Raw genomic sequence first — 47,115 nt, forward strand, 5'->3', positions numbered from 1 at the left:
CCGAGCCGCCTGACGGAATCGAACCGTCGACCTACGCATTACGAGTTGATCGACATGGATGGTACGGGCTGGCACTGACTGGCATCAGTGATCGCCCCTCCCCTGCTAGGAGCGCAAATGCCAGTCAGTGCCAATCAGTGCCATATGCGGTACTGCAACGCCTTGTGCAACGGGCGGCGCAACGGGCTCAGCGCCTGAAGGACGCCAAGTCGATGGTGTCGTCAACGCTGGTGGCCGCCATGTCCTCGCCGCGGGCCTCGTACCCGCGCCAGAAGGACTCTCGGGGCGCACGGGCCACCGCGACGGTGACAACCCGGGTCGAGGCGGTGCCCACCTGTCGGCTGTTGATGATGATGGTGGCCGTGGTGGCGGCGCCCGCCAGGGCAGCCAGAGCAAAGGTGCGGCCGGTCACCGCACCGTGCCAGTCGAGGGCCGCCAGCGCGATCGTGGCCATCCAGCAGAGCCCGGTGAGGACGAGCAGCCGGTTGGACGCTTTGCAGGTCTTGCGGTTGATCATGGGGGGCAGCTCCGATCGGTGCTGGTCTGTGCGAGGGGTCGGAGGTTCGGGGCCTCCAGCCGGGCGCTCACCGGGCGGCCGGCACCATCTCCACCACCAGTGTGGTGGGTGGGCCGGATCAGGCAGGCCGCGGGTCGATGTGCTGCGCGGGCCCGGCGGCGGGGAGGTCGGACCGGGGGCGGAGCTGGCCGAGCCGGGCGAGGGCCTGATCGGCGGCAGCCTGTGCGGCGTCGGCGATCATCTGCTCGGTGCCACCCCGTGGGGGCTTGACCGTGAGGCTGGTGACGTCCTCGCTGCCGGGGCCTCCGGGTGCGCCGGGGCAGCCGGGGCCGGCCGGCGCGAGGGTGGGTAGGCCCGGGGTGCCGGCCAGCGGGCCGCGGTCGCGGGCCGGGGTGCGGGTGGGCCGGGCCGCGCAGGGGTCCGGGTCGGCGTCGGTCCAGCGGGCGGGCTCGTCGACGGCCGGCTCGTCGGTGGGCGCCGGCTCGGGGTCGCCGGCCACGGGCAGCGCGACGACCACGGGCTCGGCGGGCGGTGGCGGTGCGGTGATGGCCTCCCCGCCGGGCAGCGGGGATGCGTCGGTCGCCGGGAGGGTGGTCACCGGGGGCTCGACCACCGGTGCCGGGGTGCTGGTCGGCGGGGCCGGTGAGGGTGCGGGCGGGGTTGGCGTCGGGGTGACCTCGGGAGTGACCGCGTCCACGACCGGGGTGATGGGCGGCACGACGGGCAGCACCTCGTCGACCACGGTGTCGACGGTCTCGGTGACGTCCTCCAGGACGTCGCCGACGTCGCCGACCACCTGGCCGATTGGGTCGGCGGGCGGGGTGCGGTCCGCAGGCGGGCTCGGCGGGGTGGCCGGTGGCTCGGCGCGGGCTGGCGGTGCGGGCGGCGGCGTGGCGGGCGCGGTCACTGCGGCGACCACCTTGCGGACCGGCGCCAGCACCTCGGGCAGCAGGCCCTCGGGACGGTCGGCGGTGGCGTGGTGGGCGGGCCGGTCGTCGGCGCGGGCCGCGGAGTCGTCCAGGCTGGCCCAGGTGCACCAGGCGGCGCTGGCGGCGGCGCACACCAGGGCGGCGCGGGCGATCATGCGGGCTGGTGTCACGCTGCCTCCCCCCAGTGGCATCGACCCGGCCTAGTGGATCAGACCGGACGCCCATGGTGTCGCACCCTGATCAGGATCGCCACCCCAGCGATCAATACCTACTGGCGGGTAATAGCGATTCGCTACCATTGATTACGGTATGAATCCGAAGACAATTCGCCAAATGCAAATTGCCGACAGCGGGAATGGTTGACTCGACATAACCAATCGACGCTGATCGGCGATCAAGCGGGGGCGCTGTGTAGTCGACCGGAGGCCGCAGCCGCCCGATCAGGCAGTGGTCAAGTCCGTGCGGTCACCCACATACGTGCCGCGCAGTCGGCCGCCGAGCCACACGTCGGCCACCGGCACCACGCTGCCGGCCTCAATGCCGTGCTCGGCCCGCTCCGCCTCGGTGGGCATTCGGAATCGGATCAGCGCACCCCGCGGCACCCGGATTACCTGGCGTTCCTGCTGCTCGACCACCCGCGTACCGTATCCGCGCTCGGTCGTGACGAGCCCCTCGCGGCGCAATACGTCGAGGGCCGCCCGGACCGTCTGCCGCCCGAGGCCGTACTCCTGCGCCAGTCGCTTCTCGAACGGCAACGTGCCGCCCGGGGGGATCCTGCCGGTGGCGATGTCCGCGCGCAGCAGGTCAGCGAGCTGCTGGTAGGCGGGGTCCCTTGAGGACCTGATGATCACGGTGCGGACGGTACGGACACGCCGCCGCATATGCGTGTACGGGGCGAACCGGATATCCGTATATGGTCGGTGAGCTGGGTGGGGCTGCACCCCCGTGCTGCTCCGCCCGGTGATCCTCCCCCGCGATGGAGGCACCGATGGACGAGCGCCCGCACACCGGCCCGCTCCCGCCCGCGCGCCCCGCGGCGCACGGTCGGCCGCCGCAGCCCGACGGCGACACCATCCCCCAGCCGCCCACGGAGCCCTCGCCGGCCCTGACCCGCCGCCAGTACGTGGCCGGCTGGATCTGCGTCGCCCTGGTCGTGGCCGCCGCCGTCATCGGGATGCTGCGGTGACCTCCGGGCATCCGGCCAGTGCCGCACCGGGGGAGCTGCGGCCCGGCGCGGTGATCCGGGTCGACGGGTGCGCCAGCGTCCAGTTCGCCGGAGACCGGGCACTCACCTTCCGCATCGTGTCGGTGCCCGACCTGCCGACGTACCACGGGTGGATCTGGCTGACCGGGTACGTGCTCGGGCCGTCCGGTGAGGCGGTCGCCCGGCGGGAGGTGTACGTCCAGCGGGCCGGGCTGCACGTGCAGCGGCCGGCACCGCCGGTGGCCCGCTCTCAGCCGCGGCGCGCGGTGGCCCCGGGGCGGGTGCGGGCCTGACCCGGCCCGGAGACGACAACACCCCCGACCAACGCGGTCGGGGGCGGCACTGCGTTAAGGATGCGCGTAATAAAATCACGGCCATTGTTAAGCCCCTGACCAGCGCGGTCGAGGGCGGTGCTGCGCCAGGGGCTACTGCTCGGGCCGGCCGGCTTTCCGCTCGACCACCGTTCGTCGGAGCTGATACAGACCCCGTGTAGACAGCGGCTTGTACCGCCAGCCCTCACCTTCGGCACCCCACTCCCGGGCGCGCTGGTCTTCGTCCTGGAGAGATCGCTGCACGGTGCGCTCAGAGATCTCCAGCAACTCGGCAGCCTCCTTCGGGCTGATCCACACGCTGCTGTTCACCCTGCGCTCCCCGATCCGACGGCGTCTCCCTCGGGATGATCTCACGCCAGTCGCGCCACTCATAGCCACGCCCGACACGCTAGTTCAGACGCGACAGTTGCGCCAGAAGCGCCAGAAGCGCCATGATGGGCGGCATGACGATCGACGACCTCCGCCAGGTGCTGACCCTCGCCGAGGACCACCGCACCGTGGTGATCACCGCAGCCGGCGTAGCGATGCTCACGCTGTCCGCCCTGGGCTGGTGGGTTCGCAAGCGGCTCAAGGGCAAGGCCGACGTCTTCGGCCGCTTCTGCGACGCCGCCGCCGTCGTCATCGCCATCGCGCTCTCCGCCGAGGGCATGTGGGAGGTCGCCACCGAGCGGATGCACTTCGGCCCCGACAAGGCGCTCCTGCTCTTCGCCTTCGCGGAACTGGCCATGATGCGGTCCGCGCGCCGGGCCCGGGCCAAGGTCGCCAAGAGCAAGAGGCCCGGCGTCTACGGCGTCATGGTCTGGTCCATCGCCCTCGGCTCGGGCGTCATCGCGTCTCTCAACGCGCCGAACGCCGCTGAGTTCGGTGTCCGGCTCGCCGCTCCCGCGCTGGTCGCTGGCCAGTGGTGGGCGGACCTGCTCGACGACCTGCGGGAGAAGCTTGGCGGCGAGCGCCAGGAGTCCAACTGGATCCTGACGCCGCAGCGGGTCGGTGTGTGGCTGGGCCTACTCAAGCCGGGCGCAGCGGACGACCTCAGTGACGTTTACCGGCAGCGACGCATCGTCGCCCTGGTCGACGCCGGCCTTGAGCTGCGCGCCCAGGAGGAGGCGGCGAAGAACCGCCCTGCCGAGCCGGCCAAGGCGTCCCGGTGGCGCAAGCGGGCGGACCCGCTCGTCGCCGCGCGGCAGAAGGTGCAGCGGCTCACCAAGTCGGCTGACCGGGCGGACGTAGCCGCGGCCCGCGAGCAACTGCTGCTGACCCTGAACGCCGAGCGGGAGCTGTTCCGCGCCGACGACCAGCCGACCGACACCGAGCGGCAGTTGATGGACGAGCTGCGGCTGGTGATGCGCCAAGCCACCGATCGGCTCCGGGTGGACCACGCCAGGGCGTTCGGACTAAACCACGCCCGGACCACCCCGGCGGAGCCGCAGTGGTCCAACGGGCTGGTCCAGATGCGGTCCAGCATCGCGGACCAGATCCGGACCGCTCCGGTGGGCCAGCCGGCCAGTCCGGTCCGGACCAGCGCGGTGGACCAGACCGAGCCCCGCGACCTGGTCCACGCCCGGACCAACCCGGCCCCGGTGGACCAGCCCGCGACCAGCGCGGTTGTGCCCGCCACCCGGACCACTCCGGCGCAGCGGACCACCGCCCGCGTGGACCGCGCCCGGCCGGTCAGCCCGGCCGCCGGGGGCGAGATCCCGCCCCGGATCCGGGACATGGTCCGCGACCTCAAGCGGGCCTACCGGGGCGACATCCCGGGCCGCCGGACGGTCATGGACCGGATGGGCTGGAGCAGCGCCGGTGACGCCCAGACCGCCATCAACCTGGTCCGCGCCGAGCGGACCAAGACCACTGAGGAGCAGTCATGAAGTGCAGCCACTGCGGGGGCACCCCCGCCCGCGAGGCAGTCCCCGGCACGGGCCTCTACCTGTGCGACCCGTGCATCCGACTGGCGGACCGCAGCTGACCCACCCAACGCGGTGGCCCGGCCACCGACTCGACATCACCGGCCGGGCCCCGCACCTCACAGAGAGGCACCACCCATCATGACCGCTCCCTACCGGGTTACCGGCACCGTGCCCCCGGACTCGCCGCTGCGCCGGCTCGCCGGCCGCGACATCGCCATCCCCGCCGCCGACCTCGGCCAGGTCATCCACCGGGTCGCCGAGGCCCGCCGCGCCGGCATCCGCCCGCTGACCCGCCCGGTCCGGCTGTGACCGGGCGGTGGCGGGCCCGGCTGCTGGCCGCGCTCCGCCGCGCGCCGCGCCTGCACTACCGGCACCAGGCCGGCACCTGCCCCGCCCGGCACGACTGCCCCGGCCACACCACCCGCGCCAACCGGGCCGGCTTCGCCCGCATCGAGGCCCTGCGGCTCACCGGCCGGCTCTCCTACGTCGGCCCCGACGCCCCGCCTGCCTGGCTCACCCGACTCACCAGCCGATAGAGAGGCACACCCATGACGCAGCCCACCCCACCCCCCAGCAGCGGTAGCACCCGGTCGTTCCTCACCGGCGCCGACGCGCTCACCGACAACGTTGCCCTGCTGGAGTGGTGCGAGCACTCCCGCCGCATCCTCCACGCCGGCGCCCTGGAGCTCGGCATCTGCGCGTCCGAGCTGGACGCCCGCCTCCGGGCCATCTCCCGGGGGCCGGTCGGCGGTATGACCGGCCGGGCCCGCGCCCGGCAGGTCGCCCGGCCCATCCAGCAGTCCTCCGAGGCGCTCGTCATCGCCTCCCGCTACATGGTCACCGCCGCGTCCCGCTTCCAGGCCGTATACCTGCCGGAGCTGGAGGCCGTCGGGCACCGCACCCGCCGCAGCGACTTCAAGTTCAAGGCCTAAGGAGGAAAACCTCATGGCGAAGACCACTACGCGGATGCCCCGCAACGCCGGCTACGACGGCGTCCCCAGCGTGCACACCGTCAAGGTGCCGCTCTGGCCGTACCTGGTCACCCCGATCAGCTCGGTCGGCCTGGCCGTCGGCACCGGCCTGGCGCACTGGCGGTGGGGCGACAACCCGACCGCCATCGGCGCAGCAGCCGCCGGACTCACCCTCGCCGGGACCGCGCTGACCGGCCTCACCTGGCGGGCCGCCGCCGCCCGCGGCATCGTCCGCCGGGCGGTGGCCACCACCACCTGCGTCGCCGGCAGCATCTGGGCGATCGGGGCCACCATCGCCGCCCCGTGGTCGTCGCCGTGGCTGGACATGTGGCTGCTCGGCATGCCCACCGCGTCCATCGCGATGGCTGTGGTGCGGCTCATGCGCTCCGGGCCGGCCGGCGAGACCGGCGAGGGCGCGGAGCCGGGCGGTGGCCTGGCCGAGGCGGTGAAGAGCCTGCGCGGCGCCCGCCTCGGCCGCACCCAGATCGTCGGGGCGAAGGCAGCCATGCCGGTGCGAATGGAACCGGGCAAGCCGATCAGCGAGCTGGCCGGCGACCGGGAATCCCTCGCGTCAGCCCTGGACGTGGCCCCCACGGCGGTGCGGGTCATCGCCGACCCCGACTCGGCCCAGCGCGGCCGAGTCGAGGTCGTGCCCGTCGACCAGCTCCGCACCGCCAAGCCGTGGCCGGGCTTGTCCGCCCCGGGCGAGTCGATTGCCGCGCCGATCGAGCTGGGCGTGATGGAGGACGGGGAGCCGCTGCTGATCTGGCTGCCCGGTGACCACGCCGCTGCCCGCAACGCCGCCCACTACCTGGTCGTCGGCATGTCCGGAGCAGGGAAGACGGAACTGCTGCTCACCCTCGCCGCCGAGGTGCTTTCTCGGTACGACGCGGAACTGTGGTTCGGGGACCCGCGCAAGGGGCCCCAGCTGCCGGAGTGGCTGCGGTGCGGTGCCACCCGGATCGCCACCACCGAGGACGAGGTCGAGGACATGCTCGACGCGCTCCACCAGGACGTGGCGCGGCGAGCGAAGTGGCTCGGCGACCGGAAGTTCAAGCAGTGGACGCCGGAGGCCGGGCGGCAGGGCCTGCGCTACCGGGTGGCGGTCATCGACGAGGCCGCGCAGGTGTCCGCCGGGAACAAGACCATCACCGACCTGACCGAGGAGTGCCGGTCGGTGGGCATCAGCCTGCTGTTCGGCTTGCAGCGCGCCTCGTACGACCGGTTCCCGACCAGCGCCCGCGCGAACATCGCCGGGTCGCTGTGCCTGGGTGTCGAGTCCGCCGACGACGCGGAGATGGCCCTGGCCGAACGGACGCTGCGGGCCGGTGCGGCGCCGTGGGAGTGGAAGACCGACCGGCCCGGCTGCCTCTACGCCGAGGTGCCCGGCACCGACCCGGCCCGCTGGGTGATGCCCGGACGCACCTACCTGGTCGACGAGGCCGACCGAGCGGCCATGGTTGCCCGGTACCGGCCCACCAGCACCGCGCCGACCAGTACGGTGCCCGCCCCCCGCCGAGAGGACCAGGGCGTGACGCCCCAGCAGCCCACCCCACCGGCCGACGAGGGCGACGAGCGGGAGCTGAACGCCGCCCTCGACCTGACCGACCCACCGGACGACGTCGACCCGTCCCAGCCCATCGAAATCCCCGCCGACATGCCGCGGCTCGCGTTCGGGCAGCTCCGCACCCCGCCGATGGGCGCCGACGAAGCCCGGACATGGATGCGCGACTACCTGCTCCGGCTGCACGCCAAGGGGCACACCCAGGTCAGCCCGGGCGACCTGGGCGACGTGATGGAGGCGACCGGCAAGGGCACGTCGTGGGTCGGTAAGGAGCTGCGCCGGATGTCCAGCGGACCGGACGCGGTGCTCCAGCGGACCGAACACGGCATCTACAAGATCCGCGTCCCCGAGCCGGTCTGATCACAGCACGTCACCGCCGCCCAGCCCGTACGGACGATCCTGACGGTCCGTACGGGCTGGGCCGGGTCCAGATAGGAGGCCGTACGGACGCCGTACGGACGCGGGTGTGCGGACGGTCCGTACGCCCAGCAGTAGACACGGAGCGTGAGACATGAAGGTCGTGGTCATCGCCTTCGCGGCCGGGGTGTTTGTCGGCAGCCTGGCCACCTGGGAGGCGGCGCGGCGGTGGGAGCGGGCCGCCTGGGCGTGGTCCTGGACGGCCGGCTGGCTGTCCGAGGCAGCCTGGCTGGCACGGGAGGCCGCCGGCTGGATCCTCGGCGTCGTCCTGGTCCTAGCGCTCGCCGGGGCGGCGGTCTGGGTGGCGCTCTAACCCGTGACGCACGAGAGCGCCCCCGCCGGCCGGAGCCGTGCGGGGGCGCTTTGCGTTGCGGGGACGGGGCGGGAAAGCGCGTTCCTACTCCGGGGCCGGCTCAGGCCGGGCCGGGGCCTGGCGGAGCTTCTTCTCGACGCGGCTGTTGTGCTCGCGGATCGCCTGTTCGACGTAGGCGGTCGTGGTGAGGCCGAGCTGACCGGCGAGCTGCTCGGCGGTGTCCCAGGCCGCTCCGATGCGGACGTTGCGTTTCGGGGTGACGCCGGTGGCGGGGCGTCCTCGGCGGGGTTTCGACTGCTCTTCCATGCCCAAAAACGTACCACAGAAATCTGCCCCGGAGGGTTGCGGAGACGGGTCACTTCTGCCTATTATTGTGGTACAGAAAGCGGGAGCGACAAGGGGAGACGGAAATGACGATCTACTGCGAGGCTTGCGGCGAGCCCGGCGCGAAGCTCGTCGACGCCACCCGTGACCCCGAGCTGGCCGAGAGCGTGCTGTGCAAGCCCTGCCTCAAGATCGAGCGCCGCCGGGTCCTCATCGACTCCCGCTGGGCCACCCTGGCCGACATGACCGACGCCGAGGCCGCCGGCCTCCTGGCCGAGGCGGCCTGACCGCCCCGGGGCCGGCCACCCGGTCGGCCCCACCCCGCACCGCCGAGAGGAGCACGCCGTGCAGACCACCGCCCCCGCCCCGACCAAGGCCGAGCAGGCCATCAACGCCGCCCTCGTCGCCGGGTTCGAGATCACCCGCCACCTGCCCAACCCGCGCGCCGGGACGTACCACCACGAGCTGACCCACCCCGATGGCCGCGGGCTCACCATCGCCACCAGCCTGGGCTCGGGCGGGCGCTTCATCCGCGCGCAGGGCGGCGCCTGGCGACTCTGGGCGTCGACCCGCATGTCCGTTCGGAGCCTCCCCGCCCTCCAGCGGCTCCTGGACAACGGCCCCGCCTGATGGGCACGCACTGCGGCCCCGACCTCCACCAGGGAGGCCGGGGCCGTACCACATCCGGGGCATGATCAGGGCGTTATCCACAGCCCGCCGGCTTGTCCACAGGCCCGGGTCGCGCTCGGCCCGCGTCGGGCATCCTGGCGAGGTCGGCGCGGCCACCCTCCGGGCCGCCGGCCACACCTGCGGGAGGTGGGGCGGCACGGTCGGCAGGCCACCGGCACGCAGTCCGGCCCCGGACAGCACGAAGCGGCCCCGCCCCACCAGGGGAGCGGGGCCGCTGTCTGCTTGGTCGGTACCGGCCGGGACGTCACCGGCGGCACTGCGGCGGAGAGCCTACCGGCGCGGCGCCGCCACCCGGGCCACGGTCGCCGGGGACCACACCCGGCCCCGGCCCACCAGCGACACCACCAGCGGGGCGAGCACGGCCACCAGGCCGAGAATCGCCGACTGCTGGCCGTCGGACACCGGCAGGCCGAACGCCACCAGCAGCGCCAGCACGGCGGTCACCGCCGCAGTGAGCACGCCGACGGTGAACAGCGGCTCCGACGGGGCCGAGTCGATTGAGGGGATCTGGGTCATCAGTACCTCCTGGGTACGGTCGTGGGGTGGTGCGATACAGACGGGTCCCGGCCGGTTGGGCGGAGATCCCGGAGCCGTGCCCGGCCGGCCACGTCGACGCGGCAGGGCAGCCGGAGACCACCCCGGGATGGGGCGGGTGCCCAGTGGAGGGCTGCGGGGTGATGGGTCGGCAGTGGCGGTGCCGGCGTGACGGGTGCGGGCAGGTGACGCAGGACCGGCACGAGCACCGGAGCCGCTGAGCTACCGCCGGTCGGCCGGCTCCCGGTCGTGGTCCTGGGCGCGGTGCAGCAGCACGATCCGCCACACCACCTGCCCGACCAGCGCGGCGAAGACGACCAACGTGAGTAGGTCCCGACCCGGGTAGTCCGGCCAGAACCGGGCCAGCACGATCAGGCCGAGCAGCACGCCAAGGGTGCCGGTGAACTCCATTAGGTGCCGGCCGCCGGCGTTCCGCCGCCAGTCCCCGGCAGTGAACCGCTGGTAGGCGGCCACGAAGTACAGGCAGGCCAGGCAGCCCACCGCCGCCAGCACCGTGCCGGCCTCTCTCATCTCGACCCCCGCAGTGCTCGTGTGATCATCGGGCCGAAGTGGTTGCGTCGCCGCAGCTCCCGCAGCTGCCGGGCAACTTGGTCGACCGGGTCGTCGTCGGCGCGGGCCGCCGCCAGATCCTCCTGCGCCACGGCGAGCTGCTCGGCCGCCTGGACCGTCTCCGGGGACGGCTCCCGCCGCCTACGACGCCATATCGCCATCGCGGCCCGCCTCCCTCGCCAGCGACTGGAGCAGCTGCACGGTCAGGTCGGACTGGGCGAGGAGCTTGGTGGTCTGCTCGTCCCGTACCCGCACCTGCTCGTCGCGCACCGTCAAGGTGGAGCGGAGGCTGGCGATCTGGTCGTCCTTGTCCTTGATCCGGTCCTCGTGCACGGACCTGGCGATGAGCCGGCCGGTGAGGACCAAACCGACCACGAACAGCAGGATGGAGACGGGCCCGCCGGTGCCGAGCAGTGCCGGTGGGATTTCCACCGGCTATCCCTGCTGGCCGGCGATCCGGGCGCCCAGCTCGTCGGCGACCTGGGCGGCGAGGGCCTGCGGGATCGCAGCGGCGATGGCCGCCGGGGTCAGCACGCGCAGAAGCTCCGCAGCCACGGCCTGCTCGTCGACGTCGGCGGTGCGCCCGGCGGCGGCGACCATGACCGCCAGCGGCGATCCGGCGGCCGGTGACACGCCGGGAACCTTGGTGCCGGGGGGCGACAGTAGCCAGTTGCGGAGGTTGGAGAGGTCGGCCAGGACGTCGTCGACCGTCCGGCCCGGGTTGCCCGTGTCTCGGCGGATCCTGTCGGTGAGCTGCATCTCGGGTACCTCCGGTGGGGTCGGCCGGATCAGGCCGATGCTGGTCAGGTAGCGGCGGAACAGCGGGGTCTGGTCCCGGCCCGCCTTGGTGGAGTCGCGGAAGAAGCTGAAGTGCGTGTGCCAGCGGTGCGAGCTGTCACCGGTGCTGCGCTTGCCGAGGCGGTCCCACCGGCGGACCGTCCGGCCGTCCGGGGAGTAGATGATCTCCCTGATGTCCCGCGTGTCGGCCGCGTCGGCCGCGCACTGCTGCACACACCAGGCGGAGAACGAGCGCAGGTCATGGGTCCGACCGCCCGACTGGACGCTGAACTGGCCGACGTCCAGGGCTGAGGCGTAGTCACTCAGGCCGGCCCGGTCCCGGGTCGACTCCGTCACGGAGTAGTCGTTGGTCACGACCCGGTCGGCACCGCAGTGATACCCGCCCCGGTGAGCCGGATCGCCGACGATGCCGACCTCGGCCGCCTCCAGGTCGTCCGAGCCGGGCGAGTCGTCGAGGTGCGCCAGCAGGAGCCGGCGCACGGTCATCAGGGTCTCGGGTGCGCGGGTCATGGCATGGGGGCCCCTCTCTCGTTGTACAACGGAGTACCGCGTGGCGGTCGGCCGGTACACTCCCGACCCTTGCAATGTCCACAAGGGAGTTTCATGATCAGGTTGAGGCGTTGGCTGCCGCTGCTCGTGGCGTTGGCTTGGGTGGTGCTCTGGGCGGTCGCATTCAGGCCGGCTGTCGGCCCGGCCGCCGACACCTACCGGTACGCCGAGACCAGCTTGGGGCTGCTCGGTGAGTCAACCGCCGACGCGCAGAGCAAAGCCGTCGCGGCCTACTGCAGTGAGCAGGCCCGGTGGGCTGCCCGCCAGGCGGCCGTCGACCCGATGACCATGGACGATCCTCCCCGGCTCGCCTCCCGCACCCGCGCCTGCATCGCCCAGCACCCGGCCGGGCTGACACCGGACGAAGACCCCCGCTACGAGGCGATCTTCGCCGACCGGCCGGGCTATCCGCTGCTCGCCGCCCCGCTCGTGGCGATACTCGGCGTCAACGCAGGGCTGGCGGCGACGTCCGTGCTGTGCACCGCGATCGGCGGCCTGCTCATCTACCGGCTGCTGCGGGAGGTCGGCGTGCCGCCGCACCTGGCGGTCGCCGGGCAGATCGCCTACTACGGGTCGCCGATCGGCTGGTGGGGCTCCTACCCCCTCACTGAGGGGCCGGTGATGGCGCTCACCGTGGCCGCGCTGCTCGGCGCGTGGTGGCTGCTGCGGCGACGCACCGCAGCCGGGGCCGCACTGCTGGCCGGCGCCCTGGCGGTAGGGGCCACGATGCGGCACTCCACGATGCTGCTGGTGGCGGCTGCCCTGTGCGCCGCAACCCTGCTCATCCTGGTCACGTCCCGGCAGCACCGGCACGCGGGGACGTGGCTGCTGGTCGGCGTCAGCGGCGCCGCCACGGTCGGCATCCTCGCGGCAGCCAAGCTGCTCGGCCTGTCCGGCGCTGGGGAGACACTTCAGGACAAGTTCACCGACCACTTCACCCGCCCCGACGTCAGCGACCCGTGGCGGCGACTGGCGGAGCTGAACCTCAACTTCTGGCCCCACTGGATGCAGGAGGAGATGAGGTCGCCTTGGCTCCTGCTCGGCCTGGCCGCAGGCGCGTGGGCGCTACTGCGCCACGATCGCGCCCTGGCCTGGCTCACCCTGGCCGTGGCCGGCACCGGACTGGCCACCCAGGTAGCACACCCCGCCGCCAGCCAGGGCGATCGGCTCTACATCGCGTTGTGGCTGGTGCCGGTCGTCGGCATCCCCGTGCTGTTGGCGTCGCGGGCGCGGGCCGACCGCGACGTGCAGCCCGCCCCCTCAGCCGCCGTCGACGTGCCCGTCACTGTCGGTGGATCATCGCTCGGGGCTGCGGGTTCGCCCCCACCCCGTCCATCTTGTTGAACATCGACAGCACCGAGTGGTAACCGATCGCGAAGGAGTACGGCGGGTGCCACGCGTTGTACGCCCTGCACGCGTTACGCACCCGGGCCGTGATCGTCGCGTCCGTCGGGGTGTCCCACACCTCCGCAACCTGCGACAGGCGGGCGTCCGTCCAGTACGCGGGGAGGATCCACCAACGCCGGTCCGGCCACCGTGCCGGATTCTCCGCGCCGAGCTGCCGCACGGCCTCGCCGGCGGCGATGTGGTCCGGGTTGTCGTCGACCACGTACGACGGCGCCCACAGGCCGATGTCGCCCCGGTCCTGCGGCAGCGTGTCCGCCAGCGCCACGATCGCCTGCTTGACGGCGGGGATCGTGACCTGCGTGTCGAGTAGCCCGGCCTCGTGGATGCGGTCCGCCGGCACGCCCAGGCAGCCCAGCGCGGCCACCATCTCGTCGTACCGGGCCTGCCCGAACAATTCCGGGGACAGCGGCTGGTAGCCCTCGGTGGCCGGGTCGTGCCAGGGCCCCCACCAGGTGCCGGGGTTCGCCGTGCCGTTGATCGCCGCGCGGGCGTTGGAGGCGGTGCCGCGCGTCAGCAGCAGGATGCGTACGTCGCGGCCGGCGGCGACGTGCTCGGCGATCGGCACACCAGCGCCGAGCGTCTCATCGTCGGGATGGGGGACCACGAAGATCACGGGACGACCGTCGAGGGGCACGGAGACTCCTGTCAGTAGAGGGTACGACTAAGGATCAGCCGAAAGGGAAGACGACGATGCGGCGCCGGGAGAACGAACCCGTCCCGCTGATGCCGACCTGGTATTTGGCGGTGAACGTGTTCGTGCCCGCCGTCAGGCCGGTGATCGGAAACACGTAGGACACCTGGTACAAGTCGTTCGCCGCCGACGACTCGGCGATCACCGCGTCGTCCGTATTCGCGGCGATCGTCGACGCCCCCGACACGGCCACGCCCATCTGCGAGTTCGAGCCGGCGGCGCTGACCGACATCAGGCACGACAGCGCCACGATCACCGTGGTGCCCGTGGTGATCGTGACCGTCGGCCCGACCGTCGACAGGTCGGTCCACAAGGTGCTCGTGGTCGTCTGCGCGTTGGTCACCGTCGCCGATCCGACCTGCCGCTCCGCCAGCGCATTCGGGCCGGTCGCCACGAAAATTCGGCCCGCACTGGTCGCCTTCGCGGCTGCCGTCTCGTTCAGGTTGTCGCGGACGTGCGCATTGAACTGTGCGGCGGTAAACACCGAGTTCGCCACGGCCGTCATTGGTGCGATCCACGCCATCAGGGCACCTCATGCTCTCGTGTCTCGGCCATCAGGTCGGCGGTGGTCTGACCCTCCGGCACCCCGCAAGCGACCGCCTGCCAGTGGCCGGCGGGCGCCCAGTTGCGGGTTTGCGGCACCGGCCGGGCCGCCAGCACCTCCCAGATGCTGTCCGGGTCCGGGGGCCACACCACGTCGACCACCAGCCGGCAGTTGGAGCAGTGCATCACCGCCTGGCGGGCAGCCAGCCCCTCCGCGTTGGCGCAGTGCGGGCGGGGGCAGTCGGCGCACCACCTGCCGTGATTGATGTACGCCACCGCCGTGGTGGTGCTGGCCAGCAGCATCGGGCCCCCCTCAGTTGCCGAGTAGGCCGACGTCAAACCGGCCCCGCGGATCGTCGAACACGAAGACGGTCGCTGGGTCGTCGCGGCCGGTATCACCGAAGGTGCCCTGGTCGAAGCCCCGACCGGCGGCGTTGAAGGTGAACGGGTTGCCGGCGACGGTGGGGATCTGCTCGCAGCCCAGCGCCGTCGCGTGGTCGAGACGGGAGCTGGTGTGGCTGATCTGCTCCACCCAGAAATCGGCGTCCAGGCCGGTCTCCGGGTCCACAATCCGCACCCGATCGGACAGGTCCCGGGCCAGCTGCTCCCGCAGCCGGTCCACCCCGCCGCCGCGCAAGGTGATCGTCACCGTGGGCAGCCGTCGCGCCCGGTGCGCCAGGATGATGTCCGCGATCGCCAGAGCGTCCGGCAGGCTGGCCAGCGTCGGCGCCCGGCCCGACGGCCACGACCGGCGGCCCACGTCCGCGATGCTCGTCGAGTCCTCCGCCCGCACCTGCACCGCAGCCTGCGTGACCAGCGGGTACGCACGGACCGCCATCCCGTCAATGACCGCTGGCCCACCCACCGCTGTCACCAGCACCGTCGTGGCCTGCCCCGACCGGCTCGTCAGCGCCGCCCGCACCGTGCCCGACAATGGCACGAAGTCAATGCCCGCCTCCGGGTCAAGCGCGCCGTAGAACGGCGCGGACGCCGACGCGGTCAGCAGCACCGTCTCCCCGTCAGCGATAGACCGCTGCCCCGACATCTGCCACACCTGCGTCAGCTCGCCCGACGCGACCAACATCGGAATGTCGAACGCGACCGCATTGACGATCTCCCGCCACCCGTGGTCGTACACCATCGGAGGGCTGATCAGCGGTTCTACCGCACCCGTCGTGCGGTAGGTGGCCTGCGCGGTCGTCGACGCCCCACGCAGCAGCCGGTGATGCCGGTCCCGATACACGAGCCGCCCGTCGATGTCGACCGTCGCCAGCGACCCAGGGCCCTCCGCGTCGAGGATCGCCTGGAGCGCACCGAACGCGTCCTGCCGCTCCAGGCACCACCACGGCATAGTCGTGGCACCGATGTCCAGGTCCCGCAGGTCAGCCGGCCAGCCGGCAGCGTCCAGCAGCAGCGCGATTGCCTGCCCGGTGCGCAGGCCATGATGCAGGTCGGTGGACACGTCCAGGCCGCGCAGCCGCGACAGCCCGTCCAGCAGCGACAGCTCGACGCCGCGCCGCTCCAGGTCGGACAGCACCCGGTAGTCGTCGAGGTAGCCGCGCATCAGCCCGTACGTGGTGCCGGCGAGGGTTGCCCGGATCCGCACCTCCCGGCCCGGCCGGACCAGGCCCGCCAGCGGCGACCCGGTGTTCTCCGGCGAGTAGTCGCGGGAGGTGTTGTTCAGCTCAAACGAGGCGGTGCCGCCGGCCAGCGGTGCGAACGTGCGCGCCTGGTCTCGCCCGTAGCGGATTTGCAGGGCCGGCCCTCGGTCGTTCACCCGTTCGGTGACGTCATCGGCGGCGTCGAACGTGCCGTCGCCGGCCCAGTCGATGCGGATCTCGTAGCCGGGGATCACGTCCGGCCTCGCCGTGCCAGCGAGTCGAGCGCCCCCACCAGCCACTGCTCCAGCTCGTACCGCGACCCCACCAAACCGGGAGCCACGGTGAGGCTGTACTGGTTGACCACCGTCACCGCCCCCGCGCCGGCGTGCCGGGACGCGCCCCGACCAGTGATGCCCATCCCGTACCACCCGGCCGCCCGGTCGAGGATGTCCAGCGACCGGCGCCGGTCGCCGAAGCGGGGGACGAAAGCTTCCCCTCCGGTCGCCGGCTCCGCCCACGCGTACCGGGCCGGAGCGACCGGGGCGGCGATCTGCGCCTCCCGCAGCGTCCCCCACTGGGCGTGCTCCGTGATGCCACCCCAGCGTCGGCCACCCACCCCGTCGCCGATCGGCACGTTTCGGCCCTCCGACCGGGTGACGACCTGGTTGTGCTGGGTGGTGATCACGACCCGCTTGGATCGGATCCTCGCGATCAGGTCACGTACGTCTGCCAGGTTCCGTTCCGCCTGGGCAGTCTCCGCTGACACCCGCGTCGACACCCGGTCGGGGATCGCCTCGTACTTGCCGATCAGGGCGTCGATCTCGGACTTCTCGTAGCCCAGCGCGGTGAGCTTCGCACGGATGCGGCCAATCTCCGTCTGGTACTTGCCGTTGACGACGTCCGTCGCCTCACCCTGCTCCAGGCGGGCGTCCCGCAGCGCCTTGATCTTGTCGATCTGGTCGAGCACCGCAGTACGGTTCTCGCTCCCGGCGGCGGTGTTCGCGTCGAGACTTCGCTTGCCGTCGCGCAGCTCGGCGTTGAGATCCCGCAGGCCGTCCTTGTGGGCGATGACCGCGCGGTCGTAGCCCATCGCCCCACCGAAGAGCTCGTCGAAGGCGCTCTTCATCTCGCGGGCCGCATCCGCCCCGGTCATCGCATCCTCGCCGGTGGAGCGCAGCCGGTTACCGAGCTCCCCGACCACCCCGGCCAGGTCCGTCGATGACGAGGCTGCCCCGTCCTGCGCTGTCGCGAGGGCCCAGAATCGGGCCGCATCGCCGTTCATGAGCGCACCGACCAGCTCAGCCACCTTGTACAGGCGGGCCATGCTCTCCACCAGGGAAAACGCGGTCCGGACGCCGCCCTCCATGACGAAGAACAGCACGTCCAGGGCGCGGGCACCCTCGTCGGCCATCGGAGCCAGATCGGATAGGCCGTCACCGATGGCCTGCCCGAGATCCCGCACCCCACCGGCGGTCGAGTCGATGACCGGGCCGGCCGCGTCGATGGCATCGATGACCCCGGGCAGGGCATTCTCTGCCCCATCGAGCAGGCCGTCCAGCAGTGGGTCCAGCAGCCGCGAAGCCGAGGTGAAGGCCTGGTTGAACTTCGGCTCCAGCTTCAGCACCCGGTCACCGATGGTGTCGATCGCGCCCAGGGTCTCCGGCACGAACGCCGACGCCGACCGGCCCAGCATCGCCGACAGATCATCGCCCAGCTCCGCGCCGGCGGCCTTCACCGCCGGGTCCCGCGCCGCCAGCTTGATGCCGCCGACGACGCCACCGATGCCGACACCGCCGACGATCGCCCCACCGACCGCCGTGCCGACCAGCGTCGCCAGCCCCGCCACGATCGGAGCGCCGATCGCCAGCACCGCCGGGTTCATGCCGGGTGTCGGCGCCCGGGCCAGCAGCGGGCCCAGCTTCGCCGCGAACGACACGCTGACCTTGCTGGCCAGCTCGACGCCCATGTCGCTGGCCGAGTCGACGTCGACGAGCTTGCGCAGCGACACCTGCTCACGCAGCTTGCCCTGCTCGGCGGACAGCTTCTTCGTCAGATCCGCCCGGGCCGCCTCGTCCGACGTCGCGGCGATCGCCCGCGCGAGGTCCCGCACGCTGGCTGCTGTCTCGTCGATCTGCCGGTCCAGCCGGGCGGCGTCGGCGCGCAGCCGGTCCAGGTCCCGGCCGGTGTCCTTCGCCGAGTCGCCGAGATCCTCGGTCGACTCCTTCGCCCGCTCGGTGCTGGCCGCAGCGTCCTTGGCGGAGTCGGCGACGTCATCGAGGGCGTCGGCGACCTTGTCCCCCGCGTCGGCCGCCCGGCCCATCCCACGGACGAAGGGCTGCTCGTCGACGTCCAAGCCAACCTTGACGGTGCGGCCCATGAGTCACCCCCTCGGGACGAGCTGGACGGCGTGCAGGATCGCCCCCGGGAACTGGGGGTTCTGCGCGTTGGTTTGCTGCTCGGACCGCTCCAGGGCGGCGCAGCAGTGGCACTGCACCGGCGTTCCCGGGGCCGGCAGGTAGACGGCCGTGGCCAGCGGGTTGTTGTAGTCGTGCTCCGGCCGGGTCGTCTCCTCGAGCAGGTGCCCACACCGCCGGCACAGGCTGGCCTCGTACTCGTCGAGGGCGAGCATCAGGGCGAGCTGCTGGTCGTTCCACTCCGACTCCGGCGTCGACCGCACCAGCCGGCCCTGCTCGTCGTACTCGTAGACGGTGGACGGCTCCCAGCCCTCTAGCCGTCGCGGCGCTACTCCGAGAGTGCGGGCGAGCCGGATCCGCTGCCGGAACCCAGGTTCGTCAGCAATCCGGCGACGGAGAAAGGGATATCCACCTCGGCCATGTTGAGGTTCCAGCAGGCCCGCCACAGCCGTCGCCACTGCTGCTCCGACAGCAGCTCACCGTCGGGGTCGAGCAGCGCCTCCCACGTCTGATCGGCCAGCGTCGGGGCGATCGTGGACGCCCGCACCAGGGCGGGCAGGAACGTGGCCCGGTTAACGCCCAGCGACTCGTCCTCAGCATGCACCTTGCCGCCGGTCTTGCGGGGCGGGTGCGCGTCGGCGAGCTCGTTCCACACCTTGCGGCGCAGGGCCCGCACCTGAAACTCGACGGTGCTGGCCTCGATCTCCTCGCGCAGCGCCTCCATGCGGGTGGCCAGCTCGCTGGTGCCGCTGCCGCCGATACGCGGGTCGGCGGCGTTCTTCACCGCCGCGGCGGTGAGGTCCTGACTGAGGCGCTTCCACTCGGCGACCAGGTCGCACCGGGTGCACACCGGCACCCGGTCTTCCGGCAGCCGCGCCCCGGCGAGGATCGCGTCGACGTCGCTCACGCGACCACCACCGCGTCGATGACCACGTCCCCGGTGATGAACAGCCGCTGGGTGACGGTGTGGACCGAGTTGGCCCCGTTCCAGTTCTTCATCGGCTCACCGGCGGTAAACGGCCACACGTCGACGATGTCGCCGGCGGCGTACGTCTGCCCCCGCGGCACCCCGTACCTGGTGACGATATTCCCGGTGGTGCCCTCCTCCAGGGTCAGGTACGCCTCGTTGTTCGTCGGGTCGTCCGGGTTGTGTACGTAGGTGACCGTCAGGGACTTGGTCTTGCGCCCAGGCTGCTCGAACGTCTGCGTGCTAGCGATCCGCTCGTCGGTGACGGTGGCCTGCTCACCGGACGGGTTGAACCCGTCGCCGGTGACGTAGCCGGCCAGCTCCTGCGACCCGGCGGCGAGCAGCTCGGTGGCTGCCTTCGGGGCGGTGCGGGTCGTGATGGTCGGCACAAAGTCGATGCGCAGGGTGCCGTCGCTGGGGACGCTGGTGGGCAGCGGGGACGTCATCGGGTCTGCTCCTTACTCGCGCTCTTGCTCTTGGTGGTGGCACTGGTCGACGGAGCCGGTTCCGTCTCGCCGCTCGGGTCCGGCTCGCTGGCTGCGGGGGCGGTGGTCGTGGCCGGCAGCGCACGGCCCAGCCGGTCCTCCGCGTCGCCGTCCTTCACCAGCTCGACGCCGCCCCGCCCGACGAGCTGGGCGGCCCGGCGCGCGCCGACGGTGTACTCGGCGTTGCTGTTCTTGTCGCGGACGCGCACCAGATCCGGCACGACTCCTCCTCAGGTGTGGCGCCGGTCAGCCCGGCAGGGTTTCCAGACGGAACAGGTAAACCTGGTCGACGACCAAGCGGCCGGTGGACTCGTCCGGCCGGGCCGGCGGCGAGTCGAGGTAGCGGATCGGACGCGACTGCCGGCCCTCGATCACCGGCTCCACGTCGAGCAGCGTGTCAACCACCATCTGCGCGACCGCACGAGCGGCGATGTCGTTGCCCCCCACGCAGTGGCCAGTGATGTCGAAGATGGCATTGGTGGTGGCGTCAGCAACCCGGCCAGCCAGACCGAACCCGGGCCGGATGTACACCGCCACGTATGGCGGATCCGCACCATCGGGCACGATCACGCCGGTGTCATCCGGGTCCTCCGGCGGGTACACCGTCAGGTCCGGCACGGCGCGCAGCAAGCCGAGGATGGCGTCGGCGTGGGCCTGGATGTCGACGCCGGTCATGTCCGACCATCCAGGGCGTCCGCTGCGGCCTTCTCCAGGCCCTTCTCCAGGTCTGGAGTCCAGATGTCCAGGGCCGGGCCGAGGTGTGCGTACGGCGGGTTCTTGATCGTTCCGTACTCCAGGATGTTGCCCAACGGTCCCTGCCGGCGGTCCTTGTTTGGGCCGATCTCCGCCGACACCCCGGCCCCCACGCCCCGGTCGTCGATGTCGTAGGTGATTGCCTTCGGGTAGTCCGGAGCGTGCGCGAGGCCGCTGGCGAACTCCCGGGCGGTGTCCCGGATCCCGTGCGCGCTGAATTTGGTCGCCTTCACGACGTTGCCGTGGGCGTTCTCCGGGACGTCTTCGAGGTCGGCGACAAGCCGATTCAGATCCGACGACGTCAGGTCGATTCGCATCCGCCCACCGCCTCGCCCTCCGGCTGGTACCACCCCATCGCGCGCTCGACCATCGCCGCCGCCCGCTGAGGGTTCGCCCGACGCGGGGCGAACCGATCGCACCCCGCGTCCTGCACAAGGAACACAGGCCGGGTCGGCTCGGCTCGACCGCCGACGGCGTCCGGCCGCGTCACGACGACCGCTCCTTCACCCCGATGCGGCGGGCCGTCGCATCCGGCTGACGGTGCGGCCTGTCCACGACGAACACCGCCCCGGCCAAGCCCGGGGCACCGGCCGAGCCGGTGATCACACACTCGTCGCCCACCTGCGGCACCGGCGTGCCGGCCATGGGGATGTCCACCTCGATCGCGGACATCACCACCACCGCCTCACCGGCCTGAGCGGCTGTGCCCTGCGGGGAGGGCATCTTGACCCGACAGCGGCCCGCGTAACCGTCCGCGTAGACCGGGGTGATCTTCCCGGTGCGCGGGTCCGTGGTGGAGCCGGTCTTCCGGCGGAACGCGCAGGTGTCGCGCATCCTCGCCTCCGCCGCCGCACGGCCGCGCGCCAGCACCACCTCAAGCACGAGCACCTCCTACGGTCGGACCACCACGCCGTTGCTCGGACGCACCACCACACCCGGACCAGGCCGGGCCACCGTGCCGCTGTACGGCCGGTGCACCTGCCGACCAGGCACCGACGTGGCCGGCGCACCCACCGCGACCGGCACCGTGATGCCGTCCGGGCTCGACTCGCCCGACCAGGTCGCCGCCGGCTCGCCCAGCACGACGGGCACGGCCAAACCGTCCGGCCCGATGTCCGCCGACCAGCCGGCCCCAGGGGAACCGACCCCCACCGGCACCGACAGGCCATCCGGACCGGCCTCACCCGTCCAGGCCGCTGACGGGCCGCCCACCGCCACGGGCACCGAGACACCCACCGGGGCGCTGCCGGCCGCCCACGACGCGCTCAGACTGCCCACCGCCACGCTCACGGCGAGGCCGTCCGGGGCGCTGGCCGCCGACCAGGCGGCCGACGGGTCGCCGACCGCCACCGGGACGCCGATGCCGTCCGGGGCCGTCACCGCATCCGACGACGCCGCGGCCAGCTCGACCAGCACGGCGGCCATCGACCCGGTCACGTCCGAGGTGACCTGCTCCCCGCCGTACGAGCCGGCCGAGCCGACCACCCGGTACGCGGCGCCGGCCCGCACGTTCGCGGCCGACGTCGCCCGGCTGGTCGCCAGGTCCACCACCTCGATGTAGGCGACCGCCGGCGACAGGCCGGTCGGGATCGTGCCCGACGCCACCCGGCAATGCGCGCCCACCACCAGGGCCGACCCGGCACCGACCCCGGTCAGGGTCGGCAGGGTCACCGCCGCGCCCGACGCGGTCGCCGTCGCCGCCTGGGCTACACCGGACGCGCCCCGGTACGCGGTGCACATCCACGCGCCCGTCATGCTGCCGGAGTTGGTCAGCGTCGGCGCCGCATCGCCGGCCTGGAGGACCCGCGACCAGGCGTAGAGCCGGGATGCCGCATCCTCTTGCGCCGGCCACGTCACACCCGGCAGCAGAGTCCAGCCGGCCGGGGTGCCCATGGTCAGAGCGACACCCGACACGTGGCCGACCAGGACCGCCACGTCCCCAGCAGCCCAGCCGGCCGGCAGCGAGGTGGCGAACGAGGTGCTGGTCGCCGAGCCACTACTACCCGAGGCCGCGGCGACGTACGAGACAGCCACGTCGGACCTCCCGGGGTCAGCCGACCTTGAGGATCTTCGGGCTGGTGGACGCCCAGTTCAGCGCCGCGTTCCCCGTGCCCGGCTGCACTGGCAGGCCCGTCCCTGTGTCGAACCACGCGATCACCCGTTGCACCGCCGCCGCCACATCCGCACCGCCCGTTGCCGCGCTCGCCTGGAAGAGCAGCCAGCCGTGGTTCGCCGTCGACACGGTCGACGCCACACTGGTGTCGTCGGCATCGAACACCCCGCCGACGAACGTCTTACCCGTCAGCGCTGCGCTGGTGCCGTTGAGCATCCCGCCGGCTGTGGTGATGTCGGAAACGAACTTGTGGCCCGCGCTGAAGGTGTAGCCGCGCACCAACGCGACCTTCAGCACCGCCGTGTTCATCCGCACGGTCTCGTCGAGGACGCCCTCGGTCCAGGCCGCGAAGTACCCGTTCGCCACCGTCACCACCTCCCGCAGTGCCGCACCGGCGTACCCGCCGGTCGGATCGTGAACGCCCCCGACGAGGCGATACCCGCCGCCGCGAGCACCCGCGCCCGCTCGGCCTCCGTCAACGCCGCCCCGCCCAGCACCTCGGCCGCGTACGTGACGGAGTAGTCGTCGACCTGCTCCGACCGGACCCCGGCCGGGTTGAGCAGCACCCGCCGGGCCACCTCCAGCGCCACCGGCAGGAACGGCGACAGGTCGCTCATGGCGTCGTAGCGGGCCGCCCCGACCTCCGCGCGGATCAGGGCCGTCGTCAGCGTCCGGGCCAGCTCCGCCGACGCCTGGTCCAGGTCCTGCTGCATGTACGAGGCGAGCTGGCTCAGCTCGAACAGGTCAGGCACCGCTCACCTCCCGATGGTCCGGCCGGGCCGGGCCCGTGGCCACCCGACCCGGCCGGAGTCTCACTCGGTCCGCACACCGGCCGCGTCGAGGGCTGCGACGACGTCCTCCCGGGACGCGTCCGCCGGCACCTCCACCCGGCGGCGGGCGGCGTACTCCCGCCAGCGCGGCGCGCCCGACCCGGGGCCGCTCTTCGGCGGCGGGTTGTCCTCGCCGTCGGATCCGTCGAGGCCGGGCTCGTCGGCCTGGTCCAGCTCGGCGAGGCGGGCCAGCAGCCGCGCCCGCTCGTCGGCCGGGGTCTCAGCCGGAGCCTCGGCCGCCGGCTCAACCTGCCGGGGTCGGGGCTCCGACAGGAGATGGTCACCGACCAGGTCGGCCGCCCAGTCCGGCACCGGGCCGCCTTGGGCGAGCAGCACCGCCTCGCCGGTCTGCGGGTGCCGGACCACCGTGCTGTCGGTCAGCCGCCGCATCACAGCACCTTCACCGACATGATCAGGTCCGGGTCCGTGACGACCGGCATCGCGATGCCGGCGACCATCGTCCCCGTGTGGACCGGGTTCTCCGACTCCATCGCCACCGCGACGAGGCCCGGCGCGTTCTCCTCGCCCAGCGCCTGCGCGCGAACCAGCTTCTTCGCCTCCTCGGTCGTACCCCACTGCGTCTGACCGACGGGCATGCCGCCCTCGTTGCCCGGCTCCTCCGGCAGGTACACGATCCGGTCGTCCGGGATTTGTCGGCGCATCACCCCGGTGTGGTCCGGCACCATCGTGTCGTCGATGATCAGTCGGGGCAGCTCCCGGTCGGTCAACGCCTGCCGCACGCTGCCCGCGCCGATCGACGGCGGGGCACCGAGCAGGGTGCCGAAGATGTTGCGCAAGTCGGAGTCCTTGAGCATGACGTTCAGCACCCGCGTGCTGGTGATCATCACGCCCGGCATGACCTCGGATCCGGTGGTCGTCTTGAAGACCGTCTTGTAGGTGTCCAGCTGGCCGAGAATGTCCGGGCTGCCGGCGTTCCACAGCGTGCCGGCGGTGAAGTAGTGCTGCGCCGGGATACCGAAGTCGACGCTGCCCAGCTGCAGCCGGTTCTCCGGGGCCGTGGGGGTGCCGACCGTCACCTTGCCCGACCAGATCGCCTCACCCTGGGCCAGCATGATGCGCTGCAGGGCGCCCCGGGTCAGGGTGAGCAGGTCCTGGTCGAACACCTCGGCGATGGCGTCCTCGTTGCCAGCCGCACGGGCGGCGTCGAGCAGCTGGGAGTCCTCCTCCAGCAGCCACAGGATGCCCGACAGGGGCAGCATCCGGCCGGTGACCTCGGTCATCTCCCCACGGTCCATCGGCACCGCCGGGGTGTTCCAGGGCCGGAACGGGATCGCCCGGCGCAGGCTGCGCGCGGACCGGCGGAACAGGTAGCGGTGGTCGCGGCGGGTCACCGACGGCAGCCACCGCTGCAGGATGCCGGCCGGGAAGGGAATCTGACGGGCCGCGAGGGTCAGCTCCTCCGGATCGGTCAGCTCAAGGGCCATGGTCGCCATGCTCAGGCACCCACCTTGTCGAAGTAGATGTTCGGGGCGAGCTCGGTGCGCGCCTGCGCGTCGAAGCCGCCGTTGGATGGCAGGAGGTCCTCGTACACCCGGCCGCGGTAGTAGAGGGCCGCGTCGACGTGCCGGCCCGCCCGGACCTGCTTGTCGCCGAGCAGGAAACCCTTCGCCGTCTCGGTGCCACCGGCGCCGAGGTCCGCACCGCCAGCGGTGGTGGTCGTCGGCGTGACGGTCGGGCTGGAACCGCCGGTCAGGCCGCCCGAGTTCGCGGTCATCTGCGCGACGTTGGTGTTCCCCAGCGCGCCGGTGAACGTCACCGTGATCGGCGTGCCCGGGTGGGCGCCGCCGCCGGTGGCGACGTTCCCTGCGCCGATGTTGCTGAGCGCCTCCAGGGCGGTGCGGACCTGCGCGGCGGTCGCGTTGTACGGGATCGCCGCCGTGGTCTGCCCGCTGTAGGTCAGCGTGTACGTGCCGCCGGTGGGGGTGCCGGTGACGGTGAGGGTCTGGACCTCTTCGGAACTGCCGCCGTACGGGGCGTGTCGGCCGGTCGCGGTGACCAGCGCGAGACACGCACCGGACGGGATGATGCCGTCGGCGTAGACCGCCAGGACGGCGTCGGCGTCGAGGGTGATGGGTGCACAGTCGACCGGGAATTCGCCGGCCCACGTCGGGCCGCCGGCACGCCGGGTCGTCTTCGTCACCCCAAGATCGCTGTACATGGGTGTGATCCCTCATCTCTGGGTGGTGACCCCGACGCGGTACGCCCCGGGGAATGGTCAGGTGCTGCTGGGCTTGCCGATGCCGAGCCGTTCGAGCCGCTTGGCGGCCCGGTCGGCGGAGGTGGGCTTCGCGCCGCCGCGAGCGCCCTGCGACGGGTCCGGCTTCGGCGTCTTGCGCTCCGGCGCGGCCGGGCCGGTCGGGAACGCCTCCCGGATCTCGTCCGCGTCTGCCTCGAGTTCCTCGCGGGTGGCGCCGACGAGGCGCTTCGCCTGCGCCGGCGTGAGCCCTTTCTCGGCGGCCACCTCCAGGCGCAGCGCCCGCAGCTCCGCCTGGTCGGCCCGCTGCTCGGCGGCGGCCCGCCGTTCGGCCTCCGTCTTGTCGGCGTCGGCCTTCGCCTGCTCGGCCTTCTCGTACTCGGCGACCTTCGCCTCCAGGGCGCGACGAGCCTTGCGCTCCTCGTTCCGCTCGGCCTTCATCCGGTCGATGGCCTGCTTGCCGGCGTCACCGAGCTGATCGGTGCCCGACTGGGTCTCTTCCTCGCCCTCGGCGGTCTGCTCCGGGCTGGTGCTGTCGTTCACGTCGACTCCGTTGCGGGGTCAGCCCGGCAGCCTTGCGCCGCCGGGAAGTCATCAGGCCGGCTCGTCGTCCTCCGGCGGGTCCCACGCCGGCACCGGCCGGTCAGCGTCCGGCTCGGCCAGCACCGGCGGCTCGTAGTCGCCGTCCATCCGGTCCCGCACCCGGTCCCGCTCGTCAGGGTTGGTCACCGCAGCACCTCCACATCCAGCAGCCGGTACCCGGCCGGGGACACACCCCGGTCCCGCACCACCCGAAGGCGCAGGCCCCGCTCCAGCAGCACCTCAGCCTGCCCGAACCCGAACGTCCCCGAGACGTGCATCGCGCCCACCCCGGCCGGTGCCACCAGCCGCATCACCACGGGATGACCGCCGGTGCCGGCGTACGTGAACGAGCTGGCAACCCGCTCCTCCGCGCTGGTCGAGAGGTAGGCGTCCTCGCGCCACTCCGTCCCGGTCAGATCACCATCGAGCCGGTCACCGAACAGCCGGCTGCCATCCGCAAGGCCCCGCCACACCGCCAGGTCCCGGCGGGCCCGTGACGCCGCCATGCCCGCGTCGAGCCGGTCCACGATCCGCCCCACTCGCGGGTTGACCTCGCCGGAGCGGAGCTGCCCGTTGATGGCCGCGTAGTAGCTGCTCTCGTACTCCCGCAGCGCATCCCGCTGCGCCCGGGTGAGGGTCACGTCCCCGCGTTCCGCCCGCCGCGCCAGACCAGCCGGCACCGCGTCCAGGGCGTCCTCACCGGTTGCGCCCGCCGCCCACCGCTCGGCGTGCGTCGGCGCTGCGGCCGGTCGAGCCGGGACCGGGGCTCGGCGCGCCGTCGGGGCCGCCCTGGGCCGATCGGCGATGTAGCCGAACCTCGTCAACAGGCGGACCGCCTCAGCACGGTCGTTACCGGCGATCTGGAGGATGCTCTCCGGCATCAGCCGCGGCGTCTTCGCCGAGCGGTACCTGCTGCCCGGCGTCTTCACCCCGGTCACCGCAGCGCCGAGCTGCTTGCCGGCCGCGCCCCGCACCGTCACGCCCTCGCTGGTCACGTACAGCTGGCGGCCGTACACGTCCACCGCCTCCAGGCGGCCACGGTCCCGGCCGCCGCGCAGCATCCGGGCCTCGTCGCCCGTCACCCGCGCCCCGGCCGTCAGCAGCCCACGAGCGCCCCGGCGGGCGTTGACGACCTGGCCCAGGTCCGCGCCCAGCCGGATCGCCTCCGCGCCGGCGATCGTGAACGCCCGATCCTGCTCCTCACGGCTCAGCGAGTCGAAGTACGCGCGCGGGTCGGTGCGGATCTCGTCGGCGGTGTCCTCGGCCGCCGGCACGTGCACGCAGTCGCAGCGCGGGTGCCGGTCGAAGCCGGCGTTCCAGCGGTACCGGCGGCCCGCCAGGATCACGCACCTCGAGCACGACCGGCCGACCAGCATCCGCACGTACCCGTCCACACCCGGCCGGGCCACCATCGCCACCTGGTCCGCGACCCGACCCGCGTCCGCGACCTGCGTCCGCACGATCATGTCCAGGGTCGCCGCACCACCGGCCATCGCCCGCTCGACCGTCGCGCCCTGCTTGATGCCCACCAGCGCGCTGACCACCGGCCGGTACAGCAGATCCGCCAGATCCCGGCCATCCGAGGCGACACCGGCCAGCGCCTGCGCCGACACCCGGCCGGCCCCGTCCGACGCCAAGCCCTGGGCGTCGAGCACCTCGTCGAGGTAGCCGTCCGCCCGAGCCGCCACCGCCTGCTGCGCCCCGGTCAGCAGCACCAGCAGCCGGGCAAGCGACCCGAGCCATGACTCGCCGATCCGGGCCGGATCCACCAGCCGCCACAACCGGCCCGCCTCGCCAGCAGCGGCCACCGCCAGGCGCCGCCGATACCTGGCGTGGTCGTCGGCCAGGTCAACCGGCGTCGACACCAGCCACCACCGGCCGGTCAGCACCCGCCAGACCCCGCGCGATCTCCGCCATAGGATCTCGCGCCTCCTCAGCCGCGAACAGCTCGGCGAGCTTCTTGCGTCGCGCCGCCGAGTAGCCGAGGTCAACCCAGGCCGCCTCGCGGGGGATGATCTTCTGCTGCACGAGCTTTACCGCAGCGTCGGCGGCCTGCGCCCGGGTCGGAGTCGCCGCCGACCGCCACTGCGTCTCCAGCTGCTCCATCCGCGGATCCCACCGGCCGTCCCGGATCCGGACCGCGATCTTCATAACGCGTTCCCAGGCCGCCTCCAAGGCGGTCTGGTAGTCCTCGACCTGCTTGATGACCCGGGACTCGTCGGCCAGGATGCCCTCGGCGCTCGGCGGGTTCGTCGTGGCCTGGCCGAGGTAGCGCATCGGCAGGCCAGACACGCCCGACACGAGCTTCGCGTACAGGCTGACGATCGTGTCGAAGTTCGCCAGGTCAGCGGCGGAGAAGGCCCCGAACTTCGCGTCCGGGTTCTTCGACGCCCACAGCGCGCCGAAGTACGCCTCCCACGTCGGCAGCGTCTCACCCGTCTTCGGGTCCCGGAAGTCCTCCGGTGACAGGCCGGCCGCCCACCGCTGCGGAACCGCAAGTGCCTCCGTCGCGACCTGCCCGTTCGTCAGCGCCCTCGCCGCGGCGTCCGTCAAACCGGTGATGCGGGTGAAGATCGACCGCCCGTCGCGCTTCGACAGGCGAGCACCCCGCACCAGGGGCACCACCGGCACGACGCCCAGGTTGTGCTCGTCGCGGTCCACTTCCACCCAGGCTGCGTTCCGCCGCTCCAGCCAGACCGTCACATTCGGCAGGTAGAGCGTCGCCTGCACAACGCCGTCCTCGTCGGTGTAGAACTTCGCCGCGGCGATCGGCTGGCGGGTCCGCGGGGACAACTCGACGGCCATCTCGTCGGACGACTCCACCGTGATCAGCGGGATCTCCGCCGAACGCTCCCGATCGTCGTCGCCGCCCTCAGGCGACGGAGCATCCGGAGTCTCCGCGTCACCGGCGCCGACCACCACGAAGCTGCCGCCCCGCACGATCGCGTCGAGCTGGCCCAACTTCGACTCGGAGTCCAGCCCGTTCGCCTGCCAGATCCGCCAGAGCTCCTCGTCGGCCTCGGTGGCGTCTGGGAGCTCGAACCCCTCCAGGGTGGTCCGGGCCGCGATCTCATCGGCGTACGTTCCCGGCCAGGCAGCGATCGTCAGGAACCGGCGCAGCTCCGGCGGGATCGCCAGCCCCAACTGCTCGACGCGCTGCTCGCCCTCGTAGTACGCCTCCAGCACCCGGTTGCGGCGCTGCGTGCGTCCCACCTTGATCTGCAGGCGGTTAAGGAGTCGACGCTCGTCATCGGTCAGAGCCACGAACCCCTCCTCGCCTATCGGAAGACCAGCACGGTGCGGTCGGGCTCCTGCGCAGACCAGCCAGCAGCGCGGGCGTCAGCAGCAGCCTCATGGGCGAGCACAGACGCCATCGCCAGGTCGATCTTCTGGTGCTCGGCCGGTTTACCCAGTACGTACTTCTGCCCCGGCTTCGCGACCTTCCGGGCGTTCGCCACATGCAGCGCGGTGGTCTTACACCCGTCGTGGGTAGTCGCACCCGTGATCAGATCCGTCTCCATGCGGCGGATCGCCTCGTACATCTGCGTGACCCGGTTCGTCCGCCACACGACCACCCGACGCTCGCCGTACCTCAGCGCGAACTCGTCGATCTCGGAGTCCCAGTCCTCCGGATCCCAGTACGACCGTTCGATGTCGTACTCGGTGAACAACTCGGCGACAGCCGCCCGTACCTCGCCACGCGGAATCTCACCGCCCCACTGCACCGGATCCCAGAACGTCGGCCGCCGATCCGGGCCGTACCGAGGCGTGAACTGGAAACCGTCGAGCGTCTCGGCCCGGATCGCCGTCCAGTCGTTGTTCAGGCTGCCGTCGAAACCCAGGCAAGCGCGGACCTTCACGCCGCCACCTGCCGCGACTCCCACAGTCCCTCACGCAGCCACGACCCCTGCCCGTACACCAGCCGGTTGCCGAAGAACCGTTCCGCCTGTGCCGGGTCGCGCTCCAACATGTCCGCCGCCTCGGCCTCGATCGAGTCCAGGTCGATGTGCCCACCGTTCTCCCGCAACGTCTCCCCGTACACGAACCGGTGGATGCGGCGCCGCTCCACCTTGTTGCGGTACGACAGGTTCGTCGGCGGCTGCCGGAACTGGCGGTACACGTCCGTTGCCTGCGACTCGAACTGCTGCTGGCCCACCGACTGCTCCGCCGGGTCCCACGCATTCGTCGTCAGCGACGCCCGGCCGCCCATGCCGGCCAGGCCCCGGTACTGGGTGTCGGCGACCTTCGCCATCCGGTTGGACTTCGTCCACAGCCCGACCTCGTCCTGCGGCACGAACGTCACCCGCTGACCGAGCCGGGACTGCGCAGAGCTGGTCACCGTGTCGATCCGACCGCCGCCCGGGAGGCGAATGAACTCCTCACCGGTCTTCGGAATCACATCCGACAGCGGGCCCAGTTCGATCATCGGCCGCAGCGCGTCGTAGACGTTCTCCGTCTGTTCCTCCGACAGCGCCGTGATCTGGATCAACGGCGTCGGCCACGTCATGCCCATCGGCTCGCCCGGCTGGTACGGGTACTCCCACCCGCACCCGCACCCGTGGTCCACGCAGGCATACCCGTCGTCCTTGCCGGCCCAGCCGCCGAACAGCGCCGGACCGACACCCTCCAGGCAGATGTGCGCCGCTGACAGCGGGCTCTTGCCCTTCTTCTGTGGGTCAACCAGCAGGCCACGGCGGTACACGAACGCCGGCCCCAGGATCGGGTCGGCAGGCACCCAACGGGTCGTGGCCTTCACCAGGTAGAAGGCGCTCAAGTACTCCAGCTGGTAGTCGTACAGGTCAAACGGTTGGCCACGCCGGAACTTGTCCGGGATCACGCAGTGCTGCGGGATCCAGTCCAAGGCGACCAGCAGCGGCTGGTGCTCACGCACCCTTCCCGCCGTCGATGCTGCGCAACCGGTCGCGCGACGACTTCCGCGTCGGTGCTGCGACTGCCGGCCGCTCGCCGCGGCGCTGCGCCACCTCATCACCCGGAATCCGCCACCGGTTCGACCGCAGCCCCGGAGTCGTCAACCCCAGCGAGTCCTGCTGCTGGCGGACCAGCGTGCCCAGATTCACCGGCGCCCCCGGCATCTCCACCAAGGCCAGGTTGCGCACATGCAGCGCCACCTCCAACTCCTGCCCGAGCCGTTCCCACATCAGCGCCTGCGGCTTCGACCAGAGCAGCGCCCACAGCTCGACCTCCCGGTCGGACTGCCCGGCCAGCGGCCACCGCGGCGGGTCACCAGCCCGACCGGATGCCGGGAGGATCGTCCACTCGCCCTGATCCCGCTCCCGCCGCAGCGCGTTCGGATCAGGTGCCGGACCAGACCGCGCCCGCGCCCCTCCGCTTCCCATCGTCGATCAACTCCTCCGCCGCCTTGCGCGACATCGGGCGGCGATCACCTTGCGTGACTGCCGGTAGTTTTGAACCCGCCGGACCCAAGGCTCACCTCCCCGGCGGTCCCGTGACCTGCGGGTCTTTGGGGTCACCCCCCACCCCTGGTCACGCAGAGTGAGTCAGTCGCCGTCGTCCTCGGCAATGAGTTTGCGCATGCGGGTCTCTGCGTAGCCCACGAGGCCGAGGGCGCGGTGCAGTGGCACGTCGCCGTCTCGGTAGAGAGTGCCGACGGCGGTGAGGCTGTCGCCGTCGTCGGCGAAGCGGTGCTGTGCGGTGAGCACCACGTACTCGGTGAGCACCCAGGCTTGGCCGTCGGAGTACGCGGCGAGGGCCTGCTCGATGGCGGCGGTGAGCGCGTCGTCGGCAGCAACCTGCTCAAGGGTGCGGCTCATCGTGCGGTCCGCCTTCCGGGGCTGGTCATGCCGTCTGCGGCGAGGCGTCGTACTGGCTGCGCTCGGCGTCCCAACGAATCTGCATGACGGTGTCCTCGTCAATGCGCATGTCGGCCGGTCCGTACGCGCCGATCTCGACGCCGTGCTTGGCGGTGGCCTCGGTGATGGCGGCGAGGAAGCCGGCGAGCCGGCGAGCGTCATCGCTGGTCACCGCTCTGGCATCCCGAGTGCGTGCCGAGTTGGGTGAACGTGCAGCATGGCGATGAGGGCGAGCCAGGCAGCCTCGAAGACGTCGGGCTTGCAGGTGCGGTGCTGCCCCCGGCTGTCCTCGATGATCCAGTCGCCGAGGTCAGCGCGCACCAACCCTTCGGGGGTAGCGATGTCGGCCCAGAAGCCACCCGCGTTGTCGCTGCCGAATGCGGGGCCGGCGTTCAGGAACTCCGCGACCCGAGTGTGATTGCGGCCGTTCCACTGGACGGCCGCGAACTCGCCGAGCATGTCGTCTCCATCCTCGGTTGCCGTGCATGGGGGGTTCGTCCATGGTCATCGTGCGTTCCACCCCCCGGGCTGATGTGTGGCGGTCTCCCGACCGTGGCATGAGGCGCACAGCGGGCGGAGCCGGTGGTCGGCGTCGGGGTCGGTGACGCCCTGGGCGACGAGGTCGCGGCGGCTGACCGGGTGGTGGTCGGCGACGGTGGCCCGGGCGGGGCAGAGCCGGCACCGGGGGTGGTCTCGCAGGTAGTCGGTGCGGCGTCGGGCCCAGGTTGGGCCGTAGCCGCGCTGGCTGCTGCTGCCTCGCGCCTGGTCTGCCTCGCGTGTGTGCGTGCCGCATCGGCCGCTTGGTGTGAGGTTGGGGCAGCCTGGGCGTGAGCAGACCTTGAGCGCGCGGGGCATGGTCGCCTCCGGTTGCCGTGCTGGTGGTGGGTGCGGGCAGGCCTCACCGCCAAGGCCTGCCCGCGTCCCCGCCCCGTGTGCCCCGTCCCGGACACGCAGCAGCCCGGAGGCGCTGAGCGCTCTACCGGGCTGTGGGCATAGACCACCTGTTCGTCAGGTGGTCAAACCGATCATGCTGCCAGGACCGGGGTGACGTCAAGTCGACGCCGCCGGCCGCGCCCGGTCTCCTCGGTCTGGAGCCTTTTGTCCCGCTCGATGGTGGCCGCCTGGTCGAGGGGCGAGTAGACCTCACGGCCGATGCGGTAGCGCTCCAGTCCGTCGCGTTTCCGCCAGTTGTGGATCATATCGGTGGTGACGTCGCTGCCGAGCCGGTGCACGAGCTGGGCGGCGGTGCCGTACTTGCGTCCGTCGCGGTGGGGGTCGAGCAGGGGCGCGTCGCCGGGGCAGCGGCCGGTGGCGTCGAGTGCGGACCCGCAGTGCGCGCAGCGGATCACGGTGCGTCTCGCCAGTTCGCGCCGCAGGCCGGGCAGTGCCAGGTGTCGGTGGCATCGCCGAGAGTGCGGGTGTTGACCCGGTCGGGATGCTCGCAGGCAAGCTGCTTGAGGGTGGTCTTGTTGTGCTCGGCCAACTCCTCGCCGGTGACGCCGAGGTGCTGGCCGCCGATCCTGTCGGGCAGGTCCTGGGACGACATCATGGCTTCCACTCCGATCGGTAGCCGGGCCGGTCGGCGTAAGGCAGGGCGAGCATGCGCAGCAGGTCGTCCCAGACGCCGCCGGTGGACGGCTGCACCGTCGCCCGAACGGAGTTGCCGCGCAGCTCGAACTGCTTGAGCAGCCGCCCGCTGGCGGCCAGTTCGGCGATGCGCTGGCGGCACATCGTCTCCACGTCCGGCCAGTCGTGCCAGTCGGGGATGTACCTGCCGAGAAGCTTCGGGTCCTTCAGCGTCAGGCTGGTTTGCTGCGCCCTGTAGAGCAGTTCCCGGGCGGTCGCCTCCTCGTCGTCGAGCTGGGCGCGCAGCCAGGTCACCAGGTCGTTCACGGTCCGATTCTCCCTCACTGGTCGAGCGGTTCGGTGGTGCGGCGGGCCCGGGCGGCGGCGAGGACGCCCATCAGCGAGTAGGCGGGGTGGCTGTCGGGGGCCAGGTGGGACCGGTCGTAGCCCTCGGTGGTGGTGGGGGTGGCGTGCCCGACGGCGTACTGGACGACCCGCAGGTCCTTGCCGGCGGCGAGGTTGAGGGTGACGAACGTGGCGCGCAGGACATGGGGACCCATGCGGGCGATGAGCGGCTCGGGCAGCCCGGCGGTGGTGGCGAGGCGGACGAGCTGCCGGCGCAGGTTGCGGGGGTCGACGCGCCCGCCGGTGTCGGTGACGAGCAAGGCCCGGCGGGGGCGGGCGCCGGCGGCGAGCGCGGGCAGCCGGTCGACGTCGCCGCGGGTGGCCAGGTAGGTGGTGATGCGCTGGTGGGTGGTGGGGATGAGCGGCACGGAGCGGCGTTTGCGGCCCTTGCCCATGACGTGCAGGACGGTGTGGCCCTGGTCCTGGCCGAGGTCCTCGATGTCGGCGCCGAGGAGCTCGGCGATGCGCAGGCCGGTGGTCGCGAGGGTCCAAACGATGGCGGCGGTGCGTGGGGTGTCGGCGTCGGCGGCGTCGAGGAGCGCGACGACCTGCTCGGCGGCCAGCGCGGGGGTGGGCACCGGGTTGGCCTGGGGCCGACCGACCTTGAACTTCGCGGGGTTCTTCCGGAACGCGACGTCCTGCTCGTCGAGCCACTCGTACCAGGACCGGACGGCGGAGAGCCGGTTGGCGCGGGTGCCGTCGCTGTAGCCGCGGTCGCGTAGTTCGGTGGCCCAGAGTTGCCCGTGGGCGGGGACGGCGTTGAGCGGGTCTACGCGGTGGTGGGCGCACCAGTCGAGCCAGGAGGTGACGCCGTAGCCGTAGCTGCGGGCGGTGTGCGGTGATCCGCAGGCGCGGAGGAACGCGGCGACCAGGTCGGTGAGTCGGTCGTGGGTGGTGGTGACGGGCACAAGGTCGGTCATGGCCGGGTCCTGTTCGTGTAGTGGATCTATCCGGTGGCGGTGCTGGTGGCCGGTCGGGTGGTTGCTGGAAGGGGTGCGAATCCCTGTTGATCTCACTGTTTAATGACAGTTATCGGGTGCCTGCCTGAGTCGGCTGCTGGCCCGCCTGGAGGATCGCGGCGGCCATCCGGGGGCAGGACGTCAGGTACTTCGGGTCGCAGCCGCATCCGTCGCGGTTGTGGATCTCGGTTGCTGCGGCGATCAGCTCGGCACGGGTCATCTCGGTCTCTCCTCTCGGTCCGGGTGGCCCGGGGCGCACGGTCGCACCCCGGGCCGGGGCGGTCAGCGAAGCTCACGGATGGCTGCGGCGATCAGGCTCGACGCACCCCTGTCGTCGATGTCCTCGACGTTGCCGTCCGCGCCCACCCGTCCGGGCACCAGTCCGGCGGCGATCAGCGGCGGGTACAGGTCGTACTCCCACCCGGAGTTGCCGAACGGCCTCTTGCCGTTGAAGCACTCGCCGTCCTCCCACACCTTGGCGAGCAGCTCGATCAGGTAGTCGCGGATGGTGGCAGCCTCCGCGTCGTTGTTCGGCAGGGTGAGGGCGAGGGCTTGGCGGGCGGTGGTGGGGTCGATGGAGTCGCTCATGGTCGGTCCTCTCGGGTCAGTTGCTCGGGTTGGGTGCGGCCCCCGCGACCGCACCGAGGACGGCGTCCCGGGGCCAGATGTGCTGCACACCCTCGACGGCGCCGGGCATCCCGCACGGGCAGCCTTGGCCGACGCACAGCCGGCCGGTGGCGCATACGACGGTCCAGGCCTCGACCGGCCCGGCGGTCTGCACGACGAGTTGCCGCTCCCCGCACTGCGGGCACGGGACTCCGGGCAGGGGCTGCCGGGCGGGGGCGAGTCCGACGGCGGCGCGCACCCACGTGTCTTCGTCGACCAGGTGCTGCCAGACGATCCGGGCGGTGCCGGGCTGGAGCCGGGGCAGCGCGTCGTGGATCCGCCACCACGGGTCGGGGCCGGGGGTGGCCCGGATCATGTCGGCGAGCCAGCCGAGCTTGCCGGTGAGGCGGTGGTCCAGTTCGGCCCAGGTGGTGTCCCGGGTGGGCCGGGTGTCGAGCACGAGGACGCCGGTGGGGTCGCCGTGGTCGCCGCTGGAGTGCCGGGTGCCGTAGCTCGGTGAGCGGAGCGCGGGGGCGGCGGCGAGGAGCTCGTCGGTGGCCTGGCGGGTCTCGGCGCGGGCGAGCTGGGCGAGCCGGGCCTGGGCCGCCCTGACGGAGTGCAGGGCAGTCCTGGCGTGGTGGTGGAACGGCGTCACGGGCAGTCCTCAGTGGTTGAGCGGGTTGCGGATGAAGCGGGCGAGGCGCAGGGCGGCCGGGTACGCGGCGGCGGTGTGGACGGGGCTGGCCGGGTAGTAGAGGCGGGGGTCGCCGGGGATCCGGATGTGGCTGATGCCGCGGCGGGCCGTCCAGCGGAAGACGTGGGTGCGGCCGATGCCGGCGATGGTGGCGACCTGGTCGGAGGTGAGGAGGCCGATCACCGCGCCCTCCGGGTGGCGGTCATCCCCGCCACCAGTGCGGTGGCGGCGGGGACGGCCAGGCGGCGGATCACGCGGGCGTTCCGAGGCCGACCGAGTCGCGCACCGGGAGGCCGTGCTCGGCGAGCATCTGCCGGCCGAGGTCGAGGGACTCGTCCTCCAGCGCGACCCGGAGCTCGTGGGCGATGTCGGGGTGCTCGGTCGGGTAGTAGCCGAGGTGCATCATCAGCTCGTCGGCGATGGCGGTCAGGCCAGTGACGGGGCCGATGGTGACCAGCGATGGGCGTTCCACCGGTCAGCCCTCCCGCGCGACGTTGGCCGGCTGGTTGGCCGGGCACCGGTCGGCGGGCACGGCGGCCTGGTGCTGGGCGGCCTCGGCGGCGATCTGCGCACGCACGTGCGACGGCACCAGGTCCAGCAGCGCCCCGGGGCACACCCACCGCCCGTACTGCGACTCGCCCATACGGCGGTAGAGCGGCGGGTGCTCGTCCTCGTAGTCGGCGAGGCCTTGGACGAGGTCCAGCACCCAAGCAGGCAACTCCAGCTCGCGGTCCGGGGCGACGAGGCGGAGCGTCTGGGTGAGGGCCTCAGCGGCCGTCGTGGCGTCGACCACCGCCGAGACGACCACATCGCCGGGCCTGAGCGCGCCGAGGCCGTCGGTGTGGAGGCGGGTGACGACGACGTCGTACCCGGCCGGCTGTCCGCCCTGCGCGCGGTCCTGGGCGGAACCGGGGGACGGCAGCGCGGCGGCTTTCGCGCGGTCCGCCATGCCGGCGAGCAGCTCGGCCAGCGCGGCGCGCATCTCGTCGTCAGTCGGCTCGGGAGCAATCTTCCGGGCGCAGGCCTTGATGGTGCGCTTGCGGGCGGCGCGTAGGCCGGTGCCGCCGACGTCGCCCGTTTCCTCGGCCCACGCCCAGAGCAGGTCGCTGGCTTCGGTGAGGGCCTGGCGCTGGGCCTGCTCCAGCGCGGCTCGGGCGTGGTCCCGCTGGGCGGCGAGCCGGGCGATCAGGTCGGCGACGGAGTCGGTGGGCGACTGGAGGCCGGCGGCGTTGAGTGCGGCCCACGCGGCGGTGATGGTGCCGCGGGCCTCGTCGCGTTCGGCGGCGGCGGTGACGAGGAGGCCGTAGCGGTACTCGGCGGTCTCGCGGGCCTGGTCCCGCTCGCGGATCACCTCGTCGCGGTCGCGGACCATGTTGCAGGTCTCGGCCTGCTCGCGGTGGAGCTGGATGCGGAGGTCGTCGCGTTCGGCCTCGAGGTCGAGGGCCCGGGTGGGGCTGGTGTTCCGGGCGGCCTCGGCGAGCCGGTCGGCGGTGGTGGGCACGGGGCGAGTCGGCTCCGGCGCCCAGATGCCGGCGGTGCGGGCGGCGTTGATGGTCATGGCGGGTCCTTCCGGGTCAGGCGGGCTGGGCGGTGGGGTCGCCGGGCTGGCACTCGGCGAGGTCGTAGTCGGCGGGGTAGGTGTCACCGTCCAGAGCGGCGGGCGCGAGCTTGGCGAGGGCGGCCCGCAACGTCGGGTCGTTGCCGAGCTGGAGCCAGGAGCTGGCGGCGGTGGCCAGCGACTCGATCTCGACCTCGGTGAGGTCGAGCAGCGGCAGGTGGTGCTCGGCGGCGACGGCCAGGTGCCGGTCGACGACGGCGGCGAGGTCGATGAGGCTGCTGGTGAGGACGTCACGGCTGGCCAGCTCGATGTAGGTGACGGAGCACTGGCTGATGCCGATCATGGCGGCGGCTTCGCGTTGGGTGAGGCCGAGTGCGTTGCGGCGGTTGCGGATCTGCTGGCCGAGGTGTTGGCGGGTGGGGTGGCTGCGTGCGGTGTCGGCGCGGCGGCTCATGGGCGGCGGTCCTCCTCGATCTCGTGGCGGATGGCTCTGGCGCGGGCGTGGTCGACGTACGGGTACTGCCGTCCGAGGGCTTCGTCGGCGTCCTCAGGGGGCGGCGGGGGCGGTGGGGGGACGTGGGCTTGGGCGCGGGCGATGGCGGCTTGTGCGGAGGCTCTGGCGCGGCGCATGCCGGGGGTCAGGTGCCGGTACGGGGCGGTCATTCGCCGGCTGCCTCTCGGGCGGCCCGGTGGGCGGCGATGGCGGCCTGCCGGCGGGCGGTCGCCTCGGCGATGGCCTGGGCGGCGCGGTCGGGTCGGCGCAGCGGGCTTCTGGGCGGGCCGGGTACGGCGGCCGGGAAGAGGCTGGCTCGGTCCTCGGTGGGAGTCGCGTCAGGGTTGCCGGGGACGAGGCGGAGAGCCGGGGGCGGGTCGGCTTCGCGCGCGCGGTCGTAAGTAGCGGTCGGATCTTGAGGTGGTTGCTGTTCCTCGACGAAGGTTTCGCTTGCCGGTGAGATCCGGTGGCCCGAAGGGCCGCCGGGGCGCAAGGGGGTCTGGGGGGCAGCGTGGCCCCCAGTGGTGCCTACGGCCGGGACGATCGGGAGTAGCTCGCGCCTTACTTCCTCCCCTGGTTCCTCCCCTGGTTCGTCGTGGTTCCTAGAGGGGGCTTCCTGGGCCCCCCTCGATGTCGCGTCAGAGCCCCCCTCAGGGGGGCTCTGTGGACCCCCCTGAGGGGGGCTCTTGCGGCCCCCCTGAGCTGGCCGCTTCGGAGCGCTACCCATAAGGGGTTCATCGATCTTTCGAGAGCCAGCGAGAGTCAGCGTGTAGACCGCGTTCTGTCCGACGCGGCCCGCCTGGGTGCGCTCGATGGCCTTCTCGTCAATCAGTTCTGCCAGGAGGCGCTTGACGACCCGGTAGCGGGTCTGCGTGCTACCGCCTTCGTTCCGAAGGACATCGGCCAGGGCGTCACGGCCGCCGAAGTACGTGGCCGCCGGGGTCTTCTCGCTGGCGTCGTCCAAGGAGGTGTGCGCCATCTTGACCAGCACCCGGAAGGCGCGGTCTGAGACGTGGGTCCACCTGGCGAGGACCAGGGAGACGAGGCGTGCACCCACGGGGGCAGCTCCTGCTCTGTCGTGCGGATCAGGTCTCGGGTGGCGGGTCGGGCCCCGGGGAAGTGGGGCCCGGCCCGCCCGGTCAGGCAGCGGCCGGCTGGCGGTCGCGGGCGAGGATGTCGCGCACCGTCGACCGGGGCACCCCCGTCGTGGCGGCGATCTGCCGGTCGCTCCACCGCAGCCCGGCCAGCCGGAGCACCACGACGTTCCGGTCGGCCAGGTCGGTGGTGTCCACCGCCTCGTCGGGCAGGGGCACCGCGGGGGCCTCGCACAGCAGCCGGTCCCCGGCGACCGTCCAGGCCGGCTGGCCGGTGAGGCGGGCGCCGTCGGTGCGGGCCATCGCGTCCAGGCCGGCGGACGCCTCGGCGATGAGCGCGGAGCGGGTGCGGTCCGGGTCGGTGATGGGCCAGACGGCCCGGTAGGTGTAGGTGGTCATCAGTCCTCGTCTCCGATGCGGCGGCGGTGCTCGGCCTGCCCGGGGGGCGCGTCGGGCAGGGTGTGACGTGCGTGCCGGCGGGGCAGGTGGCAGGTGCAGGGCTGGTCGCCGGTGTGGTCGGCGGGCACCTCGGTGTCGGCCTGGTAGAGGTGCGGGGCGAGCTGGCGGGCCATCACACGCCCCCGGCCGGGGCCGGCGTGGTGCCGGCCCCGGGGGTGTACTGGCGGCAGGAGCAGGTACTGGCGGAGCAGGTGCCGCGACCGCGGGTGCCGATGCTGTGCAGCGGCTCCAGGTGCCCGCAGCCGCACCGGCCGGGCTCGACGGCCACCGTGCCGCTGGCGGCACCCGGGTCGCGGCGGGTCACCGCTCGCCGCCCGGCTGCGCCATCTCCGGCCAGTCCTGCTCGCCGTACCCGCCGGCCGCGTCCGGGCCCGTCGGCTCGGCCGGCGCCGCGTCGAGCACCTCGCCCTCCAGAACGTCGCCCTGCGCGGTGGCCGTGCCCTCCGGGGCGTCCGGGGCCGTCGCGACCCGGTGCGCCTCGGCTGCGGCGCGCAGCTGCTCGCGGCGGAACTCGGCGGAGGTGGGCACCCACTTCTGGAGCTGCCGCACGCCGCTCTTGAGCCACATCGCGGCCTCGTGCTTCTGCCACGGGCTGTACTCGCTGTTTGCGCCCTGCGAGCTGGCCTTGATGCGGTCGATGTCGTCGCGGTTCAGCTCGACGACCCGGGACACCGCGCCGTCCTTCATCCGGGCGTAGGCGTAGACGCCGACGAGCCGGCCGCGGTCGGCGTCGCGGGCGAACGGCTTGTACCGGTGGACCGGCACCTCGTCGATACCCCGCTGGTAGCGGTACTCGTCGTTCTCTCGCACGACCTCGGCGACGACGGCGGCGACCGCGCCGGCCCGGTACATCAGCTCGATGTGTCCCTGGTAGCCGGTGATCCCGAGGATTTCCAGCCGACCCTTCACCTTCCGGGGGGTCAGGTAGTACTGCTCGGTGCCGGGCTCCAGGCCCTGCCGGGCGGCGTCGAGCAGTGCGGCCAGGAAGATCCCCGGGTTGTTGGCAGCGGCGGCCTCCAGCTCGAAACGCCCGTCGTCGGCGCGCTTGCCCTTCTTCAACGCGCCCTGGGCGAGGCGGACCCAGGTGGCGGCCTTGACGTGCGACGGGAGAACCTGGGCGAAACTCTCGCTGTACTGCTTGATCAGGCCGGTGGGGCTGGTGTCGCGGGTGGCGACGGCCTGGCTGATGGTCTGCGTCATGGTGGTGGCTCCGATCAGTGGAAGCGGACGAGGCCGCCGTCGGCGGCGAGGCGGAAGGCACGGGTCCAGTCGGCGTAGCGCTGGAGCTCGTACTCCCTGGACAGCGGGCCGCCCGGGCGGGAGGCGCCGTACTCGGCGGCGTGCTGCTCGAAGTCGGCGAGCAAGTCGCGGGCGGCGTCCGGGCCGATGCAGCCCTCGTTGTCGGCGAAGAAGATCAGCTCGTAGAACGGGCTGTCCGAGTGGAGCTCGGGGTTGAACTTCGCCTGGAGATCGGAGCGCCAGGCGTTGTAGCCCCCGTACGAGCCGGCCCGGAAGCCGTGCCGCTCGGTCTCGGCGGTGAACTCGTGGCAGCCGCCGACCATGAGGCCGGTGCCGCTGTGCTGCTCGGTGCCGAGAACGGGGATGCCCCGGAATGAGGCCGGGAAGCAGTCGTAGGCGAATGCCTGGACGTGGTCGTTGTCCTCGCACCAGCCGTCGGTGTGCTTGCCGACGTGCTTGAGGTGGCTGTACGCGGTGATGTCGAGTCCCATGGCTCCTACTTCTTGGCGCGGGCGGGAGTGAGTCGGTCGGTGGTGGAGGTGGTGGCGTACGCGGCGGCCACCTCGGGCTGCTCGGCGCGCAGCCGGGTCGTGTCCAGGCGGGCCACGTCGAAGATCGAGCGGGTGGCGACCTTCGCGCCGTCGTGCACGGCCACCCGGTTCGAGCCCAGCTCCACGCGCAGCCGCGCCTCGAACCGGTCACACAGCCGGGCCGCGGCGGCCTTGAGGGCGCGGGCCCGCCGGTAGCCGGCGGCGGTGGCCGGGCTGATCTCCTGCTCGGCGTCGACCAGGTCCGGGTGGAGTCGCTTGACGGTGGCGAGGGTCGCCGCGTGCTCGTCGACGTCCGGCGGGTCCCCGGCGTCGAGCCGGTCGACGAACCGCCGGCCGGCCTCCCGCATCACCGCCAGGTCCTGCTCGTCGCGGCGGATCGGCCCGTACGCCCGGAACCCGCCCGGGCCGAGTACGGCGAGGTGCCCTTCGTCGACGCCGAGGACGTCGATCTGCCAGAGCACCTGGGCGCGGTAGTAGACGGGGATGTCGTCGGTGCCGGGCTCGCCCCAGCCGTCCCACGACCCGGTCCACTTGCACTCCAGGACGGAGACCGCAGGTCCGGCCTTGCCCTCGCAGTCGGGGCACTCGAACGTCAGGCGCCCACCGGGCGAGGCGTACGTGCCCGCCCCGTCGCAGTCCGGGCAGGCCATCTTGATCAGCCGGTCGGGGGTGGCGCGCTGCCACGGCCGGTCGGGGTGGGCGTACAGGCCGGCCCGGGTGCCGACGAGGTTCTCGTGCGGGTCGTGGGTGTCGAGCCACCAGTCGGCGACCACGGGCTCGACGCGGCGGCCGGTGGTCATCTGCTCGTTGTCCTCGGTGCGCCAGTCGTTGACCTTCTGCCAGTACAGCGAGAACGGGCTGTCCCACGGGCTGATGCCGAGGACGGCGGCGATCTCCGACGCGGTGACGCCCTCGCGGCGCAGCTTGTGCCAGTCCGGGTTGTCCGGGGTGGCCAGCTCGGCGGGGAGCAGCTCCACGGCCGTCATGCCGCCACCGCCTGACCCCGGGCGCGGCGGCGCAGGATCGCGCGCCGCTCAGGCTCGGTCCGGCCACCCCAGATGCCGTAGGGCTGGCGGGTGGTCAGCGCCCACTCCAGGCAGTCGGCCTGGACGTCACAGCGGGAGCAGACCTTCTTCGCCGGGCGGGGGGAGCCGCCCTTCTCGGGGAAGAACGCCTCCGGGTCGGTCTCGGCGCAGAGGCCCTCGGCCTGCCACTCGGGGCGGGCGTCGGCGATCAGTCGCAGGCTCACGGCTGCTCCTCGGTGTCGGTCAGGGCGCGGACGGCGCACGTGTCGATGGGGCCGGTGGTGGCGAGCGCGGTCAGGTCGCCGGCCGGCGCGGTGGTGCGGAGTCCGTCGACCCACTGGACGAGGTCGTCGGGCTCGTCGGTGGTGGGGCGGCGGGTGATGGCGGCGATCACCTGGCGGGGGCTCACCGCGCGCCGCCCTGGCGGTGCTGGCCGACGTAGCCGGCCGGGCGGACCGCGCTCGCCGGCTCCGGGGCCGGGGCCGGGCGGATGGCGGTGGGCAGGATGGCCGTGGGCAGGCCCGAGTGGTCGGCCGGCGGGCGGCGCAGGGCGATCAGCTCGGGGTAGGTGGTCATCGGGCGTCTCCCGGGTGGGTCAGGGGCAGCTCGGCCACGTACGCCTGCCACCAGTCGGTCAGCGAGGGGCGGCGGTCCTGCCGTGCGTCCAGCTCGTCGCGCATGGCCTCGATCCGGGCCCGCTGGTGATCGACCTGGACGGTCAGCCGCTCGACCTCGCGGATGGCCTCGTCGCGGTCGGCGGTGGCCTGGTCCCTGTCGGCGGCGAGCTGGTCGGCGTCGAGGGCGTCGAGGTGGCCGAGGGCCAGCGCGATGATCAGGGCGGCGACCGCGACGGCCAGGGCGACCACGAGGCCGACCTCCAGGGCGCTCACGCCGCGCTCCTGAGTGCCGGGTCGACCAGCGGGGCCAGGCCGGGCAGGTGCGTCGGCAGGGTGTGCACCCCGGCGGTCAGGTACGCGTCCGGGCCGGGCAGCTCGCCCACGGCGACGAGCCGCCAGTAGTCGCACTCGTCGTCGTGCACGTCGCCGTCCACGTGCCCGCACAGCGGGTCGGCGACCGTGAGCGGCCAGGCGGGGGCGATGTCGGCGGTCATCCGCAGCGGGCCGGTCACTGGGTGCCGCCGGTGGCGAGACGCGCCTCCAGCTCGGCGACCCGGGCGCGGGCCGCCTCCAGCTCGGTCTGCTCCTGCGGGGACTGGAGCGCGACGACGAGTTCCGGGCCGTGCGGCATCCCGTCGAGCGGGATCACCGCTTCGGCGACCGGAATGCAGTTGCTGTTCACGACGACCGACTCGCCGAGGTGGGCGGCCCACCGCTCCAGGTCGGCGCGGGACTTCAGCACGGCCCCGAGGCGCATCTGCCACGTGGGCAGCGGCAGGTCAGTGGTGGCGATGGCGTCGGCGAACTTGCGCAGCTCGGCGGCCAGGCGCTCGCGGACGGTCGGCTCGGCCGGGCTGGCGTCGTCGGCGGTCCCGCCGGTGGCCGCCTCGTACGCGGCGATCAGCGCGGCGTGCGCCCGGCCCTGGGCCAGCTCGACGTCGACGCCGGACTCCCAGTCGAGCCCGTACGCCTCGATGACCTCGGAGACGGCGGCGAGCAGGTTTGGCGTGGGGGTTGCGCCCGGGGCGAGACCGGCGCCGGTGACCGCGCCGGCGGCCTGGGCCAGCGTCAGCCCCGTCATGGTCAGCGCGGTGATCTCGCCGCCGTCGGCGGTCCGGGCGTGGATCTCCCGGCCGGACGGGTGGATCAGGGTGCGGATGGTGGTGTCGTCGGCCATCGGCGACGTGGCGTCGTACCGCCAGCCGGCGGCGTGCAACGCCCGGGCGGTGGTCGTGACGGCGGTTAGGCCGGGGGTCGGGATAGGGTTCGGGTGCATCTGGACTCCTCGTGTGAGCGTGTGGTCCGGGTGTTGAGTCCCTGCCGTGGCATCGGTGGGGGCTCGCTTGTGTCAGGCGGCGGCGCGGGCCTTCTCCTTGCCGCGCTCGAGGTACGCGACGAGCGACTCGTGGGTGACCCGCCGCTGTGTGCCGACGAGGGTGACCTCGAGCTCTCCGGCGGCGATCAGGTTGCTGACCGTGCGGCGGGAGCAGTCGAGGAGCAGGCCGGCTGCCGGGAGGCGGTAGGCGAGGCGCGGGGACGTCGGACGGTTCAGGGTGCCGGTTCCGGCACTGTCGTTGCCAGGCATGGCACTGACGGTACACGCGGTGCCGTCCAGTGCCAACCCCGGCACTCGCCGTACTTTCGGTTGCTGTCCGATGACCGTCCAGGCCCTACGCTGTGCCCATGTCTCTCATCGATGTGCTGGGTTCGACGACTCCGCTGGCCGCTCCTCCACGGAGCCGAACCCGGCACCCGAACCACGTTCGGCACGAGAGTCCCGCAAGCGGCACTTACGATCAGCTTGTGCCAGTCAGTGCCAGCCAGGACCCGCGCGCAATCGCGTTCGCGCGGTTCGTCAAACGCGCCCTCGACGAGGCCGTGAAAGACCGCGGCATGTCGATCGAGGACGTAGAGACCCGCACCGGGCTGGGCCGCTCGACCATGTACCGATGGCGCCGGGCCGAGATCCGCGACCCGCAGCGCACCCAGGTCCACCAGTTCTGCGACGGCCTCGGCATCCCCCGGACCGTCGCCTCCCAGATCCTCGGCTGGGACGGCAACCCGCCCTCCCCCGAGCCCGAGCCGTCCGTCGACCCCGACCTACGCGCGGTCATGCGACGGCTGAACAACCCCGGCGTCAGCGCCGAGGAGAAGACGGCGATCCGCGCCACGCTGAGGTACCTCGCCAAGGGGGGATAAGCCCATGCCACGCCAGCCGAACCGCCGACCAAAGATCTACAAGGGGGCGGACGGCCTGTGGCACTGCTACGTCACCCTCGGGCTGAAGGACAACGGCCAGCTCGACCGCCGCCACCGCGAAGGCCGCACGGCGGCCGAGGTCGGACGCAAGGTCGATGAACTGCTGGAGCGTAGTAAGCGCGGCGGCGGCGTCCCTCAGAAAATCGAGACTGTGGAGCAGTGGCTTCTGCACTGGCTGGAGAACGTCATCCGGCCGAACCGGGCGTGGGGGACGTACACCGCCTACCGGTCCCTCATCGTGAACTACGTGGTGCCGCACATCGGCGCTTGGAAGCTCGACGGGCACGCGCGCCGCCTGGAGCCGGAGCACCTGGAGACGATGTACCGGAAGATGGGCGAGACAAAGATCGTGCGCGGCAGCCGGGCCAGGGGCGGCCCGGTGACCCTGTCCGAGTCCACGGTGCACAAGACCCACCGGATGCTGCACAAGGCGCTCCGCGACGCCGTACGGCGCGGCAAGGCGTCTCGAAACGTGTGCGAGCTGATCGACCCACCCCGGGCCCGGGGGCAGAAGGTCGCCGCGCTGACCCTCGCTGAGACGCAGGCCGTGATCCAGGCCGCCCTAGACGACGACCTCGCCGCCCGGTGGCTGCTGGGGCTACTGCTCGGGCCCCGCCAGGGCGAAACGCTGGGGCTGCGGTGGTCCCGGGTCCACCTGGACCCGCCAGCGTCAGAGGAGCCGCACCTGGAGCTGGAGACGCAGCTCCAGCGGCGGACATGGCAGCACGGCTGCGACGACCCGGCGGCGTGCGCAGCGGAGCGGCACCGCAAGCCGTGCCCGCGGCGGTGGGAGCACGGCTGCAAGACCCCCACTGCGTGTCGGCCGCAGGCGCACCGGTGTCCATCTCGGCGGCAGGGGACTGGGTGCCCTCGGCACGTCCGCCCGTGTCCGCCGCCATGCCCGCCAGACTGCGCCGGCCACGCCCAACACTGCCCGCAGCGGCACGGCGGCGGCCTGATCGAGGTCGACCTGAAGACGGAGAAGAGCGTGCGGTCACTGGTGCTGCCGGCCGTGCTGGTCGAGCTGCTGCGACAACACCGGGCGCGGCAGCAGCAGCTGCGGGAGCTGGTCGGCGGGAAGTGGGATTCGGCCGGCCTGGTGTTCGCCACGCCCGCCGGCGGGCCGATCGACGCGAGCCAGGACCACCGGGCGTGGGAGGAACTGCTCCGGCGGGCGGGGGTGGCCGATGCGAAACTTCACGCGGCCCGGCACACCGCCGGGACCATGCTGGTGGCGTCCGGCGCCGACATCAGCGTGGTCCAGGAGATGCTCGGCCACACCCAGATTTCGACCACGCGGATCTACGTGGATGTGGCGCAGAAGACGAAGCGGGAGGCGGTCGACCGGGCGGTGTCCGCGCTCATGGACGGCAACCTCGCGGCCCTACTGCAACGGGATGCTGCAACGGAGCGTCGGGCGAGCTGATCTTCAGGGCAATGAAAAAGGCCCCGCGACCTGGGCATTTAGCCTGGTCACGGGGCCTTTCGGTTACCCGAGCCGCCTGACGGAATCGAACCGTCGACCTACGCATTACGAGT

76 protein-coding genes are annotated in these 47,115 nt (G+C 72.5%); 13 read left to right on the forward strand and 63 right to left on the reverse strand.

The window, feature by feature from the left end; all coding sequences use genetic code 11:
• Positions 1–187: 187 nt before the first annotated feature.
• From ACH4T9_RS31020 to ACH4T9_RS31030, 3 genes are all read right to left on the reverse strand, one after another.
• Positions 188–517 carry a hypothetical protein gene (locus tag ACH4T9_RS31020; protein WP_396674918.1) on the reverse strand — a complete coding sequence of 110 codons (330 nt, stop codon included), beginning with the start codon at positions 515–517 and terminating at the stop codon, positions 188–190.
• Positions 518–635: 118 nt separating this feature from the next.
• Positions 636–1,616 carry a hypothetical protein gene (locus ACH4T9_RS31025; protein WP_396674920.1) on the reverse strand — a complete coding sequence of 327 codons (981 nt, stop codon included), beginning with the start codon at positions 1,614–1,616 and terminating at the stop codon, positions 636–638.
• Between the two features lie 270 nt (positions 1,617–1,886).
• On the reverse strand, positions 1,887–2,297 hold the full coding sequence (locus tag ACH4T9_RS31030; RefSeq protein ID WP_396674921.1) for a GntR family transcriptional regulator: 411 nt from the start codon (positions 2,295–2,297) through the stop codon (positions 1,887–1,889).
• 137 nt (positions 2,298–2,434) lie between these two features.
• Between ACH4T9_RS31030 and ACH4T9_RS31035 the strand changes: the two genes are divergently transcribed.
• A complete protein-coding gene (locus tag ACH4T9_RS31035; RefSeq protein WP_396674923.1) occupies positions 2,435–2,632 on the forward strand; it encodes a hypothetical protein in 198 nt (65 codons plus the stop codon).
• Entirely contained in the window at positions 2,629–2,943 is a 315-nt protein-coding gene (locus ACH4T9_RS31040) for a hypothetical protein (protein ID WP_396674925.1), read from the forward strand. The genes ACH4T9_RS31035 and ACH4T9_RS31040 overlap by 4 nt, the downstream gene beginning before the upstream one ends.
• Positions 2,944–3,075: 132 nt before the next feature.
• Here the strand turns inward: ACH4T9_RS31040 and ACH4T9_RS31045 are convergent, their stop codons facing one another.
• Positions 3,076–3,291, reverse strand: a complete 216-nt coding sequence (locus ACH4T9_RS31045) for a hypothetical protein (RefSeq protein WP_396674927.1) — start codon at positions 3,289–3,291, stop codon at positions 3,076–3,078.
• A 134-nt stretch (positions 3,292–3,425) separates the two neighbouring features.
• Between ACH4T9_RS31045 and ACH4T9_RS31050 the strand changes: the two genes are divergently transcribed.
• From ACH4T9_RS31050 to ACH4T9_RS31075, 6 genes are all read left to right on the forward strand, one after another.
• Positions 3,426–4,850, forward strand: coding sequence for a hypothetical protein (locus ACH4T9_RS31050; protein WP_396674928.1), 1,425 nt, complete (start codon positions 3,426–3,428; stop codon positions 4,848–4,850).
• A 177-nt stretch (positions 4,851–5,027) separates the two neighbouring features.
• Positions 5,028–5,198, forward strand: a complete 171-nt coding sequence (locus ACH4T9_RS31055; RefSeq protein ID WP_396674929.1) for a hypothetical protein — start codon at positions 5,028–5,030, stop codon at positions 5,196–5,198.
• Complete coding sequence (locus ACH4T9_RS31060) at positions 5,195–5,425, forward strand: hypothetical protein (protein ID WP_396674930.1); 231 nt, start codon at positions 5,195–5,197, stop codon at positions 5,423–5,425. Before ACH4T9_RS31055 ends, ACH4T9_RS31060 begins: the two co-directional genes overlap by 4 nt.
• A 12-nt stretch (positions 5,426–5,437) precedes the next feature.
• Positions 5,438–5,821 carry a hypothetical protein gene (locus tag ACH4T9_RS31065; protein ID WP_396674932.1) on the forward strand — a complete coding sequence of 128 codons (384 nt, stop codon included), beginning with the start codon at positions 5,438–5,440 and terminating at the stop codon, positions 5,819–5,821.
• A gap of 13 nt (positions 5,822–5,834) precedes the next feature.
• Positions 5,835–7,784, forward strand: coding sequence for an ATPase/DNA packaging protein (locus tag ACH4T9_RS31070; protein WP_396674933.1), 1,950 nt, complete (start codon positions 5,835–5,837; stop codon positions 7,782–7,784).
• Between the two features lie 151 nt (positions 7,785–7,935).
• Entirely contained in the window at positions 7,936–8,154 is a 219-nt protein-coding gene (locus ACH4T9_RS31075; RefSeq protein WP_396674934.1) for a hypothetical protein, read from the forward strand.
• Positions 8,155–8,238: 84 nt separating this feature from the next.
• On the opposite strand, the gene ACH4T9_RS31080 is transcribed toward ACH4T9_RS31075, so the two are convergent.
• On the reverse strand, positions 8,239–8,460 hold the full coding sequence (locus ACH4T9_RS31080) for a hypothetical protein (RefSeq protein ID WP_396674935.1): 222 nt from the start codon (positions 8,458–8,460) through the stop codon (positions 8,239–8,241).
• 104 nt (positions 8,461–8,564) lie between these two features.
• Here ACH4T9_RS31080 and ACH4T9_RS31085 point away from each other — a divergent pair, with 104 nt between their 5' ends.
• Together ACH4T9_RS31085 and ACH4T9_RS31090 are read left to right on the forward strand one after the other, a co-directional pair.
• A complete protein-coding gene (locus ACH4T9_RS31085; RefSeq protein WP_396674936.1) occupies positions 8,565–8,765 on the forward strand; it encodes a hypothetical protein in 201 nt (66 codons plus the stop codon).
• Between the two features lie 58 nt (positions 8,766–8,823).
• Positions 8,824–9,108, forward strand: coding sequence for a hypothetical protein (locus ACH4T9_RS31090; protein ID WP_396674938.1), 285 nt, complete (start codon positions 8,824–8,826; stop codon positions 9,106–9,108).
• Between the two features lie 330 nt (positions 9,109–9,438).
• Here ACH4T9_RS31090 and ACH4T9_RS31095 read toward each other — a convergent pair whose 3' ends face one another.
• The 5 genes from ACH4T9_RS31095 to ACH4T9_RS31115 all read right to left on the reverse strand — a co-directional run bounded on the left by ACH4T9_RS31095 (position 9,439) and on the right by ACH4T9_RS31115 (position 11,580).
• Positions 9,439–9,684, reverse strand: coding sequence for a hypothetical protein (locus tag ACH4T9_RS31095; protein ID WP_396674939.1), 246 nt, complete (start codon positions 9,682–9,684; stop codon positions 9,439–9,441).
• A 240-nt stretch (positions 9,685–9,924) separates the two neighbouring features.
• Positions 9,925–10,233: a hypothetical protein gene (locus ACH4T9_RS31100; RefSeq protein ID WP_396674941.1), complete on the reverse strand. Its 309-nt coding sequence runs from the start codon at positions 10,231–10,233 to the stop codon at positions 9,925–9,927.
• Positions 10,230–10,433: a hypothetical protein gene (locus ACH4T9_RS31105; RefSeq protein WP_396674943.1), complete on the reverse strand. Its 204-nt coding sequence runs from the start codon at positions 10,431–10,433 to the stop codon at positions 10,230–10,232. Before ACH4T9_RS31105 ends, ACH4T9_RS31100 begins: the two co-directional genes overlap by 4 nt.
• Positions 10,414–10,704, reverse strand: a complete 291-nt coding sequence (locus ACH4T9_RS31110) for a hypothetical protein (RefSeq protein ID WP_396674945.1) — start codon at positions 10,702–10,704, stop codon at positions 10,414–10,416. Before ACH4T9_RS31110 ends, ACH4T9_RS31105 begins: the two co-directional genes overlap by 20 nt.
• Positions 10,705–10,707: 3 nt before the next feature.
• Positions 10,708–11,580 (reverse strand): hypothetical protein, encoded by an 873-nt coding sequence (locus tag ACH4T9_RS31115; RefSeq protein ID WP_396674947.1) that lies wholly within the window; start codon positions 11,578–11,580, stop codon positions 10,708–10,710.
• 93 nt (positions 11,581–11,673) lie between these two features.
• Between ACH4T9_RS31115 and ACH4T9_RS31120 the strand changes: the two genes are divergently transcribed.
• A complete protein-coding gene (locus ACH4T9_RS31120; protein ID WP_396674948.1) occupies positions 11,674–12,963 on the forward strand; it encodes a hypothetical protein in 1,290 nt (429 codons plus the stop codon).
• On the opposite strand, the gene ACH4T9_RS31125 is transcribed toward ACH4T9_RS31120, so the two are convergent.
• From ACH4T9_RS31125 to ACH4T9_RS31385, 53 genes are all read right to left on the reverse strand, one after another.
• A complete protein-coding gene (locus tag ACH4T9_RS31125) occupies positions 12,902–13,660 on the reverse strand; it encodes a PIG-L deacetylase family protein (RefSeq protein WP_396674949.1) in 759 nt (252 codons plus the stop codon). The genes ACH4T9_RS31120 and ACH4T9_RS31125 overlap by 62 nt on opposite strands.
• A gap of 34 nt (positions 13,661–13,694) precedes the next feature.
• Positions 13,695–14,240, reverse strand: a complete 546-nt coding sequence (locus ACH4T9_RS31130) for a hypothetical protein (RefSeq protein WP_396674950.1) — start codon at positions 14,238–14,240, stop codon at positions 13,695–13,697.
• Positions 14,240–14,563, reverse strand: coding sequence for a hypothetical protein (locus ACH4T9_RS31135; protein ID WP_396674952.1), 324 nt, complete (start codon positions 14,561–14,563; stop codon positions 14,240–14,242). The genes ACH4T9_RS31130 and ACH4T9_RS31135 overlap by 1 nt, the downstream gene beginning before the upstream one ends.
• 10 nt (positions 14,564–14,573) lie before the next feature.
• Positions 14,574–16,115, reverse strand: coding sequence for a hypothetical protein (locus ACH4T9_RS31140; protein WP_396674953.1), 1,542 nt, complete (start codon positions 16,113–16,115; stop codon positions 14,574–14,576).
• Complete coding sequence (locus ACH4T9_RS31145; protein ID WP_396674954.1) at positions 16,112–18,238, reverse strand: hypothetical protein; 2,127 nt, start codon at positions 18,236–18,238, stop codon at positions 16,112–16,114. The genes ACH4T9_RS31140 and ACH4T9_RS31145 overlap by 4 nt, the downstream gene beginning before the upstream one ends.
• Before the next feature lie 3 nt (positions 18,239–18,241).
• Entirely contained in the window at positions 18,242–18,538 is a 297-nt protein-coding gene (locus tag ACH4T9_RS31150; protein ID WP_396674955.1) for a hypothetical protein, read from the reverse strand.
• A 65-nt stretch (positions 18,539–18,603) separates the two neighbouring features.
• A complete protein-coding gene (locus ACH4T9_RS31155; RefSeq protein ID WP_396674956.1) occupies positions 18,604–19,182 on the reverse strand; it encodes a hypothetical protein in 579 nt (192 codons plus the stop codon).
• Entirely contained in the window at positions 19,179–19,688 is a 510-nt protein-coding gene (locus ACH4T9_RS31160; RefSeq protein WP_396674957.1) for a hypothetical protein, read from the reverse strand. The genes ACH4T9_RS31155 and ACH4T9_RS31160 overlap by 4 nt, the downstream gene beginning before the upstream one ends.
• Positions 19,685–19,948 carry a hypothetical protein gene (locus tag ACH4T9_RS31165; protein ID WP_396674959.1) on the reverse strand — a complete coding sequence of 88 codons (264 nt, stop codon included), beginning with the start codon at positions 19,946–19,948 and terminating at the stop codon, positions 19,685–19,687. Before ACH4T9_RS31165 ends, ACH4T9_RS31160 begins: the two co-directional genes overlap by 4 nt.
• Positions 19,949–19,973: 25 nt before the next feature.
• Positions 19,974–20,402, reverse strand: coding sequence for a hypothetical protein (locus ACH4T9_RS31170; protein ID WP_396674961.1), 429 nt, complete (start codon positions 20,400–20,402; stop codon positions 19,974–19,976).
• Positions 20,399–20,797 carry a hypothetical protein gene (locus ACH4T9_RS31175; RefSeq protein WP_396674962.1) on the reverse strand — a complete coding sequence of 133 codons (399 nt, stop codon included), beginning with the start codon at positions 20,795–20,797 and terminating at the stop codon, positions 20,399–20,401. The genes ACH4T9_RS31170 and ACH4T9_RS31175 overlap by 4 nt, the downstream gene beginning before the upstream one ends.
• A gap of 169 nt (positions 20,798–20,966) precedes the next feature.
• Positions 20,967–21,362 (reverse strand): DUF6093 family protein, encoded by a 396-nt coding sequence (locus ACH4T9_RS31180; RefSeq protein ID WP_396674963.1) that lies wholly within the window; start codon positions 21,360–21,362, stop codon positions 20,967–20,969.
• A 9-nt stretch (positions 21,363–21,371) separates the two neighbouring features.
• A complete protein-coding gene (locus ACH4T9_RS31185) occupies positions 21,372–22,514 on the reverse strand; it encodes a hypothetical protein (RefSeq protein WP_396674965.1) in 1,143 nt (380 codons plus the stop codon).
• A gap of 16 nt (positions 22,515–22,530) precedes the next feature.
• Complete coding sequence (locus ACH4T9_RS31190; protein WP_396674967.1) at positions 22,531–22,965, reverse strand: hypothetical protein; 435 nt, start codon at positions 22,963–22,965, stop codon at positions 22,531–22,533.
• Positions 22,962–23,345, reverse strand: coding sequence for a hypothetical protein (locus ACH4T9_RS31195; protein ID WP_396674968.1), 384 nt, complete (start codon positions 23,343–23,345; stop codon positions 22,962–22,964). Before ACH4T9_RS31195 ends, ACH4T9_RS31190 begins: the two co-directional genes overlap by 4 nt.
• A 60-nt stretch (positions 23,346–23,405) precedes the next feature.
• The gene (locus tag ACH4T9_RS31200) at positions 23,406–23,813 is read right to left on the reverse strand and encodes a hypothetical protein (RefSeq protein WP_396674970.1); all 408 of its coding nucleotides are present in this window, start codon (positions 23,811–23,813) and stop codon (positions 23,406–23,408) included.
• On the reverse strand, positions 23,813–24,877 hold the full coding sequence (locus ACH4T9_RS31205; protein ID WP_396674971.1) for a major capsid protein: 1,065 nt from the start codon (positions 24,875–24,877) through the stop codon (positions 23,813–23,815). The genes ACH4T9_RS31200 and ACH4T9_RS31205 overlap by 1 nt, the downstream gene beginning before the upstream one ends.
• A 2-nt stretch (positions 24,878–24,879) precedes the next feature.
• Positions 24,880–25,602, reverse strand: a complete 723-nt coding sequence (locus ACH4T9_RS31210; protein WP_396674973.1) for a hypothetical protein — start codon at positions 25,600–25,602, stop codon at positions 24,880–24,882.
• Positions 25,603–25,659: 57 nt separating this feature from the next.
• Complete coding sequence (locus tag ACH4T9_RS31215; protein WP_396674975.1) at positions 25,660–26,181, reverse strand: hypothetical protein; 522 nt, start codon at positions 26,179–26,181, stop codon at positions 25,660–25,662.
• 51 nt (positions 26,182–26,232) lie between these two features.
• Positions 26,233–26,367, reverse strand: coding sequence for a hypothetical protein (locus tag ACH4T9_RS31220; RefSeq protein ID WP_396674976.1), 135 nt, complete (start codon positions 26,365–26,367; stop codon positions 26,233–26,235).
• Positions 26,364–28,085, reverse strand: a complete 1,722-nt coding sequence (locus tag ACH4T9_RS31225; RefSeq protein WP_396674978.1) for an ADP-ribosyltransferase — start codon at positions 28,083–28,085, stop codon at positions 26,364–26,366. Before ACH4T9_RS31225 ends, ACH4T9_RS31220 begins: the two co-directional genes overlap by 4 nt.
• Entirely contained in the window at positions 28,069–29,484 is a 1,416-nt protein-coding gene (locus ACH4T9_RS31230; protein ID WP_396674979.1) for a phage portal protein, read from the reverse strand. Before ACH4T9_RS31230 ends, ACH4T9_RS31225 begins: the two co-directional genes overlap by 17 nt.
• 14 nt (positions 29,485–29,498) lie before the next feature.
• On the reverse strand, positions 29,499–30,080 hold the full coding sequence (locus ACH4T9_RS31235; protein ID WP_396674980.1) for a hypothetical protein: 582 nt from the start codon (positions 30,078–30,080) through the stop codon (positions 29,499–29,501).
• Entirely contained in the window at positions 30,077–31,111 is a 1,035-nt protein-coding gene (locus tag ACH4T9_RS31240; RefSeq protein WP_396674981.1) for a hypothetical protein, read from the reverse strand. The genes ACH4T9_RS31235 and ACH4T9_RS31240 overlap by 4 nt, the downstream gene beginning before the upstream one ends.
• On the reverse strand, positions 31,104–31,577 hold the full coding sequence (locus tag ACH4T9_RS31245; protein ID WP_396674982.1) for a hypothetical protein: 474 nt from the start codon (positions 31,575–31,577) through the stop codon (positions 31,104–31,106). The genes ACH4T9_RS31240 and ACH4T9_RS31245 overlap by 8 nt, the downstream gene beginning before the upstream one ends.
• Before the next feature lie 162 nt (positions 31,578–31,739).
• Positions 31,740–32,012, reverse strand: a complete 273-nt coding sequence (locus tag ACH4T9_RS31250; protein WP_396674983.1) for a hypothetical protein — start codon at positions 32,010–32,012, stop codon at positions 31,740–31,742.
• Between the two features lie 25 nt (positions 32,013–32,037).
• On the reverse strand, positions 32,038–32,223 hold the full coding sequence (locus ACH4T9_RS31255) for a hypothetical protein (protein ID WP_396674985.1): 186 nt from the start codon (positions 32,221–32,223) through the stop codon (positions 32,038–32,040).
• Complete coding sequence (locus tag ACH4T9_RS31260) at positions 32,220–32,510, reverse strand: hypothetical protein (protein WP_396674986.1); 291 nt, start codon at positions 32,508–32,510, stop codon at positions 32,220–32,222. Before ACH4T9_RS31260 ends, ACH4T9_RS31255 begins: the two co-directional genes overlap by 4 nt.
• A gap of 566 nt (positions 32,511–33,076) precedes the next feature.
• Positions 33,077–33,400, reverse strand: a complete 324-nt coding sequence (locus ACH4T9_RS31265; protein WP_396674987.1) for a hypothetical protein — start codon at positions 33,398–33,400, stop codon at positions 33,077–33,079.
• Complete coding sequence (locus ACH4T9_RS31270) at positions 33,397–33,600, reverse strand: hypothetical protein (protein WP_396674989.1); 204 nt, start codon at positions 33,598–33,600, stop codon at positions 33,397–33,399. The genes ACH4T9_RS31265 and ACH4T9_RS31270 overlap by 4 nt, the downstream gene beginning before the upstream one ends.
• Entirely contained in the window at positions 33,597–33,944 is a 348-nt protein-coding gene (locus ACH4T9_RS31275) for a DUF6221 family protein (RefSeq protein ID WP_396674990.1), read from the reverse strand. Before ACH4T9_RS31275 ends, ACH4T9_RS31270 begins: the two co-directional genes overlap by 4 nt.
• A 14-nt stretch (positions 33,945–33,958) precedes the next feature.
• Positions 33,959–34,942 carry a tyrosine-type recombinase/integrase gene (locus ACH4T9_RS31280; protein WP_396674991.1) on the reverse strand — a complete coding sequence of 328 codons (984 nt, stop codon included), beginning with the start codon at positions 34,940–34,942 and terminating at the stop codon, positions 33,959–33,961.
• A 109-nt stretch (positions 34,943–35,051) separates the two neighbouring features.
• On the reverse strand, positions 35,052–35,201 hold the full coding sequence (locus ACH4T9_RS31285; RefSeq protein WP_396674993.1) for a hypothetical protein: 150 nt from the start codon (positions 35,199–35,201) through the stop codon (positions 35,052–35,054).
• A 62-nt stretch (positions 35,202–35,263) separates the two neighbouring features.
• Entirely contained in the window at positions 35,264–35,569 is a 306-nt protein-coding gene (locus tag ACH4T9_RS31290) for a hypothetical protein (RefSeq protein WP_396674994.1), read from the reverse strand.
• 16 nt (positions 35,570–35,585) lie between these two features.
• A complete protein-coding gene (locus ACH4T9_RS31295; protein ID WP_396674996.1) occupies positions 35,586–36,242 on the reverse strand; it encodes a hypothetical protein in 657 nt (218 codons plus the stop codon).
• 9 nt (positions 36,243–36,251) lie between these two features.
• A complete protein-coding gene (locus ACH4T9_RS31300; RefSeq protein ID WP_396674997.1) occupies positions 36,252–36,464 on the reverse strand; it encodes a hypothetical protein in 213 nt (70 codons plus the stop codon).
• A 67-nt stretch (positions 36,465–36,531) separates the two neighbouring features.
• Positions 36,532–36,753, reverse strand: coding sequence for a hypothetical protein (locus ACH4T9_RS31305; protein ID WP_396674998.1), 222 nt, complete (start codon positions 36,751–36,753; stop codon positions 36,532–36,534).
• A 3-nt stretch (positions 36,754–36,756) separates the two neighbouring features.
• Complete coding sequence (locus ACH4T9_RS31310) at positions 36,757–37,839, reverse strand: hypothetical protein (protein WP_396674999.1); 1,083 nt, start codon at positions 37,837–37,839, stop codon at positions 36,757–36,759.
• Between the two features lie 16 nt (positions 37,840–37,855).
• Positions 37,856–38,293, reverse strand: a complete 438-nt coding sequence (locus ACH4T9_RS31315) for a helix-turn-helix domain-containing protein (protein ID WP_396675001.1) — start codon at positions 38,291–38,293, stop codon at positions 37,856–37,858.
• Positions 38,290–38,502: a hypothetical protein gene (locus tag ACH4T9_RS31320; protein ID WP_396675002.1), complete on the reverse strand. Its 213-nt coding sequence runs from the start codon at positions 38,500–38,502 to the stop codon at positions 38,290–38,292. Before ACH4T9_RS31320 ends, ACH4T9_RS31315 begins: the two co-directional genes overlap by 4 nt.
• 969 nt (positions 38,503–39,471) lie before the next feature.
• Positions 39,472–39,825, reverse strand: coding sequence for a hypothetical protein (locus tag ACH4T9_RS31325; RefSeq protein ID WP_396675004.1), 354 nt, complete (start codon positions 39,823–39,825; stop codon positions 39,472–39,474).
• The gene (locus tag ACH4T9_RS31330) at positions 39,825–39,998 is read right to left on the reverse strand and encodes a hypothetical protein (RefSeq protein WP_396675005.1); all 174 of its coding nucleotides are present in this window, start codon (positions 39,996–39,998) and stop codon (positions 39,825–39,827) included. The genes ACH4T9_RS31325 and ACH4T9_RS31330 overlap by 1 nt, the downstream gene beginning before the upstream one ends.
• Positions 39,998–40,189, reverse strand: a complete 192-nt coding sequence (locus tag ACH4T9_RS31335) for a hypothetical protein (protein WP_396675007.1) — start codon at positions 40,187–40,189, stop codon at positions 39,998–40,000. The genes ACH4T9_RS31330 and ACH4T9_RS31335 overlap by 1 nt, the downstream gene beginning before the upstream one ends.
• Positions 40,186–41,085, reverse strand: a complete 900-nt coding sequence (locus ACH4T9_RS31340) for a recombinase RecT (RefSeq protein ID WP_396675009.1) — start codon at positions 41,083–41,085, stop codon at positions 40,186–40,188. Before ACH4T9_RS31340 ends, ACH4T9_RS31335 begins: the two co-directional genes overlap by 4 nt.
• A 14-nt stretch (positions 41,086–41,099) precedes the next feature.
• Positions 41,100–41,615 carry a hypothetical protein gene (locus ACH4T9_RS31345; protein WP_396675011.1) on the reverse strand — a complete coding sequence of 172 codons (516 nt, stop codon included), beginning with the start codon at positions 41,613–41,615 and terminating at the stop codon, positions 41,100–41,102.
• Positions 41,616–41,620: 5 nt separating this feature from the next.
• Entirely contained in the window at positions 41,621–42,661 is a 1,041-nt protein-coding gene (locus ACH4T9_RS31350; protein WP_396675012.1) for a YqaJ viral recombinase family protein, read from the reverse strand.
• Complete coding sequence (locus ACH4T9_RS31355) at positions 42,658–42,924, reverse strand: WhiB family transcriptional regulator (protein WP_396675014.1); 267 nt, start codon at positions 42,922–42,924, stop codon at positions 42,658–42,660. Before ACH4T9_RS31355 ends, ACH4T9_RS31350 begins: the two co-directional genes overlap by 4 nt.
• Positions 42,921–43,109 carry a hypothetical protein gene (locus ACH4T9_RS31360; RefSeq protein ID WP_396675015.1) on the reverse strand — a complete coding sequence of 63 codons (189 nt, stop codon included), beginning with the start codon at positions 43,107–43,109 and terminating at the stop codon, positions 42,921–42,923. The genes ACH4T9_RS31355 and ACH4T9_RS31360 overlap by 4 nt, the downstream gene beginning before the upstream one ends.
• Positions 43,106–43,276, reverse strand: a complete 171-nt coding sequence (locus tag ACH4T9_RS31365; protein WP_396675016.1) for a hypothetical protein — start codon at positions 43,274–43,276, stop codon at positions 43,106–43,108. The genes ACH4T9_RS31360 and ACH4T9_RS31365 overlap by 4 nt, the downstream gene beginning before the upstream one ends.
• Positions 43,273–43,590, reverse strand: coding sequence for a hypothetical protein (locus ACH4T9_RS31370; RefSeq protein WP_396675017.1), 318 nt, complete (start codon positions 43,588–43,590; stop codon positions 43,273–43,275). Before ACH4T9_RS31370 ends, ACH4T9_RS31365 begins: the two co-directional genes overlap by 4 nt.
• Positions 43,587–43,829, reverse strand: coding sequence for a hypothetical protein (locus ACH4T9_RS31375; protein ID WP_396675019.1), 243 nt, complete (start codon positions 43,827–43,829; stop codon positions 43,587–43,589). Before ACH4T9_RS31375 ends, ACH4T9_RS31370 begins: the two co-directional genes overlap by 4 nt.
• Positions 43,826–44,593: a hypothetical protein gene (locus tag ACH4T9_RS31380; RefSeq protein ID WP_396675020.1), complete on the reverse strand. Its 768-nt coding sequence runs from the start codon at positions 44,591–44,593 to the stop codon at positions 43,826–43,828. The genes ACH4T9_RS31375 and ACH4T9_RS31380 overlap by 4 nt, the downstream gene beginning before the upstream one ends.
• Before the next feature lie 72 nt (positions 44,594–44,665).
• Positions 44,666–44,902 (reverse strand): helix-turn-helix domain-containing protein, encoded by a 237-nt coding sequence (locus tag ACH4T9_RS31385; RefSeq protein ID WP_396675022.1) that lies wholly within the window; start codon positions 44,900–44,902, stop codon positions 44,666–44,668.
• Positions 44,903–45,000: 98 nt separating this feature from the next.
• Here ACH4T9_RS31385 and ACH4T9_RS31390 point away from each other — a divergent pair, with 98 nt between their 5' ends.
• The gene (locus tag ACH4T9_RS31390; RefSeq protein ID WP_396686875.1) at positions 45,001–45,516 is read left to right on the forward strand and encodes a helix-turn-helix domain-containing protein; all 516 of its coding nucleotides are present in this window, start codon (positions 45,001–45,003) and stop codon (positions 45,514–45,516) included.
• Positions 45,517–45,520: 4 nt separating this feature from the next.
• Complete coding sequence (locus ACH4T9_RS31395) at positions 45,521–47,002, forward strand: tyrosine-type recombinase/integrase (protein ID WP_396675025.1); 1,482 nt, start codon at positions 45,521–45,523, stop codon at positions 47,000–47,002.
• Positions 47,003–47,115 lie beyond the last annotated feature (113 nt).

This window comes from Micromonospora sp. NPDC020750 (assembly GCF_044334565.1).
Classification (GTDB): Bacteria; Actinomycetota; Actinomycetes; order Mycobacteriales; family Micromonosporaceae; genus Micromonospora.

What these genes read in the sequence shown, in the direction of transcription:
- ACH4T9_RS31020 (WP_396674918.1), bottom strand. Translation starts at nt 517, where the DNA reads ATGATCAACCGCAAGACCTGCAAAGCGTCCAACCGGCTGCTCGTCCTC.
- ACH4T9_RS31035 (WP_396674923.1), top strand. Translation starts at nt 2,435, where the DNA reads ATGGACGAGCGCCCGCACACCGGCCCGCTCCCGCCCGCGCGCCCCGCG.
- ACH4T9_RS31050 (WP_396674928.1), top strand. Translation starts at nt 3,426, where the DNA reads ATGACGATCGACGACCTCCGCCAGGTGCTGACCCTCGCCGAGGACCAC.
- ACH4T9_RS31055 (WP_396674929.1), top strand. Translation starts at nt 5,028, where the DNA reads ATGACCGCTCCCTACCGGGTTACCGGCACCGTGCCCCCGGACTCGCCG.
- ACH4T9_RS31065 (WP_396674932.1), top strand. Translation starts at nt 5,438, where the DNA reads ATGACGCAGCCCACCCCACCCCCCAGCAGCGGTAGCACCCGGTCGTTC.
- ACH4T9_RS31070 (WP_396674933.1), top strand. Translation starts at nt 5,835, where the DNA reads ATGGCGAAGACCACTACGCGGATGCCCCGCAACGCCGGCTACGACGGC.
- ACH4T9_RS31075 (WP_396674934.1), top strand. Translation starts at nt 7,936, where the DNA reads ATGAAGGTCGTGGTCATCGCCTTCGCGGCCGGGGTGTTTGTCGGCAGC.
- ACH4T9_RS31080 (WP_396674935.1), bottom strand. Translation starts at nt 8,460, where the DNA reads ATGGAAGAGCAGTCGAAACCCCGCCGAGGACGCCCCGCCACCGGCGTC.
- ACH4T9_RS31085 (WP_396674936.1), top strand. Translation starts at nt 8,565, where the DNA reads ATGACGATCTACTGCGAGGCTTGCGGCGAGCCCGGCGCGAAGCTCGTC.
- ACH4T9_RS31095 (WP_396674939.1), bottom strand. Translation starts at nt 9,684, where the DNA reads ATGACCCAGATCCCCTCAATCGACTCGGCCCCGTCGGAGCCGCTGTTC.
- ACH4T9_RS31100 (WP_396674941.1), bottom strand. Translation starts at nt 10,233, where the DNA reads ATGAGAGAGGCCGGCACGGTGCTGGCGGCGGTGGGCTGCCTGGCCTGC.
- ACH4T9_RS31105 (WP_396674943.1), bottom strand. Translation starts at nt 10,433, where the DNA reads ATGGCGATATGGCGTCGTAGGCGGCGGGAGCCGTCCCCGGAGACGGTC.
- ACH4T9_RS31115 (WP_396674947.1), bottom strand. Translation starts at nt 11,580, where the DNA reads ATGACCCGCGCACCCGAGACCCTGATGACCGTGCGCCGGCTCCTGCTG.
- ACH4T9_RS31120 (WP_396674948.1), top strand. Translation starts at nt 11,674, where the DNA reads ATGATCAGGTTGAGGCGTTGGCTGCCGCTGCTCGTGGCGTTGGCTTGG.
- ACH4T9_RS31130 (WP_396674950.1), bottom strand. Translation starts at nt 14,240, where the DNA reads ATGGCGTGGATCGCACCAATGACGGCCGTGGCGAACTCGGTGTTTACC.
- ACH4T9_RS31135 (WP_396674952.1), bottom strand. Translation starts at nt 14,563, where the DNA reads ATGCTGCTGGCCAGCACCACCACGGCGGTGGCGTACATCAATCACGGC.
- ACH4T9_RS31145 (WP_396674954.1), bottom strand. Translation starts at nt 18,238, where the DNA reads ATGGGCCGCACCGTCAAGGTTGGCTTGGACGTCGACGAGCAGCCCTTC.
- ACH4T9_RS31160 (WP_396674957.1), bottom strand. Translation starts at nt 19,688, where the DNA reads ATGACGTCCCCGCTGCCCACCAGCGTCCCCAGCGACGGCACCCTGCGC.
- ACH4T9_RS31170 (WP_396674961.1), bottom strand. Translation starts at nt 20,402, where the DNA reads ATGACCGGCGTCGACATCCAGGCCCACGCCGACGCCATCCTCGGCTTG.
- ACH4T9_RS31175 (WP_396674962.1), bottom strand. Translation starts at nt 20,797, where the DNA reads ATGCGAATCGACCTGACGTCGTCGGATCTGAATCGGCTTGTCGCCGAC.
- ACH4T9_RS31200 (WP_396674970.1), bottom strand. Translation starts at nt 23,813, where the DNA reads ATGCGGCGGCTGACCGACAGCACGGTGGTCCGGCACCCGCAGACCGGC.
- ACH4T9_RS31205 (WP_396674971.1), bottom strand. Translation starts at nt 24,877, where the DNA reads ATGGCGACCATGGCCCTTGAGCTGACCGATCCGGAGGAGCTGACCCTC.
- ACH4T9_RS31210 (WP_396674973.1), bottom strand. Translation starts at nt 25,602, where the DNA reads ATGTACAGCGATCTTGGGGTGACGAAGACGACCCGGCGTGCCGGCGGC.
- ACH4T9_RS31245 (WP_396674982.1), bottom strand. Translation starts at nt 31,577, where the DNA reads ATGGGAAGCGGAGGGGCGCGGGCGCGGTCTGGTCCGGCACCTGATCCG.
- ACH4T9_RS31250 (WP_396674983.1), bottom strand. Translation starts at nt 32,012, where the DNA reads ATGAGCCGCACCCTTGAGCAGGTTGCTGCCGACGACGCGCTCACCGCC.
- ACH4T9_RS31260 (WP_396674986.1), bottom strand. Translation starts at nt 32,510, where the DNA reads ATGCTCGGCGAGTTCGCGGCCGTCCAGTGGAACGGCCGCAATCACACT.
- ACH4T9_RS31270 (WP_396674989.1), bottom strand. Translation starts at nt 33,600, where the DNA reads ATGATGTCGTCCCAGGACCTGCCCGACAGGATCGGCGGCCAGCACCTC.
- ACH4T9_RS31280 (WP_396674991.1), bottom strand. Translation starts at nt 34,942, where the DNA reads ATGACCGACCTTGTGCCCGTCACCACCACCCACGACCGACTCACCGAC.
- ACH4T9_RS31285 (WP_396674993.1), bottom strand. Translation starts at nt 35,201, where the DNA reads ATGACCCGTGCCGAGCTGATCGCCGCAGCAACCGAGATCCACAACCGC.
- ACH4T9_RS31290 (WP_396674994.1), bottom strand. Translation starts at nt 35,569, where the DNA reads ATGAGCGACTCCATCGACCCCACCACCGCCCGCCAAGCCCTCGCCCTC.
- ACH4T9_RS31310 (WP_396674999.1), bottom strand. Translation starts at nt 37,839, where the DNA reads ATGACCATCAACGCCGCCCGCACCGCCGGCATCTGGGCGCCGGAGCCG.
- ACH4T9_RS31315 (WP_396675001.1), bottom strand. Translation starts at nt 38,293, where the DNA reads ATGAGCCGCCGCGCCGACACCGCACGCAGCCACCCCACCCGCCAACAC.
- ACH4T9_RS31320 (WP_396675002.1), bottom strand. Translation starts at nt 38,502, where the DNA reads ATGACCGCCCCGTACCGGCACCTGACCCCCGGCATGCGCCGCGCCAGA.
- ACH4T9_RS31325 (WP_396675004.1), bottom strand. Translation starts at nt 39,825, where the DNA reads ATGACCACCTACACCTACCGGGCCGTCTGGCCCATCACCGACCCGGAC.
- ACH4T9_RS31330 (WP_396675005.1), bottom strand. Translation starts at nt 39,998, where the DNA reads ATGGCCCGCCAGCTCGCCCCGCACCTCTACCAGGCCGACACCGAGGTG.
- ACH4T9_RS31340 (WP_396675009.1), bottom strand. Translation starts at nt 41,085, where the DNA reads ATGACGCAGACCATCAGCCAGGCCGTCGCCACCCGCGACACCAGCCCC.
- ACH4T9_RS31345 (WP_396675011.1), bottom strand. Translation starts at nt 41,615, where the DNA reads ATGGGACTCGACATCACCGCGTACAGCCACCTCAAGCACGTCGGCAAG.
- ACH4T9_RS31350 (WP_396675012.1), bottom strand. Translation starts at nt 42,661, where the DNA reads ATGACGGCCGTGGAGCTGCTCCCCGCCGAGCTGGCCACCCCGGACAAC.
- ACH4T9_RS31365 (WP_396675016.1), bottom strand. Translation starts at nt 43,276, where the DNA reads ATGACCACCTACCCCGAGCTGATCGCCCTGCGCCGCCCGCCGGCCGAC.
- ACH4T9_RS31380 (WP_396675020.1), bottom strand. Translation starts at nt 44,593, where the DNA reads ATGCACCCGAACCCTATCCCGACCCCCGGCCTAACCGCCGTCACGACC.
- ACH4T9_RS31385 (WP_396675022.1), bottom strand. Translation starts at nt 44,902, where the DNA reads ATGCCTGGCAACGACAGTGCCGGAACCGGCACCCTGAACCGTCCGACG.
- ACH4T9_RS31390 (WP_396686875.1), top strand. Translation starts at nt 45,001, where the DNA reads ATGTCTCTCATCGATGTGCTGGGTTCGACGACTCCGCTGGCCGCTCCT.
- ACH4T9_RS31395 (WP_396675025.1), top strand. Translation starts at nt 45,521, where the DNA reads ATGCCACGCCAGCCGAACCGCCGACCAAAGATCTACAAGGGGGCGGAC.